27 protein-coding genes (1 of these 27 only partly in view) are annotated in these 45,648 nt (G+C 59.0%); 16 read left to right on the forward strand and 11 right to left on the reverse strand.

The annotated features are described in order from the left end of the window. The 3 genes from HNQ72_RS07905 to HNQ72_RS07915 form a co-directional block, all read right to left on the reverse strand. Positions 1–240 carry the 5' end (the start) of an FAD-binding oxidoreductase gene (locus HNQ72_RS07905; RefSeq protein ID WP_183991119.1) on the reverse strand. 1,098 nt of this gene lie to the left of the window's left edge, so only the first 240 of its 1,338 coding nucleotides appear in the window; the start codon lies at positions 238–240; the stop codon falls past the left edge of the window. Continuing rightward, complete coding sequence (locus tag HNQ72_RS07910) at positions 240–1,679, reverse strand: UbiA family prenyltransferase (protein WP_183991121.1); 1,440 nt, start codon at positions 1,677–1,679, stop codon at positions 240–242. Before HNQ72_RS07910 ends, HNQ72_RS07905 begins: the two co-directional genes overlap by 1 nt. 475 nt (positions 1,680–2,154) lie before the next feature. Beyond that, positions 2,155–3,210: an endo-1,4-beta-xylanase gene (locus HNQ72_RS07915; RefSeq protein ID WP_183991122.1), complete on the reverse strand. Its 1,056-nt coding sequence runs from the start codon at positions 3,208–3,210 to the stop codon at positions 2,155–2,157. Positions 3,211–3,443: 233 nt separating this feature from the next. Between HNQ72_RS07915 and HNQ72_RS07920 the strand changes: the two genes are divergently transcribed. Continuing rightward, positions 3,444–4,697 carry an O-antigen ligase family protein gene (locus tag HNQ72_RS07920; RefSeq protein ID WP_183991124.1) on the forward strand — a complete coding sequence of 418 codons (1,254 nt, stop codon included), beginning with the start codon at positions 3,444–3,446 and terminating at the stop codon, positions 4,695–4,697. Positions 4,698–4,842: 145 nt separating this feature from the next. Beyond that, positions 4,843–5,844 carry a glycosyltransferase family 2 protein gene (locus HNQ72_RS07925; RefSeq protein WP_183991126.1) on the forward strand — a complete coding sequence of 334 codons (1,002 nt, stop codon included), beginning with the start codon at positions 4,843–4,845 and terminating at the stop codon, positions 5,842–5,844. 13 nt (positions 5,845–5,857) lie between these two features. Here the strand turns inward: HNQ72_RS07925 and HNQ72_RS07930 are convergent, their stop codons facing one another. Next, a complete protein-coding gene (locus tag HNQ72_RS07930; RefSeq protein ID WP_244654328.1) occupies positions 5,858–7,183 on the reverse strand; it encodes a lipopolysaccharide biosynthesis protein in 1,326 nt (441 codons plus the stop codon). 169 nt (positions 7,184–7,352) lie between these two features. On the opposite strand from HNQ72_RS07930, the gene HNQ72_RS07935 reads away from it, so the two are divergent. Beyond that, a complete protein-coding gene (locus HNQ72_RS07935) occupies positions 7,353–8,240 on the forward strand; it encodes a DUF6492 family protein (RefSeq protein WP_183991128.1) in 888 nt (295 codons plus the stop codon). Here HNQ72_RS07935 and HNQ72_RS07940 read toward each other — a convergent pair. Beyond that, positions 8,237–9,208 carry a glycosyltransferase family 4 protein gene (locus HNQ72_RS07940; RefSeq protein ID WP_244654329.1) on the reverse strand — a complete coding sequence of 324 codons (972 nt, stop codon included), beginning with the start codon at positions 9,206–9,208 and terminating at the stop codon, positions 8,237–8,239. The genes HNQ72_RS07935 and HNQ72_RS07940 overlap by 4 nt on opposite strands. A 416-nt stretch (positions 9,209–9,624) precedes the next feature. Between HNQ72_RS07940 and HNQ72_RS07945 the strand changes: the two genes are divergently transcribed. Continuing rightward, a complete protein-coding gene (locus HNQ72_RS07945; protein WP_183991132.1) occupies positions 9,625–11,043 on the forward strand; it encodes a GumC family protein in 1,419 nt (472 codons plus the stop codon). Between the two features lie 146 nt (positions 11,044–11,189). Here the strand turns inward: HNQ72_RS07945 and HNQ72_RS07950 are convergent, their stop codons facing one another. Continuing rightward, entirely contained in the window at positions 11,190–11,948 is a 759-nt protein-coding gene (locus HNQ72_RS07950) for a WecB/TagA/CpsF family glycosyltransferase (RefSeq protein WP_183991134.1), read from the reverse strand. Positions 11,949–12,393: 445 nt separating this feature from the next. On the opposite strand from HNQ72_RS07950, the gene HNQ72_RS07955 reads away from it, so the two are divergent. The 10 genes from HNQ72_RS07955 (at position 12,394) to HNQ72_RS08000 (ending at position 36,750) form a co-directional block, all read left to right on the forward strand. After that, entirely contained in the window at positions 12,394–13,821 is a 1,428-nt protein-coding gene (locus HNQ72_RS07955; protein WP_183991136.1) for a TolC family protein, read from the forward strand. 322 nt (positions 13,822–14,143) lie between these two features. Beyond that, on the forward strand, positions 14,144–22,369 hold the full coding sequence (locus HNQ72_RS07960) for an Ig-like domain-containing protein (protein ID WP_183991143.1): 8,226 nt from the start codon (positions 14,144–14,146) through the stop codon (positions 22,367–22,369). Between the two features lie 17 nt (positions 22,370–22,386). Beyond that, a complete protein-coding gene (locus tag HNQ72_RS07965) occupies positions 22,387–24,648 on the forward strand; it encodes a type I secretion system permease/ATPase (RefSeq protein ID WP_244654330.1) in 2,262 nt (753 codons plus the stop codon). A 2-nt stretch (positions 24,649–24,650) separates the two neighbouring features. After that, on the forward strand, positions 24,651–25,847 hold the full coding sequence (locus tag HNQ72_RS07970) for a beta-barrel domain-containing protein (RefSeq protein ID WP_373289397.1): 1,197 nt from the start codon (positions 24,651–24,653) through the stop codon (positions 25,845–25,847). 43 nt (positions 25,848–25,890) lie between these two features. Next, on the forward strand, positions 25,891–27,591 hold the full coding sequence (locus HNQ72_RS07975) for a Mur ligase (protein ID WP_183991145.1): 1,701 nt from the start codon (positions 25,891–25,893) through the stop codon (positions 27,589–27,591). 150 nt (positions 27,592–27,741) lie between these two features. Next, on the forward strand, positions 27,742–29,220 hold the full coding sequence (locus HNQ72_RS07980; protein WP_183991147.1) for an amidase: 1,479 nt from the start codon (positions 27,742–27,744) through the stop codon (positions 29,218–29,220). 325 nt (positions 29,221–29,545) lie between these two features. Continuing rightward, a complete protein-coding gene (locus HNQ72_RS07985; protein ID WP_183991149.1) occupies positions 29,546–31,120 on the forward strand; it encodes a Re/Si-specific NAD(P)(+) transhydrogenase subunit alpha in 1,575 nt (524 codons plus the stop codon). A 20-nt stretch (positions 31,121–31,140) separates the two neighbouring features. After that, positions 31,141–32,586 (forward strand): NAD(P)(+) transhydrogenase (Re/Si-specific) subunit beta, encoded by a 1,446-nt coding sequence (locus HNQ72_RS07990; RefSeq protein WP_183991151.1) that lies wholly within the window; start codon positions 31,141–31,143, stop codon positions 32,584–32,586. 356 nt (positions 32,587–32,942) lie between these two features. Next, entirely contained in the window at positions 32,943–34,763 is a 1,821-nt protein-coding gene (locus HNQ72_RS07995) for a sensor histidine kinase (RefSeq protein WP_183991153.1), read from the forward strand. A gap of 175 nt (positions 34,764–34,938) precedes the next feature. After that, on the forward strand, positions 34,939–36,750 hold the full coding sequence (locus tag HNQ72_RS08000; RefSeq protein WP_183991155.1) for a carbon starvation CstA family protein: 1,812 nt from the start codon (positions 34,939–34,941) through the stop codon (positions 36,748–36,750). A 113-nt stretch (positions 36,751–36,863) separates the two neighbouring features. Here HNQ72_RS08000 and btsR read toward each other — a convergent pair whose 3' ends face one another. From btsR to HNQ72_RS08025, 5 genes are all read right to left on the reverse strand, one after another. Next, positions 36,864–37,580, reverse strand: a complete 717-nt coding sequence (btsR, locus tag HNQ72_RS08005; protein WP_148145169.1) for a two-component system response regulator BtsR — start codon at positions 37,578–37,580, stop codon at positions 36,864–36,866. A 261-nt stretch (positions 37,581–37,841) separates the two neighbouring features. Further along, entirely contained in the window at positions 37,842–39,359 is a 1,518-nt protein-coding gene (locus tag HNQ72_RS08010) for a UxaA family hydrolase (RefSeq protein ID WP_183991157.1), read from the reverse strand. A 114-nt stretch (positions 39,360–39,473) separates the two neighbouring features. Beyond that, positions 39,474–40,184, reverse strand: coding sequence for a GntR family transcriptional regulator (locus HNQ72_RS08015; RefSeq protein ID WP_183991159.1), 711 nt, complete (start codon positions 40,182–40,184; stop codon positions 39,474–39,476). A 112-nt stretch (positions 40,185–40,296) separates the two neighbouring features. Then, on the reverse strand, positions 40,297–41,487 hold the full coding sequence (gene uxuA, locus HNQ72_RS08020) for a mannonate dehydratase (RefSeq protein WP_183991161.1): 1,191 nt from the start codon (positions 41,485–41,487) through the stop codon (positions 40,297–40,299). Between the two features lie 47 nt (positions 41,488–41,534). Continuing rightward, positions 41,535–43,046 carry a mannitol dehydrogenase family protein gene (locus HNQ72_RS08025; RefSeq protein WP_183991163.1) on the reverse strand — a complete coding sequence of 504 codons (1,512 nt, stop codon included), beginning with the start codon at positions 43,044–43,046 and terminating at the stop codon, positions 41,535–41,537. 541 nt (positions 43,047–43,587) lie between these two features. Between HNQ72_RS08025 and HNQ72_RS08030 the strand changes: the two genes are divergently transcribed. Together HNQ72_RS08030 and uxaC are read left to right on the forward strand one after the other, a co-directional pair. Continuing rightward, positions 43,588–44,046 (forward strand): hypothetical protein, encoded by a 459-nt coding sequence (locus tag HNQ72_RS08030; protein ID WP_183991165.1) that lies wholly within the window; start codon positions 43,588–43,590, stop codon positions 44,044–44,046. Then, complete coding sequence (gene uxaC / locus HNQ72_RS08035) at positions 44,024–45,433, forward strand: glucuronate isomerase (RefSeq protein WP_183991167.1); 1,410 nt, start codon at positions 44,024–44,026, stop codon at positions 45,431–45,433. The genes HNQ72_RS08030 and uxaC overlap by 23 nt, the downstream gene beginning before the upstream one ends. The last annotated feature ends 215 nt before the right edge of the window (positions 45,434–45,648 follow it).

The raw sequence follows: 45,648 nt of genomic DNA on the forward strand, positions 1-45,648 counted from the left end.
TTGCGCCTCGACGACACCCGTCTCGACATCGAGGCCGAGCACGGACTTCTGCTGCCGCATCGGGACAAGTGATCCGGCATCGTTATGGCAGCTGTCGCCGTAGGATTTGCCGTTCCCGAAAGCCAGCAGACCCGAGCGGCTGCTCATACCACCGCGCAAGGCCTGCACCGCCTGTTCAAAGGCGATCGCCTGCCTGGAATGGCGATTGATACGGCCGAAACTGTCGAGGCTTGCCTGCATCACAACACACTTGCCGCGATGAAGAGTACCGCACCGGCCGCGATGATCAATTGGCTGCGCCAATCGGTTGCGATGAAGACGACCGGATCGTCGTCCAGTTCCTTGCGGTGGGCAAGGATCCAGATGCGTATGTTGATGTAAAGCACCATCGGCACCAGCGGCCAGATCACCCAGGGTTCGCTATAGAGCGCCCGGATGTCCGGGGACTGGATATAGAGGGCGAGAACCAGCGCAGCAGCGAATGCCGACGCCACGCCGCTCTGTGCAACGATGTGGATGTCTTCCGGACGATAACCACGGCCGGCGATCCGGTCGCCCACGTCGACGGTCGCATAGCGCAATTCGACATAACGCTTCACTAGCGCCAGCGACAGGAAGAAGAACAGGCCGAAAGCGATGAGCCAGAAGGAAAGCGGCAGGTCGGTCGCCGCCTTGCCACCGAGTATCCGCAGGGCGTAGAGCCCTGCAAGGCAAAGCACGTCGATCAGCAACATCCGCTTCAAGGCCAGCGAATAGGCGGTCGTCACCACCAGATAGAGAACGATGACAGCCGCGAATTGCAACGGCAACAGCGAGCAGATGGCAGCCGTCGCAACCAGCAGCAGCGCGGAAACCGTAAGACCATAGGGAATCGAGATCGAACCGCTTGCGAAAGGCCGGTTGCGCTTCGTCGGATGTTGCCGATCAAGCGGCAGGTCGAGAATGTCGTTGATGATGTAGATGGCGGAAGCCGAAAAGGAAAATGCCACCATGGCCAGCGTGGTTGCAATGAAAGTCTGCGGCTCGATAACGGTGTGCGCAAGGACCGGAGAGGCAAAAACGAGAAAGTTTTTCAGCCACTGATGCACCCGCAGCATCTTGATATAGGTCTTGATACCCACATACTTGGCATCGAAACGCATCGAGGCATGGGTTCTCTGATACCGGTCGGCAGTAGAATCGGGAGCAACGACGATTGCATTTCTCGCGCTCTGGAATACCGCGATATCTGCACGATCGTTTCCGGCATAATCGAAGCCTTGCGATCCATAGAGTTTCGACAGCAACGCAGCTTTGTTATGCGCAGCAAGGTTGGTCGTTTCGTCCGTATGATAGATGGCACTGAACAGGCCGAGATGTGCCGCAACGGCTTTGGCAAAAGGCTCCGCAGCTGCGGTGACCAGGATAAGTTCGCGCCCTCGCACCCGCTCTGCGCGCAAATAGGAAACGAAATCTTCGCGGTAGGGCAAATGGCTGGCATCAAGCGTCACGCGACGCGCGATTTCGGTCTTGAGACGTGCCTTGCCCGAAAGCAGCCAGATCGGCAGGAGAAACAGGTATAGGGGGTTTGCTCTCAAAAGCTGGAAAACGCTTTCCCACAACAAATCTGTCGAAATCAGCGTTCCGTCCAGATCGACCGCCAAAGGTATGTCAACGATGTTCTGTAGGCGCACATTCATTGTCAAAATGGTCCCTCTGCCGATAGTAGGAACGTCACCGCAACAGGGATGAAATAGCTTGACGCCTCATTGAGTCAGGCAGCTTTCCGTTGGCAAATGACATTCGCCACAACCAAACATTGCGCTGCAGCTGGCCGGAAAATATGCCGCAACCAAGAATCAGCAGTTAATAACATCCAGCCTTGCTTCGCTTTGGAGCGCGTTTTCTCAGTCAATTTCGATTAGGGTTTAGAATTCACTGGAAGGCGTTGCTAATGAAGTGTTACGTCGTTTCCGACAAATGTTTGGAAAAACGCCGATACATTATCGGACTTGCGTAACTTTGGCTCGTTTTACAACAACCGAGCCATTCGCAGACAGAGTTGTCGTAGGTTGAAGCATGGTTTACGATTCCCGCGATCGAGCTTGAAGGCGGCATGCTCGGACCTAGAGCGGATGGTCGTCCGGCAGGCGAGCATCGTAGCCAGGCAAGGCTCTAAGCCCGACTGACAAAGCGCTCGATCACGTCCATCAATGGCTTGGCCTTGTAATCGCGGTCCAGCGGTAAGGGACGGTTCGGACTCCCGTCATCGCGTGTAAACCACATAGGCACCCAAGTATAGCGATCGGTAATACCCCAGGTCAGGATCGCGGTTGGCCGGTTTGCATCAAAAATCGCCTGGAGAAGATCGCTGGCACGGCCGGCGATAACCTCGTCGCGCTGTTTTTCATCAGCAGGCAGGAGATTGTCGATAACGTCGAGTTCCGTGACAAGCACATCGACATCCATCGCCTTGAGTTCGGCCACGAAGGAGGAAACGCCTTCCTTGTCGATCTCGTATTGCCCTTTCAGATGCCCTTGAAAACCGACGGCGTGGATCGGCGCGTCGCGATCACGAAGATCGCGCACGACGCGCAAAAGCGCATCCCGCCGGTTCTTGAACTGCTCGCCGACACATTCGATATCGTACTCGTTGATCACGAGCTGAACCTTCGGATCGGCTTCCTCAGCCCGGCGAAACGCGGTCTCGATATATCCCCTACCCATGTTTTCCAGCCAGAGATTGGGCCGCAGATAATCGGAACCACGCGGGTCCTCGGCAATCGCTTCATTGATGACGTCCCAGCTGGGAATCCGTCCCTTATATTGTCCGACCACTGTTCGAACATGTTTGCTCAGCGCTTTTTCGGCAGCCTTGCCGCCGCGAATGGAAGACGTCCATTCGGGCATAGCGGCATACCAGATCAGCGTGTGGCCACGCATCTTCATGCCGTTCTGGTCGGCAAAGGCGAGAAGCTTGTCACCTTCATAAAAATCGAACCGATCCTCCGAAGGCCTCACCGCTTCCCATTTCAGCCCGCCTTCAGGCACCACCAGCTGGCAATGATCCACAAGCGCGGTTCGGTACGCAAAATCGTCCACGAGAGCATCACCACGCACCGCCGAGCCGTAAGCTATCCTTGGCGGTGGCGAAGCCTGGACAACGGGGACCTGAAACGCCGTATGTGCCGCAACGGCAAGACTTGCCTGAATGAAATCCCGTCTGCGCATGGACTTTCTCGCCTTGATCGGAGGATAAGCCGGCCTAGCGCGGCCACCGGCAGGTCAAGGGAAGCTAGCTGCCAGGCGTTATGATAATATTACCTTGCCCGACGAAGGTTCTTCACGGCCGGTTAACGTATATCGGTCTCCTGTTGAGATGAACCATGATGTCTCGCAGCACGACAGGACCCGTCATTTTGCGGCAAGCAGGAGCAATTTCACAAGGGAGAGCGTTGCCGGCCATGAATGCCGGCCGCGCGACATGGAGCGCTGGCTCCGTGATCCTGCTTTTGCTCCTTTGCTATTTCTGGATCGGCCTCACGCCATTTGCCCATTCGGATGGCAAGGGCGGCCTGCCTTCCACCGGCAACCTCCTGAACCAGATGGTGATCATAGTCCTTTTCACCATGGCGATTGCAAACCTGTGGCGCAATCCGGGCCGGAGCGCGCTCTTCAGCCCGCATGCGCTGCTGGCCTTGATACTTCTCTGGTTCTGCTTCGTTTCGCTATTGTCCTTCGATCCCGCAACGGCGTTTCGAAGGATCGTTTACGCGTTGCTCGTCTGCGGCTGCGCGAATGCAGCTTTGCTGCTGCCGCGTGACAGCCGTGACTTTGCAAGAGTGCTTGCCACCGGCACGGTGGTGATCCTGCTGCTCAATTATTTCGCCGTGATAGCAATGCCCACCGTCGGCATTCACGGATCGAACGAAGTTGAAGCGGCTCTGGCCGGAGATTGGCGCGGAATTTTCGGCCACAAGAACGCAGCAGCGGCCGGCATGGTCTATCTGGTTCTGTTTGGTCTCTACCTGCGTAAAGCCTCATATCCGCGGCTGGGATCGATTATTGCGATCCTGGCGGCTATTTTTCTTCTTTTCGCTGGAGGCAAGACATCGACTGCGATGCTTCCCGCGGTTCTATTGTTGGGCTGGTTATTCGAGCATTGCAGACCGCTACGTGCTTTGCTCACGATCGGCCTCGTCATCGCGATGAACGTCATCCTCATCGGGCTTTCAAGCTCGCCCGCGACAAGTTCCATACTGGCAAGCGTCGGGATCGACGCGACCTTCACGGGTAGAAGCTCGATCTGGGCTTTCGCTCTTGCCCGCATCTCCGATGCCCCGATCATGGGATATGGTTTCCAGTTGCTGTGGGGAAGCGAATTCCTGCGCGACATCACGACCGAATCCTGGGCCTTTCTCGCTGCCCATTCCCATAACTCATTCCTTGAAACACTTCTGAATGGCGGCTTTCCGGCTCTCATCCTCATGATCCTCTGGCTTCTCATCCTGCCGCTCAGGGATGCAGGCGAGGCCTTTGCCACGCAGAACGATGTGGGCCTGACGCGGCTCTTCCTGCGTATCTGGATCTTTTCGATCCTTCTGGCAGGCCTCGAAAATCTCTTCTTCGTCAACAACGGCCCTTTGTGGTTCACGATGCTCATCGCCGTGTTCGGGCTGAGATTGCAGGCCGGCGCAAGCCTCCAGTCCCAGCAGTGATGTGGGCCGCGCCCGTTAGCGCCATGTGATATTAACTGAAAGCCCAACATAGATTTGTATTCGCTGATTTCCTTTCGTATTGAACCATCTGGTGATCAGCCTACGGACGCCCTCACAAGCGCGACAAAGCCTCGGAGACAAAAGCGTGCAGGACGAAAGCAAAGCTTCGGTAGAAGCCGTTATTTGCATTCCGACCTTTCGCCGGCCGGACGGCGTGGCACGCACGCTTCAATCGCTGCTGGCACAAAATGGCGACCTGCGTTTCGCAATTGTCGTGGTCGAAAATGACGCCGAAAAACCTTTAGGCGCCGCGGCTGCGCGCGAAACGCTCGACAGTTCCGACATCCCGTCTGCCGTCGTTGTTGAACCCCGCCAGGGCAACTGCCATGCGATCAACCGTGCATTCGCAGAAGCACGCGAGCGCTTCCCCGCCGCAGATTACTTTTTGATGATCGATGATGACGAGATCGCAAGTCCCAACTGGCTGGCGCATATGGTGTCAACGGCTCGCACGACCGGCGCCAGGATCGTAGGCGGCCCGGTCATCCGGCAATTCGACATACCGGTGCCGCAATCCGTCAGCCAGCATCCCCTTTACGGCTTCATCGACGGGCCGACCCGGCAGGTACCCGCCATCCATGGCACAGGCAATTGCCTTATCCACCGCGATGTCTTCGCGCGGATGGAGCCGAACCTGTTCGACGTCGCATTCAACTTCCTCGGCGGCGGCGACATGGAATTCTTCGCCCGCTGCCGCACTGCCGGCTTCACTTTCTGGTGGTGTGAGGAAGCCGTCATTCACGAAACCGTCGCAGCCGAACGGACGACCGCCAAATGGCTGATGCGCCGTTCCATCCGCACCGGAAGCATCAACTACGTTATCGATGGCAAGCAGATGGCGAAACCTGCCGTTGCCGCGAGGCTTCAGGCCAAGAATTTCATTTCGCTAGGCCTCAGCATTTTCAAGGCAATCGGGCTTCTGATCCGGACAAGGCGCCTTCTTCCTGCCAGCCATCCGGTTCTGATGTCGATCGGAAGGATCACAGCAAGCTTCGGCTTCCTCCCGGTGCCCTACAAGGCCAGTGAAATAAAGGCAGTCGAACGGCACCCGAACCTGAAGGCCGGCAATCACATCGCTGAAAACTGATCTCCAGCGCAGGTCATGCCGTGCGCTGTTTTACCGGCTCGGCCTCGGCTTCGGTCTCAGAGAGCCGCTCTGGAGGTTTGATGGCGCTCTGCGCCGTTAAAAGCGCCCGCCAGGCAAGAACGGCGATCACGATCTCCAGCATGTAGGTTGTCGCTATCACACCGCTTACACTTGCGTAATATGCCGCCAGCGCCACAAGTCCGGCACCTGCAATATTAGAAGCATTGAGAATTCGCGCCCGCACGTTCTGCAGGCTTGATGCGCCGAGCGCTTCAAATGCGGTAGCGCTGATTGCGATCGGAATCACCGCCCAGCACAGGGCGTGCGTCATCCAGGTTAGCGAAACATATTCGTGGCCGAACAGAACCGGCAGCCACGGCGTGATGATCCAGACGAAGAGACCGGCGCTGATCCCGATTCCAGTCGTCAGAACCAGCATCTGCCTTGCGCGCCCTAGAACCGCGCCTATACCGCTCAGGGCTGCGGCCGCATAACTGGGGTAGACGATCCGGTTCAGAGCTTCGACCGCCATATAGGAGGCTTCGGTCAATCGACGCGCGATCGAATAGCTACCAACGATTTCAGATCCCGCCACCGCGCTCAAGACGAGAATGTCGGCATTGCTGCGCCCGGCCTTGAAGAAGAATTGGCTGGCGAACATGATGCCGATCGGCACCTCTTCGCGAACGATCCTGAACTTCGGCCGGCCCAATCGGCGTATGGCTATCAGCGCAATGACCGCGACAACCGCATGCGCGCCAAAATTCCAGACCGCCCATTCCGCCACCGTCGTGATATTGAACACGAGGCAGCTGACGACAGCAGCGGCCATGCGCAGCACGGCAAACAGAAATTCGATCCTGTTGGCGACCGAAAAGCGCGAATGAGCGATATAGCTGTTTGTGGCGAGCCAGATGACCTTCAACAGGATGATATTGGTGAAGAGTATCAGCGCCGTGGCGACAAGCGTCGTCAGGAGGTGATCCGAGACGGGAAACATCAGCGGAATCGCGATCATCCCGGCGATCACCAGCACCGCGCCCGAAACAAGATTGAGAATATGCACATGCCCGAGCATGTCGGGATAGAAGCCCGGTTCCTGTGCGACACGCCGCACCAGCGATTCTTGCGATCCCAGTCCGCAAACCTGAATGCCGAGATTGGTCAGCGCGGTGATCGTCGCATTGAGCGCGAACTGTTCATGACCGAGATGGCGGGCCAGCAGCGCGAAGGTCAAAAGCATGGTGACGCTCGACGCAAGCAATGCCCCGCTCGATCCGACATAGGATCCGAGATGACGGGCGAACTGCCGGAATTCGTGCCTGGACCTCAATCCCACTCGTTATCTCCAACCGGCGGCCCTGATTTCGCCAGGGCCCGCATGCCGGTGCGGCTGTCTATCCCCGGATAATCGCACCGGCCAGCACTATGCATGAACGGGATTAACGGAGCCTTAGGTCGAGCCTTGGCAGTCTGGGCTCATCTGCCTCCGGAGCCATGATCATCGAATGACCACCACCGTCAGTCTTGTGACACCAAGCTATTTTCGGGATTTCGAGTCATGCCGTCTCCTGTGTGACTCAATCGATGCTTTCGTTACCGGCTACGATCGGCACTATCTGCTTGTCGCCGATAGCGACCTCGAACTCTTCTCCCAGCTCGGCAACGAAAAGCGGCTGGTACTTCCCGATTCCGTTCTTCTGCCGGGCACGCTGCATGCGCTTCCGGGTTTTCTAAAATGGAAAGGGCGCCAATATTACTGGGCGCCCGGTATCGGACTGCCGGTCTATGGCTGGCACGTACAGCAATTGCGCAAACTCGCGATGGCGCTTCTGCAATCCTGCGAACGGGTCATGTGTATCGATTCCGATAACTGCTTCGTGCGCCCCTTCGACGTGGGAAGATTTGCCGGCGATCTGCTTTCGCCCCTTTATGCCGATCTGGGCGGGGTGAATGACACGCGCCCAAGCCATATCCTCTGGCAGAAGAATGCCTACCGACTGGTAGACACACAGGAACCGCCCCTGCCCGGTGACGACTATATCGGCCAGATGATCGTCTGGGATAGGGAAAGCCTGAACACGATCGTCGACAGGATAGAGGCAGTCACCGGCCTCCCCTGGTGGAAGGCGCTCTGCAAGGCAAGGGACTTTTCCGAATACATCCTCTATGGCGTCGGCGTTGCCAGCAATCCGTCACTGATGGGGCGTCATCGGATCGTCGAACAAAGCCTCTGCGCCACCTATTGGAGCGGGCCGGCACTGGACGAAGCCGGCATCGGAAAACTGATCGACGCAATGGGCAAGGATCAATACGCCATCGCCATCCAGTCCCATACACGAACCGAGCCATCCCTGATCCGTCGTGTCGCCCTGACGCGCAATCTGTGGAGTTAGCCAGAGATTTCCACCGGCCGTGTCTTTGACTGACCGGCGCTCTGGACACCCTCAAGTTTGCCGATGATAGCATTCCAAAGCGATGTGATCTCGGCATCGATATTCAGCGGAGGCGGCACGCGTCCGATCGCATCACGAATGGCGTTTGCCATCGCACCGGCATCTGCATCATGCTGGCAGAGGACGATGTTTCCGTTTCCGATCAAGGATTGAAACAGGGTATGGTGCTCAAGCCCCGCCGGATCGGCGGGCGTGTTGGTAACGACGATACGACCGCCCAATGCTGCCGCCAGGACGCTGCCGCGCCGCGCGGTCAAGCCTTCCGTAAATCTGTAGCAGAAGATGTCGACTTCGCGGCACGCCGCAAAAACCTCTTCATCGGTCGAAAGATAGCCCGTCACCATGACCCGGTCGCCGAGATCGAGCGCCTCGACACGGGCACGAAAGTCCTCCTCGACATTGTCCATGCCCTTGATGAAGGAGCCGACAAAGGCAACCGCAACATCCTGCCCCTCGTCCACAAGCGCCCGAGCGATCGCGAGAAGTTCCGCGCAGTTCTTTTTGGGATAGATCGAACCGAACTGGCCGATGATAGTCCGTCCGCCGGCACGCAGCGCACGAATGGCAAGTGCCGCCGGACCGGCTTTCTCATGGCCGCTCGGCAGAAGATTGGGCGGGATCGGGATGACGGCGATCGCTTTTTTCCCAATGGGATAATGGCTCTCCAGCCATTCCCGTCGGACCTCCGGAGCCGAAAAGAGAATGGCGTCGGCGAGCAGGATAACCGGCCAGAGGATCAGCCGCCGTTTCCAGTCGAGGCTCGCCCACTCATGCAAAATCACGATCACCCGCTTGCGCTTCAGTTTTGCAAGTGCTGCCGTGGCGAATGGCTCCACCAGCCGCCTTTTCCAGGCAACGATCGGAAAATTGAAAACGATTGCATCAGCATCCGCCAGACGCTTAGACAAACGGCGAAAATTCCCGTCCATAACATCGCTGGAAGCGCGTGAACCAAGCTGGATGGCCAGGTTTCGGGTAAATGCCTCCACCCCGCACACGGTCGTTGCATCGGATCTAAGCACGAGATAACGCGTCAATGTCGGCGATCCATCCAAATCGGGAAATTGCTCCAACCAGAACCGATAAATCTTAAACTTTTACGCCTAGCCTGAGGAACTATGTACCAATAACCGGTCCGTAGCGCGTTCTTCTGAGGCATGGTTTACCGCTTATTAGCGTAGATAGGGTTTGATTGGCCGCGAAAGGCAGGTCCGGCCCCATGTATGCCATGTTAAGACCACCCAAGTTTCTTCGGCGCGACGCAGCTTCGAATAAGGCTCGCGAAGACGAGGCTTACCCTGTGCCTGCGCCTGGCCAGCGTTCCTTGCTTTCCTATCTTGGACAGAACGAAGAACCGCAGGCCGTCTCCTCGCCGGCAAAGCCCGCGCCACAGCCGATGTCGCCATCAATAACATGGCCGGAAATCAGCACCGGAATGGTTGTCGGCTGGCTCTGGGCCGGAAAATGGCTCGTTCTCCTGTGCATCATCCTCGGCGCTCTTGCGGGATATGGCTTTGGCAACTTCTCCAAAGCCAAATTCACCGTCGGCTCGCAGATCTTCATCGATCCGACCAATCTCAGGGTCATGAACGATGATATCTACGCTTCCAACAACCAGCTCGACATGCAAATCTATGATGTCGAAAGCAAGCTGCGGATACTGACTTCAGCAAACGTGCTCAACAGCGTCATCGATGCGCTTCATCTCGATCAGGATCCGGAATTCGGCGATACGAAATCGCCCGATGCGCAATCCAGCCGGCTGGACGCGCTGCGTTCGCTTGAAAAGCATGTCCTGGCAAAGCGCGAAGAAAACTCTTTCGTCGTCAATCTCGATGTCTGGAGCCAATCGGCACCCAAGGCGCTGGAAATCGCAAATTCGATCATTACCAACTTCCAGGACGAGTTGGTCAAGGCGCAGGCAGACGGCGCAGGCAGGGCTGCGACTGAGCTAACCGGCCGTCTCGATGCCTTGAAGAGCGAGGTCTCCAAAGCGGATGAAGCAGTTCAGCAGTTCAAGCGCGAACACAATATCCTTTCAAGCTCCGGCGAGCTCGTAAGTAGCATCGTCGCCAACCAGACCAACACCCAGCTCGTTGACGCCCAGGCCCGGGTCATTCGCGCTCGCAGCCGCTATCAGGAGCTTTCAACAGGAAGTCCGGACAATCGCTTGGACAGCGCATCGATCGAGTCACAGACGATGACCGCGCTGCGGACACAATATGCGGCGGCCAAGCGGGAACTCGACGCGCAATCTGCAGTCTTCGGTGCGAGGCATCCAAGAATCTCTGCCATGCGCCCGCAATTGGAAGCCATCCAGGCGCAGATTACCGCCGAGCAGAACCGCATCCTCACGGCAGCCAGGTCGGAACTGGCCCAGGCTGAAGCCGCCCTGATGGCACAGCAAAACCAGGCGAATACGATGAAATCGGTTGTCTTCGGTGACAATGACGCTCTCGTTCAACTTCGTCAGCTCGAGCGCGAGGCGGAATCCAAGTCAACGATCTATCAGGCGTTCATGGCGCGTGCCAAGGAGATTGCCGAACGCCAGCAGATCAATACCACGAATGTCAGGGTGATCTCGCCTCCGACCATACCAAAAACCCGCAGCTATCCGCCCCGCACGCTTTACCTGACTGCGGGCGGCCTGTTTGCCGGGTTCGTGTTGGGCTGCATGGTTGCCATGATCCTCGGCTTGGCGATGCTGATATTCAGGCAATCCGGGGAAGAGCGCCGGGCCTGAGCCGGTTCGTCGGCCAGGCGTCACACCGGGTCGATGAGGCGACGAAATCAGGAGCCGATACACCGCACACCTGAAGCAGAAATGAAGAAGGCGCCCAGAGGACGCCGGCTCAAGTCGCGTAGACCATGTCAAACATTAAGCGAATGCTATCGCGAATACCGCAGCAATGCATAAACCGCGACGGGATTTGTCAGCATGTATCGGAGTGTCAGTCGCCTCGGCTCGTTATACATCCGATAAGCCCATTCCAGTCCCCGGCGTTGCATCCACATCGGCGCGCGCGGATTTTTGCCCGAGAGAAAATCGAACAACCCGCCCGATGTCTTGATCACACCGACGCCACGCAGCTTTTCCAGATTACGGCTGACGAATTTCTGTTCGAATGGAAAACCAAGGCCGATCCAGAGGATATCCGGGCGCTTGGCGCGGATATCCGCAACGACGTCCTCCTCTTCTTCCGGGCTGAAATAGCCGTTGCGGCGCCCGACGAAGCGAAGGCGCGGATAAAGCTTCCTCATTGCGGCGACAGCCTTGGAATTGACCTCTTCACTTGCGCCTAGAAAATAAAAGCTAACGCTCTCGTCCTGCGCCCGTTCGGCCACCGCATGAACAAGGTCTGTCGTCGCCACCCGTTCAGGCAGCGGTGTCTCGCAGAGAAGTTTCGAGCAATGAACCATCGGCATGCCGTCGGCATGGATCTGGTCTGCCTCCAGCATAAGCTGCATGAATTCGCGGTCACGAACGCACATGGCCAGAACCTGGCCGTTTGCTGAGGTCGAATAGAAAGGAAGATTATTCTGGCCTCGCGCGCGAAGCGCCTGTTCTATGAAGCCGGTCGCAGCCTCTTCCATGGTCGAACGCACGATAGGCAACCCGCCCAGCATCACCTGAGGCCAGTCAGCCATCCTAGAGACATTTATGTCGTGCGCTTCAAGGGCCATAGAGAGCAAAGCAAAACATCCGCTGCGTTGTAAAGACGTCCTGTCTTCCACTCCATAAAATACAACACGGCGTGCCATTCAAATACAAATGAAGGAAATGGTTACGATATATTTTCAAGAATCCATTCAATACTTAATTGTATTTTATTAAAATTGTATCATTCATGATAAGAACTGGTTAAAGCAGCCACTGCGACCCTAATCACAGTCATCCTCCTGATCACAACTGGCGGGACGCGCTGCTCTGAGGAATACGATCTCAGGTTACGACCATGATGCTCAACCTTGGTTTGCAGTACCTCACGAATCACTTATATATCTAGCGAATCTAAGTGCTTGGGAGAGTTTCTCCAGCCAATGGTGTCGCGTAGGCCGGTTCAGCTTTCGATTATCGGTCTATGGAGACTAGATGCGTTCAGGTTGCACCATCAAAATAGGCCTCGTGATAGCTGTGACGGTCCTTCAGACGTCCTGCGGCCAGACATCCGACAAGACTGCAGCCCACAGACAGCAGTCCGTGAAAACGCAGATGCTTGCGGGATCAAAGCTTCCCCCCTCACCCGAGGTGACGGGATCGATAGCCAAGCCGGCACCGGTCACCGACATCGAGACTGCCGTCCGCCGGGTTGTCAGCTGGCATCCCTCGATCCAGGAGGCAGCCGGCCGTATCAAGCAACAAAACGAGCTGATCGCAGACGCAAGATCGGGATATCTGCCGTCCGTCGGAGGCGGCATCGACTTGGCCGCACAGAAAGGCGACAGCGCAGACTGGTCGCCGAGGTTCAATGCTACCGCCAGCCAGATGATCTACGACTTCGGAAAAGTGTCAGGTCGGGTCGAAGCGGAATCCGCCATTTCCGGTGTCCGCCGAGCGGAATTTCTGGCAACGGTCGACGATATGATCCGGGAGACCGTGCTGGCTTCCGTAGAGGTGATGCGCAACGCCAGGCTGGCAGCGATCGCCGGAGAACAGATCAGGGACGTTTCTGCCATCGCTGAATTGGTAACCGCCAGAACCGATCGTGGTGCCAGCACGCGATCGGACAAGCTTCAGGCACAGGCCCGCATCCAGGCTGCACAGTCCACAGCGCTTGAGATCAACGCAGAAAAGCAGCGCTGGGAAGGCTCCCTGAACTCGGTTCTCGGCCAGATGAGCGATGTGCGCCTGCGCCCGTCTTTCCCCTCCACCCTTAACAAGGCCTGCGCCGGTCCCGAACCAGCATGGGAAACCGTACCGACCGTCATCGCCGCCAAATCCCGCAAGCGAGAAGCTGATGCGCGCGTCAAACTTGCACGCGCCGACATGCTTCCGACGATAGCATTGGAAGGTACGACCCGGATGAAGACTTGGGGTGGCGGCGACACTGACTATATGATCGGCGTGACCATCAAGAGCGATCTCTATAACGGCAGCTCTTTCAGAGCCCGCCAGAACGCCGCCCGATACGGTGCACAGGCAACAGAAGCAGCCATTGCCGTTGGAAAATACGACGCCCAGAGATCATGGATCCAATCGGCCTCCCAGGTAGGCAGCCTTAGTACATTGTTGAAGTCGCTTGGATCGCGGCAGACGATGATGCGTGAAACGCGAGATCTGTACCAGAAACAGTTCCTCGACCTCGGCACCAGAACGTTGCTCGACGTGCTTAACGCCGATCAGGAACTGCATGCTGCACGCTTCGACGAGATCAACACGCGTTTCGACCTCTACAAGCTGAATGTAGAGTGCGCCTATGCCGCGGGCAGGCTTCGTGACGCTTTTGGGCTATCGTCTCGCTCTCCCGAACAGATCTCGGCAGATGCTCAAAAGGTAACCCTTCGCGCTCCCCGGAGCTGAGCTGAAAATACGGTTTTCCACAATCGCACTGCGAAACCATACCGAGATGAGGCGCCGGTAAGCGCGCTTTGTCACGGGTTGAAACAAGGTCGCTTCATTTCAGGTCGCTCGTTTACCCTTCCTTAAGCCACAAAGACAAACATAAGCGATATCTAATTGAAGATTACATGAATTACAGCAACTTCATTCCGGTGTGCTGCTAACGACATCTAACGAGCCGCGTCTGCCTGAACGGTGACGAGGAACGGGCGGACTTGCCTTGAAGGCAGGGGGCAGCGCTCCAGAAAGGGCATATTGCCCGGCGCATGACAGGGAGAGTCAGATGGTCGCTGTAATAGTGGATAAGGCAAGTGGGCAGACAACAACTGTAGACGACAACGATATCGTCCTTTCCAAACCAAGCACAGTCAAACTCTCCTTATCTCCCGATCAGATCACGGCCACCACACGCTCCGGCAACGACCTTGTCATCGAAGTCCGCAATGGAGCGGATATCCAGATCGAGAATTTCTATGAGGGCGACGGCGCCGAACGTAGCGAACTCGTGCTCGAAGATTCCGCCGGCAATGTCTGGCAGGGCGAATATACCGACGAACTCGCCAATTTCGAGTTTGTCGAAGGTGCCCCGATCGACCAGCTGGCGGGTGCAGCAGCCGGTGCTGGCAGCGGCGGGGCTTCGGTGCTTGGCCTTGCAGCAGCACTCGGGCTCGGAGCTGCAGCAATTGGCGTCGGCGCCAGCTCTGGCGGCGGGAACTCCGATGATAGCGATTCGGACGCCGATTCAGATGCGGATGCTGACGCTGACGCTGACGCGGATGCTGATGCCGATGCCGACGCGGATGCGGATGCAGACTCGGACTCAGATTCAGATACCGAGGCACCAGAATCTCCGACCAATCTTTACGTCAATGATGCCGGCACGACCCTGACCGGTCGCGGGGAACCGGGAGCGGAAGTCACCGTGACGAATGCGGCCGGTGTTGTTGTCGGCACCGGCATCGTCGGCGCAAACGGCTCGTTCAGCATCACTCTTGATCCCGCCCAAATCGATGGCGGCGAGTTGAGTGTCGTGTTGGAAGATGCAAGCGGAAACGTCTCCGATCCCGGAACCGCATTGTCCCCGGACTTGATTGCACCCGACGCGCCAACCAATCTTGCGATAGGCGACGGTGGCACAGTCTTGACAGGGCGCGGAGAACCGGGAGCGACCGTAACGGTCAGAGATGCCGATGGCGTAACCGTCGGCACCGGAACCGTGAGGGCGAACGGCACCTTCACGATCGACCTCGACCCGACACAGGACAATGGAGGCGAGCTCGAGGTCGTTCTCAAGGATGCAGCAGGGAATACCTCGGAACCCGGCACAGTCGATGTCAACGATATTCAGGCACCACCACCGCCGACCAATCTCGGCGTAAATGACGACGGCACGGTGCTCTCCGGGCGCGGCGAACCGGGCGCGACGGTGACCGTGACCAATGCGGCCGGTGAAGACGTCGGCACCGGTACGGTTGCTGCCGACGGCACATTTGCAATCGAGCTCGATCCGGCCCAGTTCGATGGCGGCAACCTGGAGGTTGTGCTGACCGATAGCGCAGGCAATGCGTCCACCAAGGGCACGGTGCTTGCGCCGGATCCCGACGCACCACCTGCCCCGACGGATCTGGATGTAAATGCCTCGGGAACAGTTCTGACCGGCGACGGACAGGCGGGAGCTCAGATCAGGGTCACCAATCCCGCCGGCCAGGTCGTCGGTACTGCGATCGTTGCAAATGACGGGACCTTTTCTGTCACGCTTGCGCCGGCCCAGATCGATGGCGGCGAGCTGCGTGTGGTCCAGAGCGACGCCAACGGCACGTCGCAGCCCGGCCTAACGTCGGCTCCTGACCTGATCGACCCGGCGGCCCCCACCAATCTGGATGTAAACGACGCCGGCACTACGCTCACCGGCCGCGGCGAACCCGGAGCGACGGTGACCGTCACCAACGCAGCAGGCGAAGAGATCGGCACTGCAACGGTGCGCCCGAATGGCACGTTCACCGTCACGCTTGCCCCGGCACAGACAGACGGTGGCACGCTCGAAGTCACACTGACGGATACGGCTGGCAATACATCCCTGCCGGGAATGACCGACGCACCGGATCTGGCCGGCCCTTCCGCCCCGAGCAATTTGAGCGTCAGCGATGATGGCACGCTGCTGACCGGACGCGGAGAGCCGGGCGCGAAGATAACCGTGACGGATGCGGATGGTGTCGTGGTCGGCACTGTAACTGTCGGCGCGACCGGCAATTTCAGTATTCCGCTTAACCCAGCTCAGACAGACGGTCGCGACCTGCAGGTCGTTGCCGAAGACACTTCAGGAAATGACTCCGCGCCAGCTATCATAGCCTCCCCGGATCTTGTAGCACCCGACGCGCCGACATCTCTCGACGTCAATGACGCCGGAACAATCCTCACCGGCCGCGGCGAGCCGGGAGCGACGGTGACGGTTCGCGATGCAAGCGGCGTGATTGTCGGAACCGGTACGGTTGCCAATAATGGCAACTTCACGATCGATCTTGATCCCACCCAAGATAATGGCGGCGAACTGAAAGTCGTGCAGCAGGATGCCGCAGGCAACGTCTCGGATCCCGCAACGGTAACGCTGGAGGACGATCAATCCCCGGCATCGCCCACCAACCTGGCAGTGAGCGACAGCGGACTGGTTCTAACAGGCCGAGGCGAGCCCGGAACCAAGGTCACGGTCACCAATGCGGCTGGCGACGTGATCGGCGAAGATACCGTTGACCCGGACGGCACGTTCAGTGTCGATCTCGATCCGGCCCAGCTGGACGGCGGCGAGCTGGATGTCGTTTTGACAGATGCAGCAGGAAACGCTTCCGCGCCCGGTACCGTGCTGGCACCGGATCCCGATGCACCGCCAGCACCGACGGACGTGGACATCAATGATACCGGCACGATAATCGCTGGCGAGGGGCAACCCGGTGCAACGGTGAGGGTCACCAACGCCGCCGGCACGACGATCGGCACAGGGACCGTTCAGGGGGATGGCAGCTTCTCCATTACCCTCACTCCCGCACAGATCGATGGCGGCGAAGTGAGAGTGACGCAAACGGATGCCAACGGCACCTCACAGCCGGCGCTGACGCTTTCCCCCGATCTGATCGATCCCGCGGCCGCCACCAACCTTGCTGTCAACGACGCCGGAACCACGCTGACCGGCCGCGGCGAACCCGGCACAACCGTCACCATAACAAACGCGGCCGGTCAGGAAGTCGGCAACGGCACGGTGAATGGCAACGGCACGTTCACCATCACGCTCACCCCGGCACAGACGGATGGGGGCGATCTGACCGTCATTCTCGAAGATGGCGGTGAAAACCTGTCACCACCGGCAACAGTGACCACTCCCGACCTCGTTGCCCCACAGGCACCGACCGATGTGACGGTTAGCGACGATGGTAGCCAGCTTTCCGGTCAGGGTGAAGCGGGTGCAACCGTAACAGTGAGAGGTGCCAATGGTGTTATCATCGGCACAGGCACGGCGGGTAGCGATGGCAGCTTCACCATCAACCTCAACCCCGCCCAGGACAATGGTGGTCTGGTAAGGGTTGTGCAGCAGGATGCTACCGGCAATACGTCGCCGATCGTAACGGCAACCTCGCCGGATACGACCGGACCGGATCCCGCCTCGAACCTTGACGTCAATGCCGCCGGTACAGTCATAACAGGCCGCGGTGAACCGGGCGCTACTGTTACCATCACCAACGAGGCTGGAGATCCGGTTGGAACAGGCACGGTCGGGCAGAATGGCACGTTCAGTATCGGGCTGACCCCGCCGCAAACGGATGGCGGCAATCTTGAGGTCATACTGACGGATGCACAGGGCAACACGTCCGACCCGAGCCTTGCACCATCGCCCGATCTCGTTGGCCCCGATGCGCCGACCGGCATTACTGTCGGCAATGGCGGCACGACACTGACGGGCCAAGGCGACGCGGGCGCCATCGTCACCGTTACCAATGAAGCCGGAGATGTGGTCGGCACGGGCATCGTCGGGCCAACGGGCGCGATAAGCATCCCACTTAATCCTGCACAATCGAATGGCGGCGACCTGACTGTGGTCCTGACCGACGGCGACGGAAATGCATCGGATCCCGTGACCGTGACCGCACCGGACATCACCGAACCTGACCAGCCCGGAAATCTCGTCGTGAATGGCGCAGGTACGGTCCTGACCGGTTCAGGTGAAATCGGCACGACGGTAACGGTAACCAACACAGCCGGCGATACGGTCGGCACCGGTACGGTCGCTCCTGATTGGACGTTCACGATCGGCCTCAGCCCCGCCCAGATCGATGGCGGAGACCTGACTGTGGTCCTGACTGACGGAAGCGGCAATATCTCCGATCCGGGCACCGTCCCGACCACCGATGCGACGCCGCCTGCGGCACCGAGCGGCCTCAACGTCGAGGCAGACGGCACGGTCCTGAACGGCATAGGCGAACCCGGCGCCACCGTCATCATCACCAATGCCGCCGGCCAACAGGTCGGCACGGTGGAAGTCGGCACGGACGGCTCCTTCAGCGTGCCCCTCAACCCGCCACAGATCGACGGCGGTAACCTTCAGGTCGTTGTGACCGATACCGGAGGCAATTCATCGGCCCCGGGCGTCATCGCCTCTGTCGATGAGACACCGCCCGCATTGCCGACCAATCTGAGCGTCAACGCGGACGGAACCCAGATCACCGGCCGCGGCGAGGTCGGATCAACGGTCACGGTGACGAACGGCACGACCGAATGGACCGGCACGGTCGGAGCCAATGGCACCTTCACCATCCCGCTGACACCGGCGCAGAATACCGGCGCCGGACTTCAGGTCACCCTCACGGATGGTTCCGACAACGAAACGACGCCTGTCTCTGTAACCACACCGGACCTCACGCCTCCCGAACCAGCAACCGGACTGGAACCAACCCCCGACAGAGCCCAGCTTTTCGGCCTGGGTGAACAGGGCGCGCGCGTGACGGTCACCGATGCGGATGGCGTCATCGTCGGCACCGGCGTCGTCGGCACAGACGGCACGTTCCTGGTCGACCTCAATCCGCCTCAGACGGACGCGGGCGAACTGAACGTCACCCTTACGGACGCAGCCGGAAACACCTCGCTGGAAACGACCCTGCCGATTACGGATATCCAACCCCCGGCACCGCCGACCGAGCTGGTTGTCAGCGATGATGGGTTGACGTTGACGGGTGTCGGCGAGCCGAACACCGAAGTGACCGTTACCGGTCCCGGCGGAGTATTCCTCGGCAGCAGCACAGTCGGTCCGGACGGGACATTCAGCGTCACTCTGAATGACGCGCAGATCAGCGGCGAAGAGCTGCAGGTCGTGCTTGAGGATATCGCGGGCAACATATCGGATCCGGCAACCGTACAGGCACCCGATCCCGATGCACCACCTGCGCCAACTGATCTGGCCGTCGATGCCCTTGGCGAAACGCTCACCGGCTCCGGCGAGACTGGCACGACCGTCACTGTCCGCAACGCTGCCGGCGATATCGTCGGCGAGGGCACCGTCGTTGGCGGTACATTCAATGTCGATCTCACCCCGCCACAGACGGATGGCGGCAATCTACAGGTCACGTTAAGCAACGGCGTCGGCACATCTCAGCCAGGTGTCATTGGCACGCCCGACCTCGATGCCCCCGATGCTCCGACCAATCTGAACGTCAATGCCACCGGCACGGTCATCAGCGGCAAGGGCGAACCGAATGCGACTGTCACGGTCACCAATGCCGAGGGCGAACCCGTCGGCTCGGGCACAGTGGGTGCCAACGGCAACTTCTCCTTCAACCTGACCCCACCGCAGGCGGACGGCGGCTCGCTCAATGTGGTGCTGACGGATGCGGAAGGAAATGACTCCGATCCGGGCACGGCGACAACGCCGGACCTTACGCCACCCGATGTCCCGGCCAACCTTGTACTAGCGGCAAACGGCATCACGCTCACAGGTGCAGGCGAGATCGGTGCCACCGTCACCGTAACGACGGCGGAAGGCGTCATCGTCGGTACAGGCACTGTCGGACCAGGCGGTACGTTCTCCATCACGCTCAATCCACCGCAGGTGGATGGCGCCGAACTGGATGTCGTGCTGAAGGATGCCGCCGGCAACGCTTCTGATCCCGGAACCGTATCCACGACGGACACGACAGCACCGGATGCGCCGACCAACCTCAACCTTAATGGCGCGGGCGTCGTCCTGACCGGAAATGGCGAAGCCGGCGCGGGCATCACGGTGACCAATGCGGCAGGCGCCACCGTCGGCACCGGAACTGTCAATCCGGACGGCACGTTCAGCGTCACGCTTAGCCCAGCCCAGCTGGATGGCGGAAACCTGAATGTTGTGCTGACCGACGCGGCCAACAACACTTCCGCACCCGGCACCATTGCCTCGCCGGATGAAACCGGGCCGGAACCACCGACAAGCCTGGTCGTCAACAGTTCCGGTACGCTGATCGGCGGCGGCGGCGAACCCGGCTCCACCGTGACCGTCACCAATGCAGGAGGCCAGGTGGTCGGCACCGGAACGGTCGCACCTGACGGTACGTTCAGCATCGGCCTGTCGCCCTCGCAGGTGAATGGTGGCGCGCTCAATGTCGTGCTGACGGATGGTTCCGGAAACGAATCCGACACGGCCTCCGTAAATTCTCCCGATCTTGTCGCTCCGGCAGCACCGACCAATGTCGATGTAAACGCCACCGGAACCGCCATCACAGGCAGTGGCGAAGCCGGGGCTGCGGTGCGGGTTACCAATGCCGATGGAATCTTGGTCGGCACCGGAACGGTCACCCCGGGCGGAACCTTCAATATCACCCTCAATCCGACGCAGAACGACGGCGGCAACCTGACTGTCGTTCTCGCCGACGCGGCCGGAAATCAGTCACCCTCGGTGATAACCGACACACCGGACCTGCTACCGCCCGATCCACCGGAAGACCTTGCGGTAAGCCCCGCGGGTAACGAACTGACCGGCACGGGTGAACCGGGAGCCACCATCACCGTGACCGGCACGGGTGGTGCCATCATCGGCACCGGCACGGTCGCAGCCAATGGCACATTCAGCGTCGGACTGTCGCCGGCGCAGGTGAATGGCCAGGAACTGGACGTCACGCAAGAGGATGCGGCAGGCAATGTCTCCGGTCCGGCAACGGCCACGGCGCCCGGTGTCGATTTCGCACTGACAGATGCGTCCGACACCGCCATTCTCGACCAGACGATTACCCGCCAGAACGAAGCAACGCCATCCATGGCCAGTTCCACTGTCACGGCGCTGCTTTCACTTACCCTCACCAGCCTGCTGAACGTCAACTTGGGGTCGGCCACCAACCCGGTCGTCAACTTCAACCTTTCGGGCAGCACCAACTCGGTCGATCTGGATCTGCGGATCGGTGGGCTCGTCAATGTCGGCGTGCTCAGCAACTATTCGGTGATCATCGAGCGCTGGAACGGTACCGCATGGGTGCGCGGAGCCTATGGCACCGACGATGTCAACAATGGCATTCTGCAGCTGAACCTGCTTGGGGCACCCACCGGCGAGATCACGCTCACCGATCTCGATGCCGGCCAATATCGTGCCACGCTCGTCCCCAATCCCGGCATCACGCTGGGCATCGGAACGCTGCGCGAGATATCGGTCACGGCGACTGACCAGGTCGAGAATGTCCAGATCAGTGTTGGCGAGCGGGCCGAAGGCAATTTCATCGACGCCGCCGCCACCGGCAATACGGACGATCTGCGCATCGCCGAGGTCGACTTCAACGGTGTCACCCACGTTCTCGTCAATGGCACGGTGACGGTGGAAGGCGCTTTCGGCACGCTCGTCTTTAATGCCGACGGTAGCTACATCTACACCCCTCACACCACGGCGACGGCAGGCGGAACGGACGATTTTACCGTTGTTGTCATCGACCCCGTGACCGGCAACGAACTGTCGTCCGATCTCACAATTGATGTCGAGGTGCAGGATACCAGCGCCATCACAATGGCATCGGCATCCGACGAGACGATGAGCCTCGCCATGGCTGACGATGGCGGCGGCAGCGACGTTACCGACAGCCCGGATGACAATGCCAGAACGGCGGCGGACAATCCGGACGCACCGGATACGGATGCCTCCACCACTGATACCTCGGTGGATGCCGTGGCGACGGATGATACTCCTCTGGATGGTGCCATTGCCGACGGTTCCGACACAACGGTCGAGCCGCAGCAACCGGTCGAAGCATCACTGAATGTGGATGACGGTCTGAGCCTTCTGGTTCAGGGCGGAGAGGAAGTCGATCTGAGTGCGCTCGACAACCTTCTCGGAGACACGTCGGTCACCGTCGACGGCAGCGGAGATACGGGTGTCGACGTCTCGGCCAATGTCGATCTGCCGGATGGCGTCGATGCCGTTCTGGATGTGGTGGAAACACCGCCGCTCGATCCGTTCGAGCCGCTCAACCAGGACGACGATCTTGCAACACAAAGGCTGCCGGTCGTGTAGCGCGGAGGAATGACCTGATGGATGCCAAACAGGCTCCTTCCGAAAAGACACGGGTTACGGAAGGGGAAAGGGCAGCAGCCCTTCCCCCTCCCAATCCCGAAACGAATGATCAGAAAACCAAAGAGGCCAATGCAGCCTCGCTGAGCCATGCAAAGGACTGGATAGAGATCATGGGGCTGCTGGCGCAGCACTATGGCATCGCCCATTCGAAATTTGCCACGAACTACATTTCCATCATGCAGGAAGCGGCCCCTCCGGTGCACCGGATCGGCAAGCTGGCACGGCGTTTCGGTCTCGATGCCAAGCCCGTCGAACCGCTTGCCAAGGGCATAACCGCCCGCCGCCTGCCGATACTCATCGAACTCAGCTATGGCGATATCGGGCTGATAACCGAGATCAACCGGGACGAGGTGAAGATCACCTTCGCCGGCGACAACGGTCATTGGACATGGATCCCGCTTTCCGAAATCGACGGCCACATCACCCATCTTCTGATCGCCCGCGATGCGCGGAACCGACCCGACGAGCGCATCGACGCCTATATCGCACCCGACACGCATGGCTGGTTCCGCAAGCTCGCGCTCAGCGATCTTCGCCCCTACAGCTACGTTCTTCTGGCATCCTTCGTCGCCAACGCCCTCTCGGTCGCCGGCGTCATCTTCTCCATGCAGGTCTATGACCGGGTCGTGCCCGCCAATTCCATGAGCACGCTCGTCGTCCTGTTCATCGGTGTCGGCGTCGCGGTCGTCTTCGATTTCATCATGCGCAAGGTCAGGACCGCCATCATCGACATCGTCGGAAAGCGGGCGGATATCCGCATTTCCGACGTCGTTTTCGGCCATGCGCTGAGGGTAAAGAACCAGAACCGCCCGAAGGCGACCGGCACCTTTATCGCGCAACTGCGCGAGCTCGAACAGGTCCGCGAAATGCTGACCTCGACGACAGTCTCGGCAATCGCCGATCTGCCCTTCTTTCTCCTCTTCCTTGGCCTGTTCGCCTATATCGGCGGCTGGCTTGCGGTCATTCCGGCGGTGGCTCTGCTGGTCATGGTAGCCCCCGGCCTTCTGGCGCAGGGCAAGCTGAAGCGGAATGCCAGCCTCGCCATGCGTGAATCCTCGCTGCGCAATGCCATGCTGGTCGAATCCATCCAGGGTATCGAGGATATCAAGTCGCTGCAGGCCGAAAGCGTGTTCCAGCAGAAATGGAACATGTTCAATTCCGCAAGCGCCGATGCACAGGTGAAACTCCGCTCCATCACCAGCACGCTGACGAGCTGGGGCCATGGCGTGCAGACCAGCGTCTTTGCAGTGATCGTCTTCTGCGGTGCGCCGATGGTGATGGCAGGCGACCTGAGCACCGGCTCGCTTGTCGCCTGCTCCATTCTAGGTTCACGCATGATGGCGCCGATGGCGCAGCTGACCCAGGTTCTCGGCCGCCTGCAACATGCCAAGATCGGCCTGTCGAGCCTCAACACGATCATGAAGATGCCCGTCGATCACCCGCCGGCGGAGACGAGGCTTTCGGTCGGTTCGCTGCTCGGCGAATATCGTTTCCGCGGCGCCGTCTATTATTACGGCGAACCGGCCGGCAGGCCTTCGCTGTCGCTTTCCGATTTCTCGACCAAGGCCGGCGATACGATCGCCCTTCTCGGCAAGAACGGCGCCGGAAAATCCACCCTGCTGCAGGCGCTTTCCGGCCAGCTGCAGCCGCATATGGGAGAAGCGCTGATCGACACATTGGCGATCGACCAGATCGACCCGTCCGACCTGCGCCGCGAGGTCGGCCTGATTACCCAGAGCTCCCGACTGTTCCATGGCTCGATCCGCGAAAATGTGCTGATGGGCGCCCAGAACGCCTCGCAACAGGCCATGCTGGAAGCGCTGCAGATGACCGGCGCGGATGAATTCATCCGCTTGCTGCCCAAGGGCATCGACCACCTGATCGACGAAGGAGGGCGCGGTCTTTCCGGCGGCCAGCAGCAGGCCCTGCTTCTGTCGCGGCTGCTGATCCGCAACCCGTCCGTCGTGCTGCTCGATGAACCGACGGCATCCATGGATGAGGCAACCGAAAAGCTGTTCATCCAGCGCTTCTCCGCCTGGGCGAAAAACAAGACCGTGGTGATCGCTACCCACCGGATGCGCGTGCTGGATCTGGTCGAGCGTGTCGTGGCGCTCGATGGCGGTCGCATCGTGCTCGATGCCGACAAGGAAGAAGCACTGCGGGTTCTGAAGGGCGAAAAGCCGGCCCAGCAGCTGCGCAGCGTCAAGGGAGCGAACTAGCCATGGCCATGTCATTCCCCCGTGTAGTCGACGAGAGCTGGCAATATGGCGGCGAAGACGAGGTGCGCCTGTCGAAGGCGAAAACGGTCGTCTGGGTCATGGCCCTCCTCATCGTCGTCGGCCTGGTATGGTCCTACTTCGCCATTCTCGATGAAGTCTCGACCGGCGACGGCAAGGTCGTGCCGATCAGCAAGGAACAGGTCATCCAGTCGCTGGAAGGCGGTATCGTTTCCAAGCTGATGGTTCAGGAAAACCAGGTGGTCGAACGCGGACAGCTGATTGCCCAGTTCGACCCGACGATCACTGAATCCGGCGTCGGCGAATCCGCCGCCACATACCGGGCCGCGCTGGCGAGTTCGGCGAGATTGACGGCGGAGGTCAACCAGACCCCCCTCACCTTTCCCGACGAGCTGACCGACTATCCCGAGCTGATTGCCTCGGAGACAAGGCTCTACGAAGCCCGCCAGCATAATCTGAAGGAGACGCTGCAATGGATCGATGAATCGCTCGCGCTCTCCCGACAGGAACTGGCAGTCAATGAGGACCTGTCGAAGATGGGAGCGGCCAGCAGCGTCGAGATCATCCGCCTGAAACGGGAGCGGGCGGAACTGGAGCTGAAGAAGGTCGAGACCAGCACGCAATATGTCGTCGAAGCCCGTGAGCAGCTCGCCAAGGCCAATGCTGAGGTCAGTTCGCTCATCTCGGTTATCAAGGGACGCTCAGATAGTCTCGCGCGGTTGACGTTGCGCTCCCCGGTACGCGGCATCGTCAAGAATATCGAGGTTTCCACCATCGGCGGCGTCGTGCCGCCGAACGGCAAGCTGATGGATATCATTCCGCTCGGCGACCAGTTGATGATCGAGGCCCGCATCCTGCCGCGCGACATCGCCTTCATCCATCCGGACCAGCGCGCCACGGTGAAGATTACCGCCTATGACTACGCCATCTATGGCGGGCTGGAAGGCAAGGTCATCACCATCTCGCCGGACACGATCCAGGACGAAGTGGATCCCGAGATCTATTATTACCGCGTCTTCGTGAAGACAGAGAAGGATGCGTTGGAAAATCATCTCGGCAAGACATTCCCAATTTCGCCGGGCATGGTTGCCACCGTCGATATCCACACCGGCCAGAAGAGCGTGATGGATTATCTGCTGAAGCCCTTCAACAAGGCCAAAGAGGCGATGCGCGAACGCTGAGGCCGGCCATAGGTGAATGAGCCACGGGTGAAAGGAGGAAAGCATGACGACGCCACCGGATATGACCTTGCTGCTGGAGCATGTGCGCTCCGCATGCCGTCCGCTACCCGCACCGCATCCGGCCTATATTCTGTTCTTCTCCTGCTCCGACGGTGAGGAGCGCGCGAGCGTCACCGTTGCCCGCGGCACCTCCTTCGACGAGGCCTGGCGGAACGGCATGGATGCCGTGCGCAACATTCAACGCCGTCAATCCGGCCGGCATCGCTGGTTGCGGGTCGATTGGCCGACAGCGCTCGAGGCCTCCACCTGGGCGGAACTGCGCGACGTGCTGAGTGACACGAAACGCAATTACTTCCGGCTTGGCATCTCACTCGACGAGCGGTTCGAAACCGCCTTTCTGGAACAGGAACTCAACGCCAACGCCATGCTCTATGGCGGCAACAAGAACGTCTCGGCCGAACTGAACGAGAAGAACTTTCTTCTCTATTTCAACACCCGCTTCCCCGATCACCAGCCACCCGAATTTGCGGATGAGGAGACGATCTATCCCTTCGCCAGCACCGGCGCCCTTTTCGACGGCACCACGGTTTATCCTCTCCATCCGTCCGGCCTGAATGCCGGGCGTCGGGTCATCGACAAGCTTGATGTCGGGCAGGTCACGTCACTCATCTACGATGCTTCCGAATTCCTGGCCCGGCAGGTCGGCCCCGATGGCCGCTTCATCTACGGCTATCATCCCTGTTTCGACAGGGAGATCGGCACCTACAACACGCTTCGCCATGCCAGCACGACCTATGCGATGATCGAGGCATATGAGCTGACCTGCACGCCGCTCCTGCGTGAAGCGATCGGCAATTCGATTTCCTGCCTGACACGCGACCTGATCGTCCATGCGCTTCTGCCCAACGGAAGGATCGCCGCATTCCTTGTAGAAGCCGACAACGAGATCAAGCTCGGCGGCAATGCCGTTGCCATCCTTGCGCTCGCCAAATATGCGAGTGTCTTCGACGACGACCGGCATGACGAACTGATGGAGCGGCTCGCCTCCGGCATCTGCTTCATGCAGGACGAAAAGACCGGCGCATTCCGCCACGTCCTGACCTTCCCTAGTCTAGAAACCCGACAGGAATTCCGCACGATCTATTACGAGGGAGAAGCCGTTTTCGCCCTGATGCGGCTCTACGACCAGCTACGCGACGAACGCTGGCTCAACGCCGTCGAACTCGCCTTCGGGTATTTCATCCGCAACGACCATGCGCACCATCACGACCACTGGCTCGCCTACTGCGCCAATGAGCTGACACGACATCGCCCGGAAGAGGGCTATTACCGCTTCGCCATCGACAACATTGCCGATCATCTCGATTTCGTCGCCAACAGGATCACGACATTCCCGACATTGCTCGAACTGATGATGGCGACGCGACAAATCTTGACGCGATTGAAAATCGACGGCCGTTTTCCTGATCTCCTGAACCGGATCGACCCCGAACGCTTTGAACGCGCGCTGGAAAAACGGGCGCATTATATGCTCAACGGGCATTTCTGGCCCGAAATGGCAATGTTCATGCGCAACCCCAGAAAGGTGCTCGGCTCCTTCTTCATCCGCCACCACGCATTCCGGGTGCGCATCGACGACGTCGAGCATTATCTGTCCGGATATGTCGCCTATCTCCGCTACCTGCATGAGCAGGAATCGAGAGAAGACGCATCCCACGACGTCTCCGGCAGAAGCGAGCGTTAGCGCTCACCCTTTTCGCACACCGCAGCAAATTTCCTGAGACACTCCGCATCAGGCATGATTATCTGAGCTCCTGCACTATGTGACCGGGCCGCTCAGGCTTGGCTTTTTCAGAATAAGATTTCGCTAGAACGAAAACATTGGGGAATGCAGATGACGATGGTGATGAGCTGGGCCGAATGGTTCGGCAAAGACGGTCTTGGCCTTGCGGAATTGGTGAAGAACGGAGAGGTCACCGCATCCGAACTCGCAACACAGGCAGCAACGGCGATCAGGGCGGTCAATCCGCAGATCAGCGGCGTGGTCGAGATCTTCGAGGATGCGGTATCCGATGCCACCGTCAACGGTGCAAATCCCGAAGGCGCATTCGCAGGCCTGCCTTTCCTGCTGAAGGATCTCGGCCCGACGCTTGCCGGTCGCCTGCAGGAACAGGGTTCGCTTTACATGAAGGGCAACCGCCCGACCTCCGACACCTTCCTGACCACGAAGATGAAGGCGGCAGGTCTCAATATCATCGGCCGCACCACGACCCCCGAATTCGGCTGCTGCAGCTCGGCGGAAAACCCGGCGCTTTATGTCACCCGCAACCCCTGGAACACCGATTTCACCAGTTGCGGCTCGTCGGCCGGCTCCGCGGTCATGGTCGGCGCAGGCGTCGTACCGCTTGCCCATGCGACGGATGGCGGCGGATCGATCCGCATTCCGGCCGGTGTCAATGGCGCGATCGGGCTGAAATCCTCCCGCGGCACCTTCTCCATTGCCCCGGCGGCTTCAGACTTCACCTCCGTCGTCTCGACACAGGGCTGCATCACCAGAACCGTGCGGGACACGGCAGCCTTCGTCGACAATTGCCGCGGCGGCGCGCCGGGCGAATTCATGCCCTACTGGTCGCCCGACGAACCTTTCCTCGAAGTCATAAAACGCGATCCGAAACCGCTGCGCATCGCGGTTTCCCACGAATGGGGACCGTATAAGTCGACACCGCATATCGTCTCGGAACTGGAGCGTACCGCCCGTTTCCTCGAAAGCCTCGGGCACCATGTCGAGTGGGTCAAACCCTCGATCGACTTCGAAAAGGCCTATGCGGCACAGACGGCCTGCTACATCACCAATTTCGCCCAGACGGTAAACAATCTTCTGCGCATACGCGGTCTCGACAAGCCACCAGCCGATCTCATCGAACCGATGAACATCCGCATCTGGGAACAGGGCAAGGATGCGACCTACACGGACCGCGCCGACATGCAGCTCGCCTTCAACGAGACTGCTCGCACCTTCGGGGAGTTCTATGAAAAATGGGACATCGTGCTGACGCCGATCACCGCGCTCGAAACACCGCCGATCGGCACGACCCAATATCTGACGATGACCGACAATCCCTCCGCCCTCGACTGGTTCGCCAATCTCTGGGGTTTCTTCGCCTACACCCCGTTCAGCAATCTCTGCGGCACACCGGGCCTCAGCCTGCCGCTTGCCAGACACGCCAACGGGTTGCCGCTCGGCATGCAGATCCAGACCGGCCTTGGCCGCGATGGTCTGTTGCTCCAGCTTGCGGCCCAGATTGAACGGGCGATTGAAGGAAAGTGGAATCTTGGCGACTTGCCCAAAGTGCACGTAACCGCAATAGCCTGATCGGCTTGCTCAACGTGAGCGCAAAATGCCTCGCCAGCTAGGCTGCGAAACGAGGTTTCTCATTCAATACCGGCCAGCGACCTATCGTCGCTGGCGACGGGCTGATTGTGCTATCAAACCGCATAACGCCGCGGATAAACAGAAGACTAAACAAGGAACGCGGCAGAAAAAGGCGACTTCACGCAGTATTCCACTTGCGCTTACCGTACCGCCAAGTACCATCCGCGGCCTTTCCGCTCGGAAATCCTTGTCGTAACAGTTTACGGCAGGAATGCCGGTCACTTGCCGGCTTGACCACGATGAAAACGAATTGGGGACGGGACTATTGAAGATAGGGGTTCTTAAAGAGCGCGCGGACCGCGAGGCGCGTGTGGCGATGACGCCGGACAGTGCGCTGGCCTTGCAGAAGCTTGGCTATGACTGCGTGATCGAAACCGGTGCAGGCAAGGCTGCAGGCTTTTCGGACGAGGTTTATCGCGCCGCCGGCGTGACGGTAGTCGATACGGCCGACGCGCTGATCGAAACCTCCGACGTGATCGCCAAGGTGCGTCCGCCGGAAAGCTCGGAAGTCGACAAGCTCGGCCCGGCAAAGACGCTGATCTCCTTCTTCTACCCGGCCCAGAACAAGGACCTGCTGGAACAGGCCAAGGCGAAGGGCGCAAACGTCATCGCCATGGACATGGTGCCGCGCATCTCGCGCGCCCAGAAGATGGATGCTCTGTCGTCGATGGCCAACATCGCCGGTTACCGCGCCGTCATCGAGGCCGGCAACAATTTCGGCCGCTTCTTCACCGGTCAGGTCACGGCCGCCGGCAAGGTGCCGCCGGCCAAGGTTCTGGTCATCGGTGCAGGTGTTGCAGGTCTGGCCGCGATCGGCACCGCCACCTCGCTCGGCGCCATCACCTATGCCTTCGACGTTCGCCCGGAAGTGGCCGAGCAGATCGAATCCATGGGTGCCGAATTCGTCTTCCTCGATTTCAAGGAAAGCCAGCAGGATGGCGCTGCCACCGGTGGCTACGCGGCCCCGTCCTCGCCGGAATTCCGCGAAAAACAGCTGGAAAAATTCCGCGAACTGGCACCCGAGATCGACATCGTCATCACCACCGCGCTGATCCCGGGCCGTGACGCGCCGAAGCTCTGGACTGCCGACATGGTGGCCCTTATGAAGCCTGGTTCGGTGATCATCGACCTTGCCGCAGAACGCGGCGGCAACTGCGACCTCACCGTCGCCGACGAACGCATCGTCTCGGACAACGGCGTCATCGTTATCGGTTACACTGACTTTCCGAGCCGGATGGCCGCCCAGTCCTCGACGCTTTATTCCACCAATATCCGCCACATGATGACGGACCTGACACCGGCCAAGGACGGCATCGTCGTCCACAACATGGAAGACGACGTCATCCGTGGCGCGACCGTGACCAAGGACGGCGAGATAACCTTCCCGCCACCACCGCCGAAAATCCAGGCGATCGCCGCCCAGAAGCCGAAGGAAAAGGCCAAGGAGCTGACGCCGGAGGAAAAGCGGGCCAAGGAAGTCGCCGCCTTCAAGGCGCAGACCAAGAACCAGGCCATCTTGCTCGGTGTCGCGACCGTGCTGCTGCTGATCGTCGGTGCCTATGCGCCGGCAAGCTTCATGAGCCATTTCGTCGTCTTCGTGCTCTCCTGCTTCATCGGCTTCCAGGTCATCTGGAACGTCTCGCATTCGCTGCACACGCCGCTGATGGCCGTCACCAACGCCATTTCCGGCATCGTCATCCTCGGCGCGCTGCTGCAGATCGGCTCCGGCAACTGGCTGGTTGTGATCCTCGGCGCTTTGTCGGTTCTGGTCGCGACGATCAATATCGTCGGCGGTTTTCTCGTGACACGGCGCATGCTCGCCATGTTCCAGAAGTCTTGAGTGCGTAGGGGGTTATTATCATGACGATCGGTATCGTTTCGGCCGCCTACATCTCTGCTGCGGTTCTCTTCATCCTGTCGCTCGGCGGCCTTTCCGGTCAGGAAAGCGCCAAGCGCGCCGTCTGGTACGGCATCATCGGCATGGCGCTCGCCGTCATCGCCACCTTCTTCGGTCCGGGCGTCGCCACCAGCTTCGGCATCGGCCTGATCATCCTGATCATGGTCGCCGCTGGCTCTATCGCCGGTTATTACGTGGCAAGCCGCGTGCAGATGACGGAAATGCCGCAGCTCGTGGCAGCGCTTCACTCCTTCGTCGGCCTCGCCGCCGTCTTCATCGGCTACAATGCCCATATCGAGGCATGGCGCGTCGGTGGCTTGGACGAGGCTGCCCGTGCAACGCTCGAAGGTTTCTCCGCCATCCTCGCCCATAAGGATCCGGTCGAACTGGCCATCATGAAGGTCGAGGTCTTCCTCGGCGTCTTCATCGGTGCGGTCACCTTCACCGGTTCGGTCGTCGCCTTCGGCAAGCTGGCCGGCAAGGTCGACGGCAAGGCGAAGAAACTGCCCGGCGGGCATTTCCTCAATGCCGGCGCGGCAGGCCTCTCCCTCCTGCTGCTGCTCGCCTATTTCAACGGCGCAGGCGTCTGGACGCTGATCCTGATGACGTTGCTTGCCTTCTTCATCGGTTACCACCTGATCATGGGCATCGGCGGCGCCGACATGCCGGTCGTGGTCTCGATGCTGAACAGCTATTCCGGCTGGGCGGCGGCAGCGATTGGTTTCACCCTCGGCAACGATCTTCTGATCGTCACCGGTGCGCTGGTCGGTTCCTCGGGTGCGATCCTCTCCTACATCATGTGCAAGGCGATGAACCGCTCCTTCATCTCCGTCATCCTTGGCGGCTTCGGCGGCACGACGGGACCTGCGATGGAAATCGAGGGCGAACAGATCGCCATCGATGCCGAAGGTGTCGCCAATGCGCTTAACGATGCAGACAGTGTCATCATCGTTCCCGGTTACGGTATGGCGGTTGCCCAGGCACAGCAGGCAGTTTCCGAACTCACCCGCAAGCTGCGCACCGCCGGCAAGGAAGTGCGCTTCGCCATCCATCCGGTCGCTGGCCGTCTGCCGGGCCACATGAACGTGCTCTTGGCAGAAGCCAAGGTGCCGTACGACATCGTCATGGAAATGGACGAGATCAACGACGATTTTCCGCAGACCGACGTCGTCATCGTCATCGGCTCCAACGACATCGTCAATCCGGCAGCCCAGGAAGACCCGAACTCCCCGATCGCTGGCATGCCGGTGCTCGAGGTCTGGAAGGCCAAGCAGGTCTTCGTCTCCAAGCGCGGCCAGGGCACCGGTTATTCCGGCATCGAGAACCCGCTCTTCTACAAGGAGAACACAAGGATGTTCTATGGCGATGCCAAGAAGTCCGTCTCCGAACTGCTCCCGATGATCAAGTAGACCAAACGAAACATGTTCGGGGTCGGCAAGCCGATCCCGAACAGCAATGTCGCTTAGCGGAGGTCAAGCACTTGGCCCCCTTGCGACAGGTCAATGCACGGCAAGCCAGCGGGTGACCTTGATGGCGGATCAGATCAGAACGATCCGCTTGCCGTGATGGACACATGCGCTTACGCTTGCCCCCGACCGAAATCGACAGATCAGCTTCGCTTGAACGCGTAAAACGTCAATGTGAAGCGCGTGGCAGCTGTTGCGCGCCGCCTTCTATTGCAGCAATCGCGATTTATGGCATGGATCGTCTCGGTGCGGTGATCGAACGCCTCATCGGCTGGCGAAGATAGAGCGAAGGACATTTCATGTTCGGCTGGACGAACCTTGTCATCGGCCTTTTGCAGCAGACCTGCGTCTATCTCGTCATCGCCTACCTGTTCAGCAAGACACCCCTGTTTCTGCCGCTGATGCAGGTCACCGTCCGGCCATCACGCAAGATAGCCTGCTATGTCATCTTCTCGATGTTCTGTATCATGGGCACCTATTTCGGCCTGCATATCGACGAGGCGATTGCCAATACGCGTGCGATCGGCGCAGTGCTCGGCGGCATTTTAGGCGGCCCGCTCGTCGGTCTTGCAGTCGGCCTCACGGGCGGCATGCACCGTTATTCGCTCGGCGGCTTTACGGCACTTGCCTGCGCGATTGCGACGACAGCCGAAGGCCTGATCGGCGGGTTGGTTCACAGCTATCTCATGCGCCGCAAAAGGACCGACCTCCTGTTCTGGCCGCCTCTGATCGCCGGTGTCACGCTGGTTGCCGAAATCGTCCAGATGTCGATCATCCTGATCGTCGCCAGACCCTTCGTCGATTCAGCCCATGTGGTCGAGACCATCGTTTTGCCGATGACGGTGGCAAATACCATCGGTGCCGCGATGTTCATGAACATCCTTGGCGACCGGCGCAAACTTTTCGAAACTCACTCGACAGTCTTCTCCGGCAAGGCCCTGAAAATCGCCGAGCGCGCCGAAGGCGTTTTGCGCAACGGCTTTAATGCCGAAAACAGCACCAAGGTCGCCCGCATCCTTTACGAGGAAGCCAATGTCGGCGCTGTTGCCATCACCGACCGCGAAAAGATTCTCGCCTTCATCGGCATCGGCGCCGACCACCACCTGCCCGGCCGCGCCATCACCTCCACTCAGACCATGGAGGCGATTGCCGAGAACAAGGTCATGTATGCCGATGGCGACGAGGTGAGTTATCAATGCTCGATCCATCCGAATTGCCCGCTCGGCTCGTCGCTCGTCATTCCGCTGAAAGGCGAGGACAACGCGGTGATCGGCACGATCAAGCTCTATGAGCCGAAGACCAAACTGTTTTCGACCTTCAACCGCTCGCTCGGCGAAGGTGTCGCGCGCCTGCTCTCGGCCCAGATTCTCGCCGGGCGCTACGAACGCCAGAAACAGATGCTGGTCGAATCCGAAATCAAACTTCTGCACGCGCAGGTCAATCCGCACTTTCTCTTCAACACGCTCAACACGCTATCGGCCATCATCCGGATCGATCCGGGCGAAGCGCGCAATCTCGTGCAGAACCTTTCGACCTTCTTCCGCAAGAACCTGAAGCGGACGAACGACATCGTTACACTGTCTGACGAGATCGAGCATGTGAATGCCTATCTGCAGATCGAAAAGGCACGGTTCCGCGAACATCTGCAGATCGAGATCGATGTTCCGGACGACCTGGCAGAGGTCCGTCTCCCGGCTTTTTCGCTCCAGCCTCTGGTGGAAAATGCCATCAAGCACGGCACGTCACAGCTGATCGGAGAAGGTCGGATCACGATATCAGCAAATCCGGATGGCGATGATCTGCTGATCTCGGTGACCGACAATGCCGGCCTGTTTGTCCGCAAACCGTCCGTCGATGGCGGGCTTGGCATGAATATCGTCGACCGCCGCACCAAGGGGCATTTCGGTGACGCCTATGGCATCGATGTGAAATGGGAACCGGAAGTGTTCACTACCGTAAACCTGCGCGTGCCGATGGGTGAGCCCGTACACGACCATAGCCACCACCATGATGGCCGGCATGACCATCATCACGATCATTCACATGATGACGTTATACCCGCACGCACACCTCTTCGCGGCCGCCTGAAGGTCGCCCGCCTGTGGTCGACAGCAAAGTAGCCGGCCTTCAGGAAACGGTCTGTCGCGCCGCTGCCTTCAAAAAAGCAAAAACCTCTCCGCCGCTCAGGTCTCATTCTCCGCCGCTCGCGCCGCGATGGCACCGCTGGCCGAAACGCCCACTCCCGCTTCTTACACGCGCGTGTAAGCGTGACGTCATTCTTACGGAGGACGTACCATGAGCAATGCTTTATCGATTGTCATCGGGTCGGCCTGCATCCTTGCCATCTGCTACCGCTTCTACGGTATCTTCTTTGTCCGCAAGGTGCTTGGTATCAACGACGCCGAAACCACTCCATCGCACTCGCTGGCGGATGGACGCAATTACGTGCCCACCAAGAAGTGGGTGAATGCCGGCCAGCACTTTGCTGCCATCGCCGCCGCCGGCCCGCTTGTCGGCCCGGTCCTCGCCGCCCAATACGGCTACCTGCCCGGCCTGATCTGGCTTCTCGTCGGCTGCGTCATCGGCGGCGCGGTGCATGACACGGTCGTGCTTTTCGCCTCGATGAAGCACAAGGGCTCGTCGCTGTCGGAAGTCGCCAAGGCGGAACTCGGTCCGGTTGCCGGCTGGTGCACAGGCCTTGCGATGCTGTTCATCATCACCATCACCATGGCCGGCCTGTCGATGGTCGTGGTCCATGCGCTGGAACGTAACCCCTGGGGCACCTTCGCCGTCTTCATGACCATCCCGATCGCCATGATCGTCGGCCTTTATGAAAAGATGGGCGGCAACGGCAAGATCGCAACCTATGTCGGCCTCGCCGCCATTCTCGCCTCGGTCTTCGCAGGTCCCTATGTCCAGGAATCGGTACTCGGCCAGTGGTTCACTTTCCACTACGATACGCTCGGCGTCATGCTGCCGATCTATGCCTTCCTCGCCAGCGCCCTGCCGGTCTGGCTGCTCCTGACCCCGCGCGGTTATCTCTCGAGCTTCCTCAAGATCGGCGTGTTTGCCGCCCTCGTCGTCGGCGTCGTCATCATCAACCCTGAAATCAAGATGCCTGCCCTGACCGAATTCATCCATGGCGGTGGCCCGGTTCTGGCCGGCCCGGTCTGGCCCTTCATCTCGATCACCATCGCCTGCGGTGCGATCTCGGGTTTCCACGCCTTCATCGGCTCGGGCACCACGCCCAAGCTGGTCGACAAGTGGAGCGACATCCGCCCGGTCGCCTTCGGCATGATGCTGGTCGAATGCCTGGTTGCCGTGCTCGCCCTGATCGCCGCAACCGCACTTCCGATGGCCGATTACTTCGCCATCAACGCTTCGCCTGAAGTCTTCGCCAAGCTCGGCATGACCGTTCAGGACCTGCCCCGCCTTGAACAGTCGATCGGCATGGACCTCGCCGGCCGTACCGGTGGCGCCGTGACGCTCGCCGTCGGCATGACCGAAATCTTCACCAGCATTCCCTGGTTCAAGACACTGGCTGCCTACTTCTTCCAGTTCGTCATCATGTTCGAAGCCGTCTTCATCCTGACCGCGATCGACTCGGGAACCCGCGTCGCCCGCTATCTGATCCAGGATATCCTCGGCGACCTCTGGGCTCCGATGAAGCAGATCAACTGGCTGCCGGGTTCGATCTTCGCCAGCGTCGTCGCCTGCCTTCTCTGGGGTTATCTCCTCAATTCGGGCGACATCAACTCGGTCTGGGCTCTGTTCGGCGTGTCGAACCAGATGATGGCCTCGCTGGGTCTCACCATCGGCGCAACCATCATCCTGCGGCTCTCGGCCAAGCGGATCTATGTGCTGACCTGCCTCATCCCGCTCGCCTACCTGTTCGTAACCGTGAACTACGCAGGCTACTGGATGATCGCCAACGTCTATCTCAACGAAGCAGCCAAGGGCTACAACCCCATCAACGCCGTTCTTTCGATGATCATGATGGCGTTGGGTGTTATCATCCTCGTCACCGCGATCTTCAAGTGGAAGGACATGCTTCGTGTAAACAGAGCCGGCGGAACCGAGAAATATCTCGGTACACCGGCCGAATAAACGGCTCTCCAAAATTCCTCCCGAGCCGGAACCGGGCGCATGTGAGACCCACATGCGCCCGGTTCGAATTTTTAGGAGGTGCATAATATAAAGTGTCGGGGATCGGATCAGCGTCAGAGGATGCCGAGCTGTTCCTTCAGCGGCCCGAGAAAACGCCGGCTGACCGGAATGGAGCGCCCACCAAGGGTCAGGATATTGGCAACGCCGTTTTCGCCAAGCGCGATATCCTTGATATGCTCCGGATTGACCATGTACTGGCGATGACAGCGGATAAGCCGCGTCCGCTCCTCCAGCGTCCGAAGGGTCAATTCTGTGAAATGCTCATGCCCGTCATTACCGAGCACATAGATGCCGCCCGGCTTTGAAAAGATAGCCTCGACCTCTTCCAGCTTCATCAGCCGTATCCGGTTAAGACCGGTGCACGGGATATGACGCAGCGGCGGCGCAACATCGAGCAGCTTTTCCCGCTGGTCCGAAGTCGTCTTGCGAAGACGCGCCAGGGTCTTCTGCAGTCGCTCCTCCTGGATCGGCTTCAACAGGTAATCGAAGGCATTTTCCTCGAAGGCCCTGACCGCATATTCCTCATAGGCGGTAAGAAACACGACGCGCGGCATCCTTTCGGGATCGATCATCCTGAGCATTTCCAGCCCGGTGACCTGCGGCATGTGGATGTCGAGAAACATGATTTCCGGTGACAGCCGGTTGATCGCCGCAATCCCTTCGATCGCATTGGCGCATTCGCCGACGATTTCGATATCGCTCTCTTCCGCGATAAGCGATTTCAGCTCATCACGTGCCAGGGTCTCGTCGTCTACGATCAGAACTCTCATGCGCTCAAGTCATCCAGCGGGAAAGAACATGCTCTTAACTGACACCGCCGGTGTACGGAATGTCGCAGCACCGTCGTAATTGGCCGCAAGCATGTCAACCTTGCGGCAGATCAACGCTCGCCACTGACCAAAACAGCGTCGCTCTTTGTGGCAGCAAAAACAACAGATGGTCCGGTGCCATGAAGGCACCGGACCATCGAATTTCATCAGGCACACCAATCGGCTGGGTCTGTGGAAACCAACTGCTGCCGTGCAACGTCCTTACATCACGGCGCCAATCTGCCAAGGCACGAATTCCGCACCGCCATAACCCAGCTCTTCGCTCTTGGTCTGTTCGCCTGATGCGACCCGGATGATCAGCTCGAAAAGCTCCTTTCCCTTCTCCTCGATCGTCACCCCTTGAGTGACGATATCGCCGCAGTTGAGGTCCATATCGTCCTTCATCCGCTCATACATCTCGGAATTGGTCGAGATCTTGATGCAGGGTGTAGGCTTGTAGCCGGAAACCGAACCGCGGCCGGTGGTGAAGACGATCAGGTTGGCGCCCGATGCGACCTGGCCCGTCACCGAGCACGGATCGAAACCGGGGCTGTCCATGAACACGAAGCCCTTGCGGTCAATCTTTTCACCGAACTTGTAGACACCGAGCAACGGCGCCGTGCCGCCCTTGGCGACAGCACCGAGCGATTTTTCAAGGATCGTCGTCAACCCGCCCTTCTTGTTGCCGGGGGAAGGATTGTTGTCCATCTCGCCACCGTTGCGGGCGCAATAATCTTCCCACCACTTTAGCCGCTCGATCAGCTTGTTGCCGATCTCTTCCGTTTCGGCGCGGCGCGTCAGAAGGTGTTCTGCGCCATAGACCTCGGACGTCTCGGAAAGAATGGTCGTACCACCATGCCGGACGAGAAGATCTGAGGCGTAACCGAGTGCCGGATTGGCGGTAATGCCGGAATAACCGTCCGAGCCGCCGCATTGCATGCCAATCGTGATTTCCGAAACCGGAGCAGGCGTGCGCGTCGTGCGGTTGGCAAACTCGGCAACGCCGCGCAGTTCTTCCAGACCTCTCTCGATCGTCTTGCGCGTGCCGCCTTCCTGCTGGATCGTCATGTAACGCAGCATGCCGTCCTGGCGGATGCGACGGCCACCGACCAGATCCGGGATCTGCATCACCTCACAGCCGAGACCGACAAGAAGGATGCCGCCGAAATTGGGGTTCTGCGCATAACCGGAAAGCGTGCGGAACAGCGTGGCATAGCCTTCGCCATCGGTCGACATGCCGCAACCCGTACCGTGCGAGATCGGTACGATACCGTCGACATTCGGAAACGCATCGAGAAAACCTGATTTCTCGGCCGCTTCCGTGATGAAACGGGCGACCGAACCGGAACAGTTCACCGTCGTCAGGATGCCGATATAGTTGCGGGTCCCGACCTTGCCGTCAGCCCGCTTGTAACCCATGAACGTCCGCGCTTCTGTGGCAGCCGGCAAAGGCGAATTGGCGCTGGCGAACGCGTAATCCTGCGCATGCTCGCCCATGCCCAGGTTGTGGACATGAATATGATCGCCGGCAGCAATATCGATCTTGGCCTGGCCGATGATCTGTCCGTAGCGCAATACATTGCCGCCAGCGGGAATTGCAGCGGTCGCAATCTTGTGTCCGCGCGCAATGGCCTGGCCGGTCGCGACACCGCTTGTCGTCAGGATGTCGCCAGCTTTGAGATCGCGCAATGCGATCTCGATATTGTCGGCGGGATGAAGGCAAATGCTGTTCTTGATCATAGCTATCTTTCTCCTGATCCGGCTTCCATGCCGGGTGCATTGCCGGCCAGTCTCCAGGCCATGCATCGAAGTCTTTGAATTGTCGCCTGCCTCAGCCTTCAGGCTGAGATTGCATCAGGCGTCCTGTGCTGCCGAATTACCTCTGCCACCGCGCTTGCGGGACGGCAGGCGAGGCCGGGGATCATCCAGCCCGAGGCCATCGAGATGCCCGAAAACGGTTCGAAGGTGAGAACGCATGTGGGCCACCGTAACATCGACATCACCTGCAATCATCGCGTCTGCGATCATCTGGTGTTCGATCAGGGTGACGGCCATCCGGTCGCTGTCCTGCGTCGTCAGATATCGCACGCGATCGAGCTGTGTCTTGGCCCGCAAGATCGCATTCCACGCGCCAGCATAGCCGCTGAGTTCGGCGATGAGGGCATGAAAGACGTTGTCGAGCCGGTAGAACGCGTCACCGTTTCCGACCACTGCAGCCTGCTCGCGCAAGTTGGCGCGAATGCGTTCGCGCCCATCGTCATCCATGCGTTTGATCGCATCCTCGACAAGTGCGCATTCCAGCTTCTCGCGAATATACTGCCCAACCGTGACGGCTTCGAGCGAAATCGGCGCAACGAATGTCCCGAAATGCGGATAGATGACGACCAGCTCTTCTTCGGCAAGCTTGATAAGTGCTTCACGCACGGGCGTCCGGCTAACTTCCAGCTGCTGGCAAAGGTCTGCCTCGGACAAGGGGGCGTCCGGAGCAAGACGGCCGCATACGATATCTTCCCGGATCTTGTCGAACACCTGGCTCGTCAAACGGGAACGGCTGCGATCCACCATTCAGTCACTCATCTTCTTTGTTGCAGTCAGGGCGAATTATCCTCTTTTGCGAGATTTCCGACGTATCGGCAACATTGATGCCGTTGCAGGCTGCGAAACTGTACTCTGTCTGTTATGCCACGCGCCCCTCCCTGAAAGCCTGCACGGTCTGCATGACGCCCCGAAGCTCCGCCAATCCCTTGAGACGGCCGACAAAAGAGTAACCGGGATTGGATTTCTGGCCGATATCGTCACCCAGAAGATGTCCGTGATCAGGTCGCATCGGAATCTGCGGCACCGGATGACCAATCGAAGCACGACGGTCTTCTTCCGCCATAAGAGCCGCCGTCACTGCAACGAGATCCGTATCGCCGCCGAGATGATCCGCCTCGTAGAATGACCCATCCGGCTCGCGGCTCGTATTGCGCAAATGAGCAAAGTGGATGCGCGGCGCGAATTCCTTCGTCATGGCCACCAGATCGTTCTTCGGGTTGGACCCGAAAGAGCCGGTGCACAAAGTCAGGCCGCAAGCATCCTGGGGAACGCCTCTGAACAACGCGCGCACATCATCCGCAGTGGACAGAACACGGGGAAGACCGAAAATCGGGAAAGCCGGATCGTCGGGATGGATGCACAGCCGTGCGCCTTCCTCTTCCGCCACCGGCGTGATCTCACGCAGGAATTCGATCAGATTGGCGCGAAGATCCTCGACCCCGATCTGCTGGTAGAGTTCGAGCATCTCCTTGAACGTGGAACGCGTATAGGCAAAGTCGCGCGCCGGCAGCCAGTCGATAAGGTTACGTTCCAGTTCCGAAATCTTCGCCTCGTCCATGGCCTCGAATCGGGCCTTGGCAGCAGCGAGCTGTTCAGCCGAATAGGATGCCTCGGCCCCGGTTCGGCCAAGAACGAAGATATCATAGGCGGCAAAATCGACGCTGTCGTAACGAAGCGCATAACCGCCATTCGGCAGCCGGTACATCAGATTGGTCCGGCTCCAGTCGGTGATCACCATGAAATTGTAGCAGATCACCTTCACGCCGGAACGGGCGACATTGCGGATCGACTGCTTGTAGTTGTCGATCTTCTCCCGGTAATTGCCGCTACGGGTCTTGATCTCTTCACCGACCCCGATGCTTTCCACCACCGACCACGTCAGGCCCGCGGCCTCGACTTCGGCCTTGCGCTTGGCGATTTCGTCAGACGGCCAGACGCCACCCTGGTTCATGTGATGAAGAGCAGTGACGATGCCCGTTGCACCCGCCTGGCGAATTTTTTCCAGGCTCACCGGATCATCCGGGCCGAACCAACGCCATGTCTGTTCCATTTGGTATTCTCCTACCCTAATTTATGTATCGCCCCAAGCTGCGCGCTTCAGGCTTCGTCCAGAAAAGCTCTCAGGGTTTTGCGGACCCCATGGCTCATCAGGCTCGACAAATGTTTGATGACTTCGGCTCGGAAATGCGCATTGGCGGGCAGCACGTCTCCGAAGATTTCGCGAATGTCGAAAAGTGTATTGGCCAGCTTGACGGCATCAGCGCCGGCATCCTTGGCAATGCTTGTCAACCGCGCCGCATGCGGATCGGTGACGACATAATCCAGTCCGAGTTCATTCCTGCCCGACAGAAACCTCATCCACGCCGCAACGGTCAGCGGAATGACCTTCGGATCTCGACCGGAAGAATAAAGTTCGACGGCGGCTTCCAGCAGGCGCGGCGGAAGCTTTTGCGATCCATCCCAGGAAATCTGCAGGGTCAGATGGCGTACGCCCGTATTGCGGAACCGCGCTTCAAGGTCATGCGTATAGGCCACGACATCGGTCCCCGGAACCGGCGGCAGGGTGCGGATCAGATCCTCGTCCCACAATCGGCGGATCACCTTGGGCAGATCCTCATCCATCATGGCGTCAGCGATCGCTTCGATACCGGCGATCACCGAGAGATAGGCAAGCGTCGAATGAGACCCGTTGAGGCAGCGTAGCTTCATCAACTCATAGGGAAGAACATCCTCGGCCATGATTGCACCGGCTCTTTCCCAATCCGGTCTTCCCAGCGGAAAATGATCCTCCACAACCCACTGGCGGAAAGGCTCGGTAACAACCGGCCAAGCATCCACGATCCCGAGACTATTCGCGACCTTCTGCCGATCGGCGTCCTGCGTAGCGGGCGTGATCCGGTCGACCATCGTGCACGGAAAGGCAACGTTCTGAGAGATGAACTGCCCCAGTTCTTCATCGCGAAGCGATGCGAAGCGGGTTACCGCGTTGCGAACTTTGATTCCATTCTGCGCCAGATTATCACAAACCAGAACCGTAAAAGGCGCCTGCCCTGCGGCACGCCGCAAGCGAAGCGCTTCAGTCAGGAAGCCGGGAACACTTCGCGGGTCTGTGGGATTGGCGAGATCCGCAACGACTGCCGGATGTGTTTCATCGAGGCCGCCGGTCGCACCGTCCAGGCAATATCCCTTTTCCGTGACCGTCAGCGTCACGATACGAATCTCCGGCCTGCAGAGAAGCTCGAAAACTTCGGACTTCTGCTCCGCCGTCACCATGACATCGAGGACGGCCCCGATGACACGCAGCACATCCGTGTCATTGTCACGGCTTAGCAGCGTGTAAAGTCCATCTTGTGGCTTCAAGGCGTCGCGCATGGCGGGCGACATGAGGCACACTCCGATAATACCCCAGTCCGTCGCCCCGGCCTGCAGAACGTCATCCGTGTAGACCATGGCATGGGCGCGGCAGAAAGCTCCAAGACCGATATGCACGATGCCGGGGGAGACCGCCCCGCGGTCATAGGTCGGGCGCTCGACTGCATCCGGAAGGCCGGCCAGCGCGGCATTGCCCAGACGTTTCGGAACGACATCATTCCTCAAATCGATAGTCATGAAAAATCCTCGGATATCTCAGAAGGAGATACGGGGCGTCGAACGTAACTCAATGTCTTTCCGCAGTCCTTGCAGGCGCAATAAAGCCTCGGGTTTTCCGTCTCAAAATTACACTTTTTACGTGTATCTCATGTAGCAGATAGATCGCCCGACTACACGGCACGACGCCCCTGCAAACTTCTACCTTCACTCAAAATGAACCAATGGATGACGACCTATCGCGACCGGCCACCGTATCGAACGAAGCACGGCAGCAACCACTGTCCTTTCGCTCATCATGCCGGTGGTCGGCCAATGCATATGCCGGTGGACCAAACGTCAAAACCAGCAACATCGATATGCTCCGACCTCGAAATCCATGCACTGCCGTAGTCACACCAGTCGCGTTTTCCTCATCCTCGATCCTCACTACCATATACGTATACTACCATATGGGTGAGCTTGAATAGCAAAATTCATAACGAGCGTGCGACATTTTGAAAGGCACCCGGAAATTGACATTTGTCACGGATGGTACGATTTAATTAGAAATATCAACTAGATGAATAAAATTGGCGTTCGCTGCCGCCTGATTTTTCTTGGGACCGACGCGAAAGCCACCTCAACACCTATCCAATTCGCCAAATGGTGTTTCCGCGAACCAGCCGTGAAAAAATCTCCTCAACTCGAATTTCCGAACGCAGGAAAACCAATCTCCGGCCCCAGGGAAAAGCTGCGACACCTTCGACTGGACACGACAAGTACCTGCGACAATTTCGCACACCCAATCTGGCATGAAACCGATTTTCGCGATTTTTTAGACACCGCCGATAGGGATTTTATGACCATGATTCAATGCGGATTTCCCGCAAAAAAGACGCTCGCAAGAATTGACGAAAATCAAGAAATGCGACTTCCACATTGCTGCAACGAGATCATTGACATCCCAATTCACAGCAATCTAGCGTTGATGTTGTCGAAAGGAGGTCGGCTCCCCAATGAAATCACTTATACATTCTGACGTTCTATTTCCGGCCGAAAACAGTATTCGCTCTATTGCTCAAGCACTTTACAAAACTGTCTCGGATCTTCCGATCATAAGCCCTCATGGCCATACCGATCCCAAATGGTATGCTCTGGATGAACCATTTCCGGATCCGGCTCAGCTTCTGATCGTTCCGGATCATTACATTTTCCGGATGCTCTTCAGCCAGGGTATCCGCCTTGAGGATCTTGGCGTACGCCGCCTTGACGGCTCGGCTGTGGAAACTGATGGTCGCCGTATCTGGCGGCTTTTTGCCGAAAACTATTACCTTTTCCGCGGCACACCGACACGGCAGTGGATGGATTTCGTTCTTTCGAACCTGTTCGGCATCGATGAGCCATTGACCGCAAAGACCGCGGACAAGACCTATGATCTGATCGCTGAAAAGCTTGCCTTACCGGAATATCGGCCGCGCGCGCTCTTCAAGCGGTTCAACATCGAAGTCATCGCAACCACCGAAGGTGCGCTTGACGATCTGCGCTGGCACAAGGCGATCCGCGACAGCGGTTGGGACGGGCGTGTGGTCACGGCCTATCGGCCTGATGCCGTGGTCGACCCGGATTTCGAGGGCTTCTCCGCCAACCTCGACCAGCTGGGCGACATGACGGGCGAGGACACCGGTTCGTGGACGGGCTATCTCGCCGCTCACCGGAAACGCCGCGCCTATTTCAAGTCCTTCGGCGCCACCTCGTCGGACCATGGTCACGCTACAGCCGATACCGCCAATCTGTCGGATCAGGAAGCTGCAGCACTGTTCAACCGAATCCGCGCTGGCAAGTCGGATCTGGATGATCACAAGCTGTTCCGCGGCCAGATGCTGACGGAAATGGCCAAGATGAGCCTCGACGACGGGTTAGTGCTGCAAATCCATCCGGGTTCCAGGCGCAACCATTCGCCGACCGTCTTTGCCAACCATGGCCGCGACATGGGCTTCGATATTCCGGGCCGCACCGACTATGTCAGCGCCCTGAAGCCGTTGCTCGACGCCGTCGGCGCGGAACGCGACCTCACCGTCGTACTCTTCACGCTCGACGAAACGTCCTATGCCCGCGAACTGGCTCCGCTTGCAGGCGCCTATCCAGCACTCCGGCTCGGCCCCGCATGGTGGTTCCACGACAGCCCGGAAGGCATGCGGCGCTTCCGCGAGATGACCACCGAAACCGCCGGTTTCTACAACACCGTCGGCTTCAATGACGATACGCGCGCCTTCCCGTCCATACCGGCGCGCCACGACGTTGCTCGACGGGTCGATTGCGCTTTCCTGGCGCGACTCGTCAGCGAACACAGGCTCAGGGAAGAAGAAGCTTTCGAGCTTGCCACGGAGCTTGCCTATACGCTTGCCAAAAAGGCGTATCGGCTCTGACCGACGCTTAAAGGCGTCGGCTCGAGGAGACTATCAAAACTGGCTTCCGGAAAGCCGGGAATGGAGCAACAGCATCCATTCCCGGCACCGGGTCCGGCTGGCCAGATTTCTGATTAAATCATTTATTAATGGAGGAAATACGAATGAAACCAACTTTCAAGGCGATCCGCACGATGCTCCTCGCTGCCGGGGCGGCAGGTGTTCTTCTTGCGTCT

This window comes from Aliirhizobium wenxiniae (assembly GCF_014201355.1).
Classification (GTDB): Bacteria; Pseudomonadota; Alphaproteobacteria; order Rhizobiales; family Rhizobiaceae; genus Neorhizobium; species Neorhizobium wenxiniae.

What these genes read in the sequence shown, in the direction of transcription:
- HNQ72_RS07910 (WP_183991121.1), bottom strand. Translation starts at nt 1,679, where the DNA reads ATGAATGTGCGCCTACAGAACATCGTTGACATACCTTTGGCGGTCGAT.
- HNQ72_RS07915 (WP_183991122.1), bottom strand. Translation starts at nt 3,210, where the DNA reads ATGCGCAGACGGGATTTCATTCAGGCAAGTCTTGCCGTTGCGGCACAT.
- HNQ72_RS07920 (WP_183991124.1), top strand. Translation starts at nt 3,444, where the DNA reads ATGAATGCCGGCCGCGCGACATGGAGCGCTGGCTCCGTGATCCTGCTT.
- HNQ72_RS07935 (WP_183991128.1), top strand. Translation starts at nt 7,353, where the DNA reads ATGACCACCACCGTCAGTCTTGTGACACCAAGCTATTTTCGGGATTTC.
- HNQ72_RS07950 (WP_183991134.1), bottom strand. Translation starts at nt 11,948, where the DNA reads ATGGCTGACTGGCCTCAGGTGATGCTGGGCGGGTTGCCTATCGTGCGT.
- HNQ72_RS07955 (WP_183991136.1), top strand. Translation starts at nt 12,394, where the DNA reads ATGCGTTCAGGTTGCACCATCAAAATAGGCCTCGTGATAGCTGTGACG.
- HNQ72_RS07960 (WP_183991143.1), top strand. Translation starts at nt 14,144, where the DNA reads ATGGTCGCTGTAATAGTGGATAAGGCAAGTGGGCAGACAACAACTGTA.
- HNQ72_RS07965 (WP_244654330.1), top strand. Translation starts at nt 22,387, where the DNA reads ATGGATGCCAAACAGGCTCCTTCCGAAAAGACACGGGTTACGGAAGGG.
- HNQ72_RS07970 (WP_373289397.1), top strand. Translation starts at nt 24,651, where the DNA reads ATGGCCATGTCATTCCCCCGTGTAGTCGACGAGAGCTGGCAATATGGC.
- HNQ72_RS07975 (WP_183991145.1), top strand. Translation starts at nt 25,891, where the DNA reads ATGACGACGCCACCGGATATGACCTTGCTGCTGGAGCATGTGCGCTCC.
- HNQ72_RS07980 (WP_183991147.1), top strand. Translation starts at nt 27,742, where the DNA reads ATGACGATGGTGATGAGCTGGGCCGAATGGTTCGGCAAAGACGGTCTT.
- HNQ72_RS07990 (WP_183991151.1), top strand. Translation starts at nt 31,141, where the DNA reads ATGACGATCGGTATCGTTTCGGCCGCCTACATCTCTGCTGCGGTTCTC.
- HNQ72_RS07995 (WP_183991153.1), top strand. Translation starts at nt 32,943, where the DNA reads ATGTTCGGCTGGACGAACCTTGTCATCGGCCTTTTGCAGCAGACCTGC.
- HNQ72_RS08000 (WP_183991155.1), top strand. Translation starts at nt 34,939, where the DNA reads ATGAGCAATGCTTTATCGATTGTCATCGGGTCGGCCTGCATCCTTGCC.
- btsR (WP_148145169.1), bottom strand. Translation starts at nt 37,580, where the DNA reads ATGAGAGTTCTGATCGTAGACGACGAGACCCTGGCACGTGATGAGCTG.
- HNQ72_RS08010 (WP_183991157.1), bottom strand. Translation starts at nt 39,359, where the DNA reads ATGATCAAGAACAGCATTTGCCTTCATCCCGCCGACAATATCGAGATC.
- HNQ72_RS08015 (WP_183991159.1), bottom strand. Translation starts at nt 40,184, where the DNA reads ATGGTGGATCGCAGCCGTTCCCGTTTGACGAGCCAGGTGTTCGACAAG.
- uxuA (WP_183991161.1), bottom strand. Translation starts at nt 41,487, where the DNA reads ATGGAACAGACATGGCGTTGGTTCGGCCCGGATGATCCGGTGAGCCTG.
- HNQ72_RS08025 (WP_183991163.1), bottom strand. Translation starts at nt 43,046, where the DNA reads ATGACTATCGATTTGAGGAATGATGTCGTTCCGAAACGTCTGGGCAAT.
- HNQ72_RS08030 (WP_183991165.1), top strand. Translation starts at nt 43,588, where the DNA reads ATGAATAAAATTGGCGTTCGCTGCCGCCTGATTTTTCTTGGGACCGAC.
- uxaC (WP_183991167.1), top strand. Translation starts at nt 44,024, where the DNA reads ATGAAATCACTTATACATTCTGACGTTCTATTTCCGGCCGAAAACAGT.